We start from the raw sequence: 57671 nt of genomic DNA on the forward strand, positions 1-57671 counted from the left end.
GTGACGAATAGTGATGCTTTAAAAGAAATGGCAGCACCGGCGATTAAAAAGCTGGGCAAAATCACTGGCTTGATTCATGGTGCTGGCGTTTTAGCGGATAAACCGATAAATAAGAAGACCGAAGCTGATTTTAATGCAGTATTGAATACTAAGATTGATGGTCTGGAAGCGATGTTATCGCTGGTGAATAAAGACAATCTTGAATATCTGGTGATGTTCTCATCAGCGGCTGGTTTCTATGGTAATAATGGTCAATCTGACTATTCAGTTGCTAATGAAATTCTCAATAAAACCGCTTATCAATTCAGACATTATTATCCTAAGTGTCATGTCGTTTCCTTTAATTGGGGACCTTGGGATGGTGGCATGGTAACGGAAGAATTAAAACGTTACTTCAGAGAACGTAATGTTGAGATTATTCCGATGGCAGAGGGTGTGGAAATTTTTGCTAATGAATTGCATCAGGATCGTGCCGAGACTATTCAGCTTTTAGTGGGTAGTTCAATGCGTGCTGATATCGATAAGACCGATACACCTTTACGCTCTTTTTTGATTAATACTAAGTTGTTGTTAGAAGATAATCCTTTTTTGAATGATCATGTAATTGGTGGCAATCCAGTCTTACCATCAGCAACAGCATTGTCCTGGATGGCGAATATTTGTGAACGCATCAATCCTTCTCAGACGTTCTTTGAATGTGATGATTTTCAAGTATTGAAAGGCATTGTGTTTGATAAGGCACAGGCTGATTCTTATCAGGTGGATGTAACGGAGTTATCTAACGATGATAATATCAGTCGCTTGCAGGTGACAATTTCTTCTAAGAAAGCAGATGGTAAACCCGTCTGGCATTATAAGGCTGACATACTCGTGGCTAAAGAAATTCCTGAAGTTCCATTGTATACCCAGTCTGATTTGAATGAGACGCAAAATACCACGGGTGAAAGTTTGTATAGTGATGGTACTTTGTTCCATGGCTCGTTGTTTCAGGGTATTGAAAAAGTCGTCAACACGTCAATGAAGAAATTAACCCTATTATGTAATTTAGACAAAATAAAAGATAGAGAACAGGGTCAGTTTCCAATAAGCTCAATCAATCCCTTTGCCACGGACTTAATGTTCCAGGCCATGTTGGTTTGGGTCAGAGAACATCGTCACTTGGGCAGCTTGCCGCTGAAGTTTTTGAAAGTGATGAGCTATAAGGCGATTCCAAATAAAGAAGATTTCTATATTTCTTTAGATGTGGATTCTACGTCAGAAACCAATATGAAAGCAGACGTGATTATTCATGACCAAAAAGGCAATGTCTATTCCAGAGCCTTCGGTGCAGAAGTGACGGTGAGTGAAACTTTGAATGCCATGTTTAAACCAAAGAAGGTTTAAACCTAAAAAGCTTAAACAAACTAAATACAATAAAAGCTTTGCCTTGCATTCCGGCTAGGCAAGGCGGAGAAAAACATACATGGAAAAAATTGCGATTATTGGCACGGCCTGCTTATTCCCCGAGGCCGATACACCAGAAGCCTATTGGGAAAATCTGGTTGCCAATAAAGATTCACGGGTTGCCGCAGATGCAGAACACATGGGACGTGATCCGGAAGATTATTTTTCTCCAAAAAAAGACACCAAGGATAAGTATTATTGTACGACCGGTGGCTATATTAATGGCTTCCAATTTAATGCGGATGATTATGACTTAGCCCCTGAAAAATTATCAGGACTGGACAATACTTTTCAATGGGCATTGCATGTCAGCCGTGAGGCTTTAAAAGATGCAGGCTACGATCAACAGCAAGATAAGCTTTCTCGTTGCGGTGTTATTTTAGGCAATCTCTCTTTCCCGACCAAAAAATCCAATCAATTATTTTTACCGCTGTATCATCAAGCAATGGCAAGCCCCTTAAAAGAACTATTGGGCGATCCAAATTTTAAAATGGGCGATAAAACTACGCTTGGCGAAACAGATACCGATGATGCTAATGGAATGGTGGCAGGTCATCCTGCCAGTGTGATCAATCAAGCCTTAGCATTGGGCGATGTGTCGATGGTGCTGGATGCTGCCTGTGCATCATCACTTTATAGTATGAAACTGGCCTGTTCATATTTACTTTCGGGCAAGGCAGATATGATGTTGGCGGGCGCGGTGAGTGCTGCTGATCCGTGGTTTGTTTCGTTGGGCTTTTCTACCTTCAAAGCCTTCCCTGAAAATGTGGCCAGTCGTCCATTGGACAAAACCTCATCGGGCTTAAATACCGGTGAAGGTGCCGGTATGTTTGTCCTCAAACGCTATGATGATGCGCTACGTGATGGTGACCATATTCATGCGCTGATCAGCGGTATTGGACTGTCAAATGATGGCAAGGGTAAATTTGTTCTGAGTCCCAACGATGCGGGGCAAGAGATTTGTTATGAGCGTGCTTATAATGACTCTGATATTAATCCTGAGGACGTTGATTATATCGAGTGTCATGCCACGGGAACACCCTTGGGTGATGCGACTGAAATTCGTTCTATGGAAAATTTCTTTGCCGATAAAGATGTGCATTTTAGCATGGGCACGGCTAAATCTAATTTTGGTCATTTGCTAACCTCTGCTGGTATGGCAGGCATGCTAAAGATCATTTTATCGATGAAAAATGATTTAATCCCTGCCACCATTAATGTCAACGAGTCGATGCAATCGGGCAGTGATAAAATTGCTGGCGATAAAATTTTAGCGAAGAATATTCCCTGGCCTAAATCAGCTAGTAGTAGCACTGGCAATAATGATAATAATAGCGACAAGAAAATTGCCGCGATTAGTGCTTTTGGTTTTGGTGGCACCAATGCACACCTGATTATGGAAGAGCATATTACTGGTGACGAAAAAATGCCAGCAAGCGCTAAGCAAGCACTAAAAAATCAGCCCTCTATAAAAAGTGAAAAGATCAGCATAGTAGGCATGGGCGCACATTTTGGTCAGAGTGAAAATCTAGCTGAACTTGAAAATACCATTTATCAATCCAAACAATTACGCTCGGCCTTACCCAAAGATCGCTGGCAGGGCATAGAAAAGGACACGGACTTATTAAAGCAGTTTGCTGTGACTGAAAATGGAGTGACTCCACAGGGTAACTTTATCAATCAATTTGATTTTGATCACCTGTATTTTAAAATTCCACCTGAAGAACAAGCTCCTTTATTGCCACAGCAATTATTGATGATGAAGGTCTTAGATGAGGCCTTACAAGATGCGGCCTTACCGAAAGGCGGTAATATTGGTGTGATTGTGGCGATGGAAATGGACTTGGGTATCCATCAGTTTCGTGGTCGTATTGATGCGGCTTGGCAATTACAGGAAAGCTTGGCCAATAGCAATATTCAACTCAGTGCAGAACAAGAACAACAATTAACTGAATTGTTGAAAGACAGTTTACATAATGCCGTAGAGATTAATCAGTTTACCAGTTTTATTGGCAATATTATTCCTTGCCGAATTTGTTCTTTATGGGATTTCTCAGGGCCTGCGTTTACCATTTCATCAGAAGAAAATTCTGTATTCAAAGCATTGGAAGTGGCAAAATTATTTCTTGATGCGGGCGAAGTGGATGCCATGGTGGTGGGTGCTGTCGATTTGGCTGGTGGTATCGAACATGTCTATTTACAAAATCAGCGTAATAAAATGTCTGCTAGTACCGATGAGACTCAGAGTAATTCTGCTTTTTCTGTTGGTGATGGAACAGCCTGGTCTATCGGTGAAGGGGCGGGTGCGATAGTTTTAAAACGCAATGATCAAATTACAGATGAGCGAGTTTATGCCCGTATTGAAGGCTTTTCTGGTCGCAGATATGCCAATGCCGATGATGCACAGCAGAGTTTAACTCAGGCAGCAGATGAGGCTTTAACTCAGGCCGATATTCAACGTGAAGAAATTGATTATATTGAACTCAATAGTAGTGGTATTGCGCAGCAAGATAAGGCAGAAGTGGATTTATTACAGCACTTTTTTTCTGCTGCTCGCACTGATAAAGACAAACCTAAGCAAACGTGTGCCTTGGGAAGTGTTAAAGCTAATATTGGCCATACCTTTGCAGCATCCGGTATGGCGAGTTTGATTAAAACGTCGCTTTGTTTGTACCAACGTTTCATACCCGGCATTCCAGCCTGGGATAAGCCGCAGAATAAGGATGACTGGAATGAAGAGCAGTTTCATTTTCCTGCCGATTCTCGTCCCTGGTTATTGAATTCAGAACAAAAGAAACGCTATGCAGCGATTAATAACCTGGGGCAAGATAATACTGCCTTTCACCTGATTTTATCTGAGGCAGATAAAAAACAAATACCTAAAAATAATTTCTTTGCTAATTTAACGATGCTGATGTTTCCCATTGTTGGTGATAATGAACAAGCATTACAAATTGGACTCAGCACATTAGCGAGTGGGTTATTAATTACTGAATCGTTGCATGAATTGTCACTTAAACAATTGGCAGAATTTAAGACTAATAAGAGTAAAGCTTATCGCATTTCCTTATTAGCCAGTTCAGCAGAAGAATTGCAGCGTCAAATCACTGCTGCTCAAAAAGGCATTAGCTCGGCATTTGAGAGCAATGAAGAATGGTCTACACCTTTAGGTAGCTATTTTACGCCGACACCACAGGCAGCACAGGGTAAAATTGCCTTTGTTTATCCTGGTGGTTTTAATTCATACATCGGTATGGCAAAAGATATCTTTCACATGTTTCCGGAGGTCGTTGATTTAGTTTCGGAAGCAACCTCCAGCCTAAGAAAAATGATGCGTACCCATTATGTTTATACCCAAACATTGGCGACTCCCGACAAAAAAGAATTAAAGCGTCTGGATGCAGTTATGGGTGATGATGCTGTTGCCATGTTTGAGTCCGGTATTATGGCTTCTATTCTTTATACTAAAGTGATTCAGGATATTCTTGGTGTGCAGCCACAAGCAGCATTTGGTCATAGTATGGGTGAACTCTCCATGCTGTTCTCATCGGGTGCTTGGAGCAATACGGACTATATGAGTAATACGCTGCATAATACAGCAACCTTTCAAAATCGTTTGGTGGGTGAGATGGAAGTGGTCAGGCAAGCCTGGGATTTACCACCATCACAGCCAGATGAAAAACCGATTTGGGGAACGTATACCCTGAGAACTTCGCCGGAAAAAGCAGCAGAAGTTTTGGCTGCAGAAGAGCGCGTTTTTCTAATCATTATCAATGCTCCCAATGAGATTGTCATTGCCGGTGATGATGAAGCCTGTAAGCGAGTGGTAAAAAAACTCAAATGGAAACTCTTCCCTGTACCAATCAAAGATGTAGTCCATAATGAGCTAGTTAAGGCTGAATTTGATGCTCTAAAAAAATTACACTCTATGCCAACCACTGACATTGAAGGTGTTGATTTTTATACCGCAGCGGATTACCAGAAAACCGCCATGGAAGAAGAAGTCATTGGCCATAATATTGCTACATTCTATACCCATAGGGTTGATTTTCCGAAACTGGTTAATCAAGTTTATGATGATGGCGCACGTATCTTTATTGAATTAGGCCCGCAAAGTAGTTGTACCAAATGGATTGATGAAAGCCTCAAGACTAAGACACATCTTGCGGTGGGTATTAATCGCAAGGGCGTCAGTGATCACACTTCTTTATTACGCATGGCGGCAAAACTCAGTAGTCATGGTGTTGACATGGCCTTGGAAAAGCTTTTTCCTAAAACGGAGGCCAAAGAAGCCGTGAAGCCTAGCTTAGTTAAAGCGGTTCTGGTGGGTAAAAAGCCTTTTGCAGACGTTATCCTCAGTGATGAAAATCGTCAGAAATTCCATCCTAAGAGTAGAACAGCAGATAGCACTAATGTGACTCAACTCAGTGCAGCAATGCCAAGCAATAAAAAGTCAGCCCGCATTAAAACGACTGGAAAAAATAATGTATTGCCGATCATTCAAAAAAATAGCCAAAAAAATAGTCAGAAAATAACTACAGCACCCATATCAAAGACTTCGATCGTTGCTGAACAAAAAATTGTTAATTCAGGTTCTAATGCTTTTGTTAATGTCGCACAAAATAGCCATCAGGAAACTCAGAGTATGCATAGCACTACAACGAATACCTCTACAACAAATGCTTCATCATTGAATATTTCAAGTTCCAATGCAACGGTTTCAGTCTCCACCACTTTAGGCACTTCTATGATAGGTGGATACCAAAGTGATATGTTGAGAAAAATGTTTCAGCATAATATTAAGCTCAGTGAGATGCATGCTGATTTTATGGTAGCTAGGCATGATGGTTTGCAGGCATTAACGGCATCGCTGATTAATAGTATTCGCTCACCTGAAAGTGCCCAGACTGCTCTTAAAACTGAGCGCCCAAGTACTGAAGCAGTAACAACAGCAGCACCAAGAGAAGTCATACAACAACTCTTTCCAACAGAATACAATCAACCTAAAGACATTCTCTACACCGAAGAAGATTTGCGGGAATTTGCCTATGGCAAAATTGGCAAAGTCTTTGGCCCTGACTATGACATTATTGATACTTATTCTCGTCGTGTTATGTTGCCAATGGATCCTTATCTACTCGTTACCCGTGTGACAGAAATGCAGGCGAAGAAGGGGGAATACGTACCTTCTAAAATGACTACGGAATATGATATTCCTCATAATGCCTGGTATTCCACCGATGGCCAAATCCCTACTTGTATTTGTATTGAATCCGGCCAGTGTGACTTATTATTGATCAGCTACATGGGCATTGATTTTGAAAACAAAGGTCAATACATGTATCGCTTATTGGATTGCACCTTAACCTTCTTAGACGATCAGCCCAAGGAGGGTCAAACGCTGCGTTATGAAATTTCCATTAATTCTTTTGCCCAGCATAAAAATAATTTATTGTTTTTCTTTTCCTATGAATGCTTTGTCGGCGACAAAATGATTCTGAAAATGGATAATGGCTGTGCTGGCTTCTTCTCCGATGAAGAGTTAGCCGTGGGTAAAGGGGTCATTCGTACCAAAGAAGAAATTGAATTGCGTTCTAAAGTGACAAAGTCTTCATTTACCCCCATTTTGCAATGTCAGAAAACAAGCTTTGATGAAAAAGATATGTTTGCACTGATGGAAGGTGATTTAGCAAGCTGTTATGGTAATCCATCCTACGACAAACAAGGGACAAATCCTTCCTTGCATTTCCCTCTGGAAAAAATTCTGATGCTGGATCGTATTACCTCGGTGGATCGCACTGGTGGTTTATGGGGGTTGGGTCAAATTGAAGCTGAAAAAGAACTGTCACCGGATGAATGGTATTTCACCAGTCATTTCCGTGATGATCCTGTTTTAGCGGGTTCGTTGATGTCAGAAGGCTGTGTACAATTATTACAATTCTTTATGATGTATCTGGGCTTACATACCCAAACCGTTGATGCACGCTTTCAGACCATGCGCAATATTCCCCAGCCGATTCGTTGCCGTGGTCAGGCTTTGCCAAAAGACCGTTTAATGACTTATCGTTTGGAAGTGACTGAAATTGGTTTATCACCCAAGCCCTATGCGCGTGGTAATGTGGATATCTTAATTGATGGTAAAATAGTCGTTGATTTCCGTGATGTATGTTTAGAACTCACTGAGAAAAGTGAAGCAGAGAAACAATTACTAGCATCTGCTCGCTCAGGTGTGCCCATTAGTGCGCCTGCACCTAAACCTATAATAGAAAATACGATTAAAACGGTGATGCCAAGTTTGAATAAGCTGGATAGTCGTTTGCCAGTGATGCCGCCAATTGAAGTTAAACCGGCCTTATTCACTGAAGAACAAATTGTACATTTTGCTACGGGTGATATTGAAGCCTGTTTCGGTGCAGAGTTTGCCTTATACAAACAGCCACCACCAACACCACAGCATCCACCCAGACGTCCGCCACGTACACCTAATGGCTATTTGCAATTAATGCATCGTGTCATTGATGTCGATGGTGATCGTCATGATTTTGACAATACTGTCAAGTGTACCGCAGAATATGATGTGGCACCCGAAGTGTGGTTCTGCGCTGTGAACTCGCATCCTGCTTTTTCCCCTTACTCAATGCTGATGGAAATCGCTTTACAGCCAAATGGTTTTATTACTTCGCAGATGGGCAGTACACTAATGTACCCCGATACTAATCTGTATTTCCGTAATCTGGATGGTACAGGGCGTTTGCTGAAAGAAATTGATTTACGTGGCAAGACCATTGTTAATAAGACAAGCATGTATTCGACTTCGGCTGTAATGAATAATATTATTCAAAAGTTTACCTTTGAGTTATTGGTGGATGGTGAAACCTTCTACGAAGGTGATGCGGTGTTTGGTTTCTTTAGTGCTGATTCACTTTCCAATCAAGTCGGCATGGATAAGGGTAAAAAATTATTGCCCTGGTATAAAGAAGAAGCCAATGCCAATGCGCAATTAATCACTTTTGATCTAAAATCTGCTGAGGCTCAGCAAGCTCTTTATGCACCTAAAAATAATAAAGCACATTATCATCTTGCCGGTGGCGTCTTAGATTTTATTGATGAAAGCATTGTAGTTGCCGATGGCGGTAAGTTTGGCAAGGGCTATGTACATTCCATGAAAGTCATTGATCCTACGGATTGGTTTTATCCTTGTCACTTCTATAAGGATCCTGTCATGCCGGGTTCTTTAGGCGTTGAAGCCATGATTGAATCCATACAGGTATTTGCCTTACAGCAGGATTTGGCTAAAGATTTTATTAATCCTCGTTTTGGATTGGTAGAAGATGAAGCGAAGTGGACCTATCGTGGACAAATCATACCTGACAACAAAGTCATGACTCTTGAAGTGCACATCAAAGAAATTAGAAAATCAGCAGGACGTATTGATATCATTGCTGATGGTAATTTGTGGAAAGATGGTTTGAGAATTTACTCCGTACAATGCATTGGTTTAAGTTTGCAGGAGGCCAAATAATATGCCTGTTCAAGAACAAGTCAATAATGCACAAAGCGGTTTAAGTTTACAGGGTGCAGAGAATCTACGCGCTTTAGATAAGCCTGTCTATGTGATGCAAGAGTCTATACAAGGCAGCGCACAAATTATTATTAATAACGAAGGCTGTGACGATGTAGCAAAAATCACTGCTTATGTACCGCCTATGATGCCTGAGCAATTAGGCGATCCAGCATTTAAAGTCTTCTATGGTGTGAAATATGCCTATATGACAGGTGCGATGGCCAATGGTATTTCTTCAGAAGAAATGGTTATTAGCCTGGGGCAACGCAATATTTTAGCTTCATTTGGTGCCGGTGGCTTGGATCTTAATCGTGTTGAATTGGCGATTAAAAAAATTCAAACAGCCTTGCCTAATGGGCCTTATGTATTTAATTTTATTCATAATCCATCCGAGCCAGCTATCGAGCAGGGAACTATTGATCTGTATCTTAAATACGGCGTCAATATTATTGAAGCAGCGGCTTTTTTCAGTTTAACGCCATCATTGGTCTATTATCGTGCTAAGGGCCTGCAACAAGATGCCCAGGGTCAGATTCATATCAATAATAAAATCATTGCCAAAGTTTCCAGAAGGGAAGTGGCGACTGTTTTTATGCAACCTGCGCCTGAAGAAGTGTTAAACAAACTGATTGCTCAGGGCATGCTGACGCAACAGGAAGCACAATTGGCTATGCAAGTGCCTATGGCTGATGATATTACTGTGGAAGCCGATTCTGGTGGACATACGGATAATCGTCCCTTGATTTCGTTATTGCCCTCGGTTATTGCCCTGCGTGATGATATTCAGTCACAACGTCAATATCCAATGGAAATTCGCGTCGGTGCAGGTGGTGGTGTGGGTACCCCCGATGCTGCTCTAGCATGTTATATGATGGGTGCAGCTTATGTGGTCACCGGTTCTGTGAATCAAAGCTGTGTTGAAGCAGGGGCTTCTGAGCATACTCGTAAGTTATTAGCACAGGCAGGCATGGCAGATGTTGTTATGGCGCCGGCTTCAGATATGTTTGAGCGGGGCATTAAACTCCAAGTGCTAAAGAAAGGCACTTTATTCCCCATGCGCGCGCAAAAATTATATGAACTCTATACCAACTATAATAGTCTGGCTGAAATTCCACCAGTAGAGCTAGAAAAACTGGAAAAACAAATACTGCAAAACTCCGTTGATACGATTTGGCAACAAACAGTCGAATTTTTTCAAAAACGTGATCCATCCATTATTGAAAAAGCCATGAATAACCCTAAGAAACAGATGGCGCTCGTCTTTCGCTGGTATTTGGGTTTATCTTCACGTTGGTCAAATGCGGGTGTCAAAGGGCGTGAGTTTGATTATCAAATTTGGAGTGGTCCGGCAATGGGGGCCTTTAATGACTGGGTCGCATCGACTTATCTAAATGATTATAACCAGCGTAAAGTGGCCGATATTGCAGAGCACCTGATGTATGGTGCAGCCTATCAGCACCGTATACAAGTGCTAAAAAGTCAGGGCTTATATCTGCCAGCACAATACCAGCGTTATATTCCTTCGACACCGATGCTGTGAGGTTAATGCTTCCCTCTTCTTTAGAAAAGGGATTGAGGAGGTTGCAATTTACATTAACTCCTCTTAATCCCTTTTTTAAACTGGAAAATTATTATAGCAAAGCCAGTTAATCAACATGCTCTTAAAACTCCCAAACTATCAATTAGATAAAAAAGTTATTGATATCTGGCTCTGCCAACTCAGCGATCTGGAAAACAAAAACGCACTCTTTTTAGAGCAACTCTCAACGGAAGAACAAGCTAGGTCAGCACGTTTTAAATTTGCTATTCACCGTAATCGTTTTATTAGCTCTCATGGCTTTATGCGTACGGTCTTAGCAAACTATCTGCACATAAGGCCCCAACAAATCGAATATAAAAAAGGCGATCAGGGTAAACCATCACTTGCCAACCCAGAAGCAGGGCTAATAGAGTTTAACTTAAGTCATACCGAAGATTTGGCCATACTTGCTATCAGTAAGGCATCGGCAGTGGGTATTGATATCGAGCATAATGATCGAAAAACAGATTGGCAGGGCATTTGTAAACGTTTTTTTACCGTGAGCGAGCAAGACGCATTATCGGTTTTGCCAGAAGAAGCTCAAGGCAGGGCATTTTTTGATCTATGGACACGAAAAGAAGCTTATATGAAAGTATTAGGAACAGGATTGTCCTTATCACCAACAGAATTCACGCTCAGTGTGTATCCGCAAGCACCAAAATTAATCCACCACCATTCAACTAAATTTCCCGCACTGGAGAAAGTAGGGTTTGCTATGATTGATTTAAGCGAATTATTAAAGACATTAGAAAACTATAGTGCGACTTTAGCTGTGGCTGAAGAAAATTTCACCCACCAGCTTTATCAATTTACTGCTTAAGCTTTCTCTTTATATTTATAACGGTGAATCATAAAAAATATACGGTGTGGAATAACCACTGATTTCAAAATAAAGCTTTTTCTCACCCGGATCTTTCTTAAAATTTTGATTAGTGTCTAAAATTCCATAGCCATAACGATAGTCTCGGGCAGTATTTCCAGAGGTGCTTTGTGCTGTTGATAACTTATCAATCTTAATAAAGCGTTTAACCAGCTTTTCACCCATATAAATATCCAGCACACCGTCAGTTCCAGTCCAGTTTTGAATAGAACGACTGAATTTATTTTGTGATTCCTGAGTACAGCCTGCTAATACAGCAAGTAATAGAATAGGGAGTAAGTATTTCATAGTGCGATCTTTCCTTTAATAGCGATATTAAGATTTTCGTTGACCTGAAAGCATAAATAGAGGACAAGCATGTGCTGTCTTATTCTTAAATGGGTCTTCTTCATGACGAATCAAGCCCCGAATAGATTCTGATGTCAGTTGTTCAAACTCACCTGACTGACGAAAATACTCTAAAACTATCCCCATGCGTTCAAATAAGTGTAAATCATCCCATAAAGCAATAACTTTTTTATCATAAAAAAGATCGGTGAAACTGATTAAAAACTTCCCTCCAGGCTTCAATATACGGGCTACTTCCTGAAAAAGTTTGATTGGTTGAGTGATATATTCGACGGAAAATGCACAGATGACCGCATCAAATTGTCCGTCGGCATAGGGTAGTTCTGGTGACTGGTTAACATCATGGAACGTATATTGTTCCAAGGCGGTATTTGCCTGTAAATCGCTTTCTTTAACGCTTAAACCCGTGAGGTGGATATTGTTTAGCTTATCAGGTAGATAGGAATTTATACCGGCCATTAGATCAAGCACTTTATCGCCATCTTTTAGATGTTTACTATAAAAATCATTGAGGAGTTCGATGGTACGCATATCAACAACCGGTGATGTACTATCAACTGAGGCATAAAAAACAGCATCCTCCTCCTCAATTTTACGCGCAAAGGGCATTCCCTGAGTAAAATCAAAGGCTTGATCGGCTAATAAGTTCTGTAAGCCGGGGCCATTGGTGGTCAGTGTTTCTGCAATATCATTACAGCGTCCACCGTTTTGTTGATTGCCTTCAAACACTTCAGTTATGGTAGCCGTAAGCTTGATAGGGAATAGGCCTAAGGGATGATTGAGATCAACTTTGAGGCTATCTTCGGTTTTACCTATCACACGAAAGGGGCGATTATCCATTTTGAAACAATCTTCCACTTCCTCAAGCATCCCCCGAGGATAAAAGCGTCCCACTATTGGTTCAATAGGCATAGGGCCGCCATAATAGCGATTGAATTTTTTCAGTGGAATGGTTTTAATATTATTTGGAGTGATTTCAAATTGCAGCAAAGCCCCAGGTTTATATTTAATATCAATGGGTTGACCCAGTTTAGCCCGTTTGATTTGATAATCTAATTGCTCTGGATAGAAGTCGCGCCAAAAGTTGGTTTTGATAACAAAAGAACTATCATTGTACTGTACCAGATCATCTTGCCATTGAACTTCAAATTGAACACTTATGCTTTGTTGATCTTCAATCATATTTATTATTACTACTTGTTTATTCAGGGTCGTAAATTTTAAGTGACAGAGGATAAATTAGCAAATAATAAGTTAGTTATAGTGTTAAATTGTTGGAAATATAGGATGATGTTGCTTGAGGAGCGAAGCGCATCACTAATGTCATGTGTATTTCTTTTGGGACGAATATTGCAATCTAAGGTGTTTATTTTATGCAAGGCATTCTTCTTAGGTGGACGAGTGTTTGTGAGTAATTTTTAATGAATGAGAAAACCAGTCATTGACTACACTAAAGTCTTCAAGTGCTTCAAATCGCTGTTTTGGTGTTAATTTGAGAGAGTTTTTTAGCTGAGCAATACGGCTACCGTCCCAGGTTGCATTTTCCCATTTGATTGAGTTATCATTCTTCTTCATTGATAGCTTCCAATATCCAAGTTAAGTGCTTTATATCATCTTTATCTCGATCTCGTCCAACAGATTTCTTCATATCTATGAGTGTTTGTATTGATACAATATGAACATCTAAATCTTGATCAAGTTGAACAATGTCAGACCTTTGATATTCAGTGTTAAAATTAAAAGGTTCTGTCACAAATATATCCAAAGTCGTTTCTGGATGCTGATCACTTATCAGTGCTAATACTTCCATATGCTTGGTCTCAATCCATTGCTTTCTTATATCATGGTTGGCAAAATCCTGTTTTGTGACGGGAATACTGGGTCTGTATCCAATATTTTCCAAGATAGTCAATGCATTTATAATATTGTCAGGTATAAGTTGAATGACTAAATCTAAGTCCTGAGTCATTCTTTGATAGCCATGAATGTTGACAGCTACACCACCGACAATAAGATAGCGAATATTGTTATTGTTTAAGGCATGTAAGATTGTTCTGAGGCTACTTATTTTCATATAAGGCTATGGATATATTATTCCTAATAAGAGCATGAGTAAAAAGTTGACGTAAGATATTGATTCTTTAGAAGTATAGATGAAAATTAAGCAAATGTCAGTAATTGCTAAGGTCATTTTCTTTTTTACCTTTATCCTAAAAAAATCAGTTGAATCGTAGCGAGAGCGACTTAGGTGCTGAAGATTAAGGGTTTTACAGGTTATTTTGGCTTTATTCGTAGTCACCCTACGGGTGAAGTCAAAATGTTCTGGAAAATCCTTAAGATTCAGTGCATAAGGCGGTCGCAGTAGGTTCAACTGATTTTTTTAGGATTATTATTACTTTCGTTATTTCCAGTGTTAGGCTTTAGTGATGAATCATCCTTATCGGTTTGGGGTGAAGGAATACTGGAATTTTTTTAAATAATTTTCACCTTATGGGGTGAGTAGTTACTTTGAGTGTTGATTAAAGTGAATGCGATATTGTTCGCTTTTTTCTTTTACTTGTAATGATGGTCGGTGTGATGGTTTTTTTTGATTGAACTAATTCCAGAGCAGGGGATGTAGGTGGTTTTTGAATGATGTCCAGTGCAGATTTTTTTGCTTCTTTGTGTTCATCTTGCTCGTCTTGTTTTTTTAGCAGCAGTTCTTCACGCATAATGCTGATATGTCGAGGGGCTTCGATGCCCATTTTGATTTGACTGCCTTTGTTGTAGTAAATGGTGAGTTGTCATCATAGTAAATTCCGGTGAGTTTGATGTCATATTTCCTATCATTTTAGTTTCTCATGTTAACTTTAAACAGATATGATTCATGCTGTATCCGACTGGTGACATCCGACAATATTTTTCTATGACTATCAGAGGCATATTGGCTACCTCGGTCAGTATGCCAAAGCAATCCATCCATTGGTTTACGCTTCCATATGGCCATCAGTAAAGCATCATTGACTAGTTTACGCTTTCATTCGCTCATCATCATCGACCAGCCAACAATTTGCAATTTGAGAATAAGTCAATGACAACCGCTAAATATAACCAGCCTTCCTTGGTGGCAATATAGGTAATATCACCCACATAGTAGCGATCAGGTTGAGAGACAGTAAACTCTCTTTCCAGTAAATTTGGAGATATACGCTTATTATGCTTGGAATTAGTCGTCGCTTTAAAGCGTCTCTTCGTTTTACAAAACAAACCGGCTTTTTCATTAATCGACCAATTCTCCGGCGGCTTATATGAACGCCTTTTTCAGCCAGTTTTCTTTTTAAGACGACGGGTTCCATAAGTCTTGCGACTGTCTTCAAACAGTTTTTTTAGCTGCTCGAGTGGCGTTCTAGAATTAACATAATTCGTCCTTGAATGTTATGAATGTTGTTTGCTAGCTGATTGTAAATATTGAAAGTGTTCTATTTTTTGTTGCCACCATGCGGTTTTTAATTCAGGATCGACTTTCTTTAGATCGTTGATGGGAACTATAAAAGGTGATCCGTTGTCAGGTGATTGATAAATGCATGACCACTCATTTTCAGCATCAAAAATATAAAGATTGTCGCAAAAAGCTAATAATCGGGTTTGCTCTATCATTGTGCAAGCTTTTAGGTAGGGGGCAAGAATTTGTGTTGTATAAAATTTAAAGACAGCGATTTCACCCTTTAGCGTTTTAATACTCAGAAGGCTTTGCCAATGTTGGTAAAGTGTTTCCAGAGAGTGCTGTGAAAAAATGATCATAAAATTCTCTGGGGCATGGTCAAATAAGTGATTAAGATATTGGTACTGGTTCAATTCTATTTGCAATAAAAAAGGCGATTGATCACGTAATTCTTGTAATACCGTACCATGAAATAAACTATAAAATTGAGGTGAATCAGTTAAGTTAAATAATTCACCACGAAGTTCTGGAGCAGAACTTATATCAATTAAAACATACACATTACTTTTGTTGTTGAGCAATGTCTGATGGATTGTTGTTATCGGCTTGTATAAATTTGTTGATTTCATTTTGTGGTTTTGACTAAGTCATTAAGGTAAATCATTGTGCATATTTTTTTGTTTTTCTTCATCCAATCTGATGTCATTAGGTAGTAAAACTTTTCTTCCGTCATGGGACTCAATCATTATTGCTCTTGATGATATTCCTGTTTGTGGACTATTCTTTATGGCATTTAATTGCCTTTCTTTTTCTTCTCTTTTTTTAAAGTCCCATACTATATTGGGATCTTTAAAGCGATTTTTGTAAATTAGATCATTGATTTCTTCACTGCTGAGTTCTTTTTTATCAGTGTATTCATAGTTGCCACTCAAACTTAGCAGGTATCGTCCAATGGTGCCATCTGTTGAGGTGGATATTGAAAACCAAATAACAAAAAAAGGGGATAGGGCGGTTATTGTCGCCCATTTTATACGCCAAAAGCCTTTTATTTTGTTGAATTTTTTTATGTAGTTTTCACCTTTTTTTTGCCGCCATGATAATGTTTGCTCTGCTATCCATGCGATGCCTACCGCTGTCAATATAGTGTATGAAAAGACATCCTCATAAGTTGGAAAAAAAATATGTTTGAAGATATGATAAATCCCTAAGAAAAATAACCCTAGTACAAATATAGTCACTCCCCCGCCATACATTGTTCCCAGCCCAAACTCTTCATTGACGATAATTTTTTTTATACGTATGTCAATATGATGTCTGTATGGATTTGTTATACCTTTTTCTAACCATTTTTGTTTAACGGATGGAATTTTATAATAAAAATAAATTAATAAAATAAATGGGTTGTGGGTTCCTATAAACGTTCCACTGATAACAAATCCTCTATAAAAAAAATAATAGATTATATTATAATAATATTCTAGAAGCTTCATTCTAACTCCGGGTGCTTGTGCAACGAGTAGTCATTGATTATAGTGCTACCTTTTAGTTTTTGAATCTCTTCTACACCCTTTGAACCTGCTAAGGAAACGACCCAGCCAACAGCACTACCTACGACTATAAATGCACCTAATGTTAATATAACGCCAGCCTCGGCAGGAAGAAAAAATATAGCAATGGCTCCTGTTGCTAGTCCTGATGCGATTCCAAGTGCTGTACTACCCACTTGTTGTTCCGTGTGTTGACCGATGTTTTTAATAGGGCTTGGCTTTTCTAAGCCACTATAAACAAGTTCTTTTGAATCTGTTTGGTAGGCGGAGTTTATTTGTATAACTCCTATTGTGAGACTAATTGCAAGTGTGCCTTGACTAAGTCTTTTCCCAATGCTACTCATGCTATAGGTCTTCACATATTGATTGCCACCCCAAGCGCTTTCATAATGAGCAAGATTAATTCCTTTGCTATTTGTCAGTGTAAATGTACCCCCTACATATTCCATCCCAGCAGCTAAGCCTCCCAAGCCATTGTTGATATTACTAATGCTATTAACTATGTCATCCAACGCTGTTTTTTCAATGGGCTCTCCTGTTATCGCATCAGTGAAAACAATCATATCACCTTCATGGCTAATATTCAGTTTGGTATGCACCTGCCCATTTTTCGGATCAACCACATAAGCTGATTTAATATAAGTTTGATAAAGGTTTAATCCCAGGGTGTTCATATCATCATTGATTAATGAGGTTTGAAAATTAGGCTTATTTATTTCAGCTTTGAGTGTTAACTTTTTGGTAACAATACTTTTTCCTAGTTGCGGTGAAAATTGAGTAATGAGTTGTTTGTATTCGTCTCTGCTTTTAGGTCTAAGCTCTATTTCAGTCACGGACTGCCCATTATCATCAAATGTCACTTCGAAACTGCTGACTTCCTGGTTGTTTTTTAATACTTTAAAAGGAATTTCATCCGCTAGGACATTAATCGTAGCGGTCGCATTTTTAGTACCCTTAGCTATTATATTAACTTTTTCACCTAAAGGTATAGTGCGACCATTTAATTTGGTTTCTACCGCCTGAGAGGAATCAATTTTAGATATGATAAGTTGTTGCTCTGGATAAATCGTATAGGGAATATTAATATTATTAATGCTAGCTATGTCATGAGGGTTAATACCGTATTTCTGAGCAATTTCTGAGAGTGTTTCACCTTTTTTTACTTCATGAATTTCAGGCTTTACTGGTTTTAGGTATGAAAAATATAATTCAGTAATTTCTTCTTTTTCTTCGTTGAGTTCTTTTTGCTTTAAGTCTACACTTCTATCAATAAACTTGATTGCCCCGCCAGACATATTCTTTGAAAACTTAAACTGGGATAGCTGATAAGGGGCTTCAGGGGCAATGGGTTTGAAGCTTTGTCCCGGTTTGTCTTTGTCGGCTTCTACAGCCTGAAAAGGATTGATTGGGGCGGCACTGGAAGCTGAGCCAGGGCCGCCACCACTATTGAGGTTGACTTTGGGGCCACTAATAGTCACGCCAGAGGGATCGATTTTGATAAAACTACTTCCGGCTTTAAAAGTGATTTCACTGCCGGCATCCAGTTTGATGCTGCTGGCGGCTTTGATGTGAACTTCACTGCCCGCACTTTGTAATATTTTGCTACCGGCTTTGATGTGCAGTTTTTGGCCGATAGTCTGGGATAAATTGTTGCCGACTTTGTGTTGATGATTGTTAGTGATTTTTTGATGATTATCAACTTTGATGTGTTCGTGTTGTTCATTTTCAACGATGAGTGAACGGGTGTTTTCGATGTGTTCACGGCGGTCATTTTTACAACGGATATCCAGGTCTTTTTCACTGTGAAAATAAATTTGTTCCTGGGCTTTTTTGTCTTCATAACGAATTTCATTATAGCCTTCGCCACCAGGTGTTGAATGGGTTTTTAAGGTTCTACGGGTTTTATTTGCAGGCAAGGAATAAGGTGGTAGGCTGTCACCATTGTAGGTGCGACCACTGATTAATGGTCTGTCGGGGTTGCCGAACGGTTGACCATTGGTAGTGTGTGCCGGATACAAGACCTGCTTGCCTTATTATTTTGAGTGTTGATTAAAGTGAATGCGATATTGTTCGCTTTTTTCTTTTACTTGTAATGATGGTCGGTGTGATGGTTATTTTTGATTGAACTAATTCCAGAGCAGGTGATGTAGGTGGTTTTTGAATGATGTCCAGTGCAGATTTTTTTGCTTCTTTGTGTTCATCTTGCTCGTCTTGTTTTTTTAGCAGCAGTTCTTCCCGCATAATGCTGATATGTCGAGGGGCTTCGATGCCCATTTTGATTTGGCTGCCTTTGTTGTAGTAAATAGTGAGTTTGATGTCATCATTGATATGAATTGACTCACCGGAGTGGCGTTCTAGAATTAACATAATTCGTCCTTGAATATTTATTTCTGTGGCTTATTTAATATCATCCAGAAGCTTGCCTGTTTCATCAAGCAATTCACTGGTTTGTTCTAAAATTTTAATTTCATTCTGGATTTGAATATCTTCAGTCAGACCCACTAGAGTTGTCCATTGTTCACCATCATATTGAACGGCACCATAGGGGCCTGCTGAAACTAAAATACCATCGCGTGCTGACAAACCCTGACCGCAGAATGTGGGGGGGAAGCCGGGCTGACTGGTGATTTCTTTCACTTCACCTTCGTAGAGTTCAAATAATTGCATCCAGGTTGAGAAATAAATGCGATCTTTGAACCAGATGATTTTATTAATATCTGAGGCGGTTAGATTTTGAGAAATAACTTGCCATTCTGTGCCTCGTCCTTTTATAAGAAGGCCATCTGAGCCACCGATATAAACAAAACCATCGTCTGCACAACAGATACTACCAAATGATGTTTCGTTAGCTTCTTTGATCGTTTGTTTGTAAACGTCAATTAAAACCCACGTTCACAATAAGCTTCAGTTAGCTCAAACTATGATCTTCAATTCGTAATTTGGAGATACAAATGAGCAACCATTCAAAAGATGCTTCGATGAAGCAACACATAGAGGCCTGCCAAGCCAGTAACTTAAGCCAGGCAGTTTATTGTCAACAACATAAGATACCCTCTCATATTTTTAGCTATTATCGAAAGAAGTTGGGTTATGTTAGCTCATCAAAACAGGTCAACACCAACAATCAACTCATTCCCATTAATTTACTGGCCAATTCCCCCACAAGCAATGCAATTAAAGTAAGCCATACCAATGGTTTCAGTTTGGAAATCAATTCTGATACGAACCTGAATCAGCTCAAGTCCATTCTGGATTTGCTCAGGACTGTTTCATGATAACGGGCATCACAGTCAATCAGGTTTATCTGGTTTCTGGTGTTACCGATATGAGAAAAGCAACCAATGGGCTATCACTGATTGTCTCAGAGCAATTGGAACACAATCCCTTTGATGGCAGTGTCTTTGTTTTTGTAATCGTCAGCGAGATAAACTTAAAATACTGTACTGGGAGCGTAATGGTTTCTGGCTTTACTATCGTACACTTGAAAAAGGGAAATTCCAGTGGCCGATGGAAAAAGAACAACCCACTCTTTCGTTAACACTGAGAGAATTACAGTGGTTACTGGATGGTTTATCTTGCACACAACACCATGCTCACCCTGAAATTCATGGTCTGGAAAACAACTAAAAAAAGTCCCTTTAGATGCGCATTAAACAGAATAAATACAAGCATTTAACGCTCATTTTTAGTATAATATAACGCATGAGTTCAACAGACAAAATACTACCAGAAGAGATACCAACGCTCAAAAACAGGGTGCTTGAACTCCAGTCAAAAGTGGACTGGTATGAGGAACAATTTCGTCTGTTGCAACACAAACGGTTTGGTACTTCCAGTGAAAAAGAAGCCCACCCCGACTTCTTTAATGAGGCAGAAACGTTCGCCGAAGAAGCACCGGAAGTCCGTGAAACCATTACTTATGAGCGTAAAAAGCCCGGTCGTAAGCCTTTACCTAAAGACCTACCTCGTAAAGTTGTTCGTCATGAGTTATCTGAAGCAGAACAAGTCTGTGACTGCGGTCATCACTTGCATGAAATTGGTGAAGAGACCTCAGAGCAACTGGAAATTGTTCCTGCTCAGGTATATGTTGTAGAACATGTTCAGGTTAAATATGCCTGTCGTGCTTGTGAGGAAGGCGTTAAAACTGCTCCTAAGCCTGCACAGCCCATTCCTAGAAGTTTTGCATCACCCAGCCTGCTGGCCTATATCATTGTTTCTAAATTCCTAGACAGCTTGCCTCTCTATCGACAGGAAGCGATATTTAAACGCTATAAGATAACACTTTCCAGAGCCAGTATGTCCAACTGGGTGCTTAAATCAGCTGAATTACTCAAACCCTTTTATAATCGGTTGTTGTATTATCTCATTAGGCAGAAAATCATCCAGGCCGATGAAACAACGATGCGAGTGATCCATGATGGACGTGAGAATTGCCCTAAATCTTATATGTGGCTCTATCAAAGTGGCGGCTATCATTCCAAGTGTCCCATTGTTTTGTATGAGTATCAGCCTACTCGTGCAGGCCAACATGCCAAAACCTTTTTAACGGGGTTTTCAGGTTACCTGCAAACGGATGGCTTTCCCGGTTATCATATATTCGAAAATGAGAACAGTGAAGTCACTTTATTAGGCTGCATGGCACATGCTCGTCGCAAGTTCCATGATGCCTTAAAAGCATTACCCAAGAACAGTCAGAAAAAGCCTGGCATGGTACAAATGGCGATCAGTAAAATTGCTAAATTGTATGCGATTGAAAAACAAATCAAACCGCTCAATGCTGAACAACGTTACCTGATCCGTCAGGAAAAAAGCAAACCACTACTGGATGACTTTAAAAAGTGGTGTGATGATAAAGTGACTAAAACAACAAAAGACAGTAAGTTGGGTGTCGCTATTCGTTATGTGATCAATCAATGGAAGTATCTGACTGTCTATCTTGAAGAGGGCAACCTCCAGATTGATAATAATATGGCAGAGCGGCGGATCAAACCCTTTGTGATTGGGCGCAAAAACTGGGTCATGAACCAAAATCCTCGTGGTGCTGAGGCCAGTGCTATTTTATATTCAATCGTGCAAACAGCGAAAGCAAACAACCTAGAGCCCTTTGCCTTTTTAACACACATTCTGACTGAGTTACCTAAGCTGGGCAGGCATTATGATGATGAGGCTTTAGAGCAATTGTTGCCATGGAATTTGACTGAAAAAATTCAGCCTTTAAATAAAGTGGAATGATACGTCAACGTGGGAAGTTTTGACGTATACGTTTGTTTTGACCATTCATGACCATTATAATGCCATATAATGCCATGTAAGCAGGCAATATAAATATCATTATTATTATAACCATCAATCGCTTCAAAAAATTCTGATCCAGGTTTTTCAACTGGGATCTGATTGCCTTGAGGTTTTCATTAAACTGGGATCTGATTGCCTTGAGTAATGAGTTTCCAATCATTAATACCATCGCGTCTGTAGATGTTGTCAAAAACCGAATATAATCGTTTGTATTCATGATATTACCTAAATTATTTGTTGGAATTATTCGTCATTAGTAGAACCATCTGAGGGCATTTGTGGTTTTTAGCACCTTCCAATAATTGACCTGATTTAGTTGTGGAAGCAGGATAAACCTGCGGATCATTACCGCAAATACTTTGATGATATTCATCCAGTTGTTGTTCGATGCATTGGCTATTGCATTTGCTGTTTTTGAAGGTTTCTTTAAGTGAAAGTAAGGCGGATTTCTTGGCATCTTGATAGCTAAGTTGACTATTTTTAATTGCCTCAGATGCATATTTATCTTGAAATTTATGCATCTTGCCATGCGTACCACTAAATTGTGTTGTCCCTTCCACACATATTGTTGGTGCATTAGCGGAATTGTAGTCAGGGCAGTTTCCTTTATTAAAGTAACTTTTAGGTAAAAGGTGATGACCTGTTTGACCGGGACAATAATGTGGCTATACTTAACCGACAACTTAAAATAACTAAAAGATAAAAAGTGTGACCTAAAATGAATGATCAAACAAAAAAACCGAATAAAAGCTATACATCAGAATTTAAAGAATCAGCTGTCAAATTAGCTAATGAGACGGATCAACCCGTTTCTCAGACTGCCAGGGAGCTAGGTGTTAATGTAAATACTCTACATACCTGGATCAGTAAATATTCCAAACCGGTGAAGACGGTAGCCAATAGAAGTGATGAACACATTTATGATGAAGTAAAACGTCTGAAAAAAGAATTGGCAAAAGTGATTCAGGAGCGTGATTTATTAAAAAGGCCACAGCGTACTTTGCAAGGGAAACTTTGTGAAGTACGCATGGATAACTGATCAGGCTAAAGATTACCCGGTAACGATTCTGTGCCGTTTTATGGATGTTTCCGTAGTTGCTATTATGATTGGGTTAGCTCTCCTAAAACGGATAGAGAGAAAGAAAATGAAGCGCTTACTGAGCAGCTAAAAAACTGTTTGAAGACAGTCGCAAGACTTATGGAACCCGTCGTCTTAAAAGAAAACTGGCTGAAAAAAAAGGCGTTCATATAAGCCGCCGGAGAATTGGTCGATTAATGAAAAAAGCCGGTTTGTTTTGTAAAACGAAGAGACGCTTTAAAGCGACGACTAATTCCAAGCATAATAAGCGTATATCTCCAAATTTACTGGAAAGAGAGTTTACTGTCTCTCAACCTGATCGCTACTATGTGGGTGATATTACCTATATTACCACCAAGGAAGGCTGGTTATATTTAGCGGTTGTCATTGACTTATTCTCTAGGCAAATTGTTGGCTGGTCGATGGATGAGCGAATGAAAGCCAAGCTAGTCAATGATGCTTTACTGATGGCCATATGGAAGCGTAAACCAATGGATGGATTGCTTTGGCATACTGACCGAGGTAGCCAATATGCCTCTGATAGTCATAGAAAAATATTGTCGGATCATAACATAATTCAGTCTATGAGCCGCAAAGGAAATTGCTGGGACAATGCTGTATCAGAGAGCTTCTTTCATAGTTTGAAAACTGAATTGACGCACCATTGTCGATTCAAAACCAGAGTAGAAGCAAAGCAGGCAATATTTGAATATATTGAGGTATTTTATAATCGGGAGCGACTTCATTCGGCTAATGATTATTTGTCACCAGTCGATTATGAAATACAGCAGGAAATAGCTTAAATCGATTGATTGAAGAGGGGTAAAAGGCGACATAAATGCCGCCCATTACCGTTGACGGCCATCGGCTCCTCAGCCTGTGCCGTGAAGATATTGTAACAGGATCATTACCGTTGTGAAAATACCTTGGGTGAATGGAACGGCTCTATCGTTCCAGAGGGCAAAAGCCCTTTCTCTTCATCTGTTTAAAGTTAACATGAGAAACTAAAATGATAGGAAATACAAAATGACAAAAATCACTTGAAACAGCCAAAAAATATTTAGAAAACTGTCCGGAAAAGTGTTGACACATCAAAGTACGCATGGATAACTGATCAGGCTAAAGATTACCCGGTAACGATTCTGTGCCGTTTTATGGATGTTTCCCGTAGTTGCTATTATGATTGGGTTAGCTCTCCTAAAACGGATAGAGAGAAAGAAAATGAAGCGCTTACTGAGCAGCTAAAAAACTGTTTGAAGACAGTCGCAAGACTTATGGAACCCGTCGTCTTAAAAGAAAACTGGCTGAAAAAGGCGTTCATATAAGCCGCCGGAGAATTGGTCGATTAATGAAAAAAGCCGGTTTGTTTTGTAAAACGAAGAGACGCTTTAAAGCGACGACTAATTCCAAGCATAATAAGCGTATATCTCCAAATTTACTGGAAAGAGAGTTTACTGTCTCTCAACCTGATCGCTACTATGTGGGTGATATTACCTATATTGCCACCAAGGAAGGCTGGTTATATTTAGCGGTTGTCATTGACTTATTCTCTAGGCAAATTGTTGGCTGGTCGATGGATGAGCGAATGAAAGCCAAGCTAGTCAATGATGCTTTACTGATGGCCATATGGAAGCGTAAACCAATGGATGGATTGCTTTGGCATACTGACCGAGGTAGCCAATATGCCTCTGATAGTCATAGAAAAATATTGTCGGATCATAACATAATTCAGTCTATGAGCCGCAAAGGAAATTGCTGGGATAATGCTGTATCAGAGAGCTTCTTTCATAGTTTGAAAACTGAATTGACGCACCATTGTCGATTCAAAACCAGAGTAGAAGCAAAGCAGGCAATATTTGAATATATTGAGGTATTTTATAATCGGGAGCGACTTCATTCGGCTAATGATTATTTGTCACCAGTCGATTATGAAATACAGCAGGAAATAGCTTAAATCGATTGATTGAAGAGGGGTAAAAGGCGACATAAATGCCGCCCATTACCGTTGACGGCCATCGGCTCCTCAGCCTGTGCCGTGAAGATATTGTAACAGGATCATTACCGTTGTGAAAATACCTTGGGTGAATGGAACGGCTCTATCGTTCCAGAGGGCAAAGCCCTTTCTCTTCATCTGTTTAAAGTTAACATGAGAAACTAAAATGATAGGAAATACAAAATGACAAAAATCACTTGAAACAGCCAAAAAATATTCTGTCCGGAAAAGTGTTGACACATCATTCCTCTTAGTTTAGAAGAAAAGCTAAAAGCCAGTAAAGATTTTTTACGTGCATCTAAATTACGTCAAAATAAAAAGATTCCTACTCCTACTGAGCCTAAGCAATCTCCTGTTAAAAAGTGCAGGTTAAAACAGTACAAACTAAAACAGTACAAGCTAAGACAACTCAAGTTAGCCCGATAATAAAAGTGCCCAGTGAAAAGAGCAAACACGTAAACTTGACTACATTGCCTGTGTCTCTAAAGCCTAGGATTAAAGAAGAAAAGTCTGAGAAAGCTAAAGAGAATATTGAACAGCACTCAGAAATCGTCTTTACTACCAAAAGTGATGATGGTGAAACCACTGAGCAGGTACTGATTCCACGTAGCCAGCGCTTGGCGACTGCGTCAAAGGCAATAGAGAGCTCTGTAGCCAAAACAGCGGTAAAAGCTCAGGTGAGCACTGTGCCTGATAGTGATTCTGCATCTCAAAGTAAACCCAAGCCAATAGCGGATAAAATAACTAGCCCGCAAGCAGCACCTGTGATGGCTGCATTACAAACAGAAAAAGCCTAGTGAGCAGTCTAACAAAACTGATGGCTCAGTAAGCGCTTCATTTTCTTTCTCTCTATCCGTTTTAGGAGAGCTAACCCAATCATAATAGCAACTACGGGAAACATCCATAAAACGGCACAGAATCGTTACCGGGTAATCTTTAGCCTGATCAGTTATCCATGCGTACTTCACAAAGTTTCCCTTGCAAAGTACGCTGTGGCCTTTTTAATAAATCACGCTCCTGAATCACTTTTGCCAATTCTTTTTTCAGACGTTTTACTTCATCATAAATGTGTTCATCACTTCTATTGGCTACCGTCTTCACCGGTTTGGAATATTTACTGATCCAGGTATGTAGAGTATTTACATTAACACCTAGCTCCCTGGCAGTCTGAGAAACGGGTTGATCCGTCTCATTAGCTAATTTGACAGCTGATTCTTTAAATTCTGATGTATAGCTTTTATTCGGTTTTTTGTTTTTGATCATTCATTTTAGGTCACACTTTTTATCTTTTAGTTATTTTAAGTTGTGTGTCCGGTTAAGTGTAGCCACATTATTACCCTGAAAACGGATGAGGTGAAATGGCGTTCATCAAGAACTAAACGACGTTGGTTATTAGGTACGGTTATCGACCACATGTGTGCTTTATTGGACAGTGAAGAGTTTTCTGCGATGTTGAAAACAGGTGATGATAGTCTGCTAAGCTGAGATATTTATATGTAAGGCCTTCAAAAAATGACTTTCATAAACTAAACTTTCACTAAGATGTGCCGATAACAGATATATGAGCTCAAAAATGCTCTGTAACTAATATACACGTACTAATTTTTAGGCCCTGAGGCTATAATTTTTGAATTTTGAGGACTAATCATGGAATATGATTACGATGATAATATGAATGTCGATCCATTGACACAATGGGTGACATTTATGTTGGAAGGTGAAAAATACGGCATTAATGTAATGCAGGTCAGGGAAGTATTACGTGATATTGAAATTGCCCCTGTGCCCGGAGCACCCAGTTATGTATTGGGTATTATCAACCTGCGTGGTAATGTAGTTACTGTGATTGACACCCGCTCTCGTTTTGGCTTATCAACCAGAGAAGCGAATGAAGAATCAAGAATTATTATTATTGAAAATAATGAGCAAACCCTAGGCTTGTTAGTTGACAGCATTGCTGAAGTGGCTGATATTCTTAAGTCTCAGATTGAAATTACCCCCAATGTCGGTAATGATGATAGTTCAAAATATATTCAAGGCGTTCATAGTCGTGATGGTGAGTTACTCATTTTAGTCTCAGTCGATAAGGTACTTAATGATGATGAATGGGCGGATATGGATATGTTTTAATCTCAGCCTATAGCCAAGTATCATGGGTATATGAATAGCACTAGGCTGACAGTAATATGAGAAAGGAGGTTTATTATGTCAGGCGATATTTTACCAATGAGTCCAGTAGGAGCAAGTCGTTTGGTTCAGGAAAAACGGCATTATCCGGGTCAACATAAAGAGCAACACTCAAAGCAATCGTCCAAGGATGATGACGAGTCGTTAGAAAAAGGTATAGATGCTGATGCTCCCTTGAGTGCAGAGCAAAAGAGTGTGAATGCTAAAGAGAAAAATGTTAAGCTAGGCCATATTGACGAATATGCCTGAGCAGGACTAAATTTAACTTAATGAATATGATTTTCATTCTTTGGGGTAGCATCAGCGCCTTATTATTACTTCTTATCTTTCTGGCTGTGTACGTTAATGGCTTGAGTAAGTGATGTGTCAACACTTTTCCGGACAGTTTTCTAAATATTTTTTGGCTGTTTCAAGTGATTTTTGTCATTTTGTATTTCCTATCATTTTAGTTTCTCATGTTAACTTTAAATAGATGAAGATCGATTTAAGCTATTTCCTGCTGTATTTCATAATCGACTGGTGACAAATAATCATTAGCCGAATGAAGTCGCTCCCGATTATAAAATACCTCAATATATTCAAATATTGCCTGCTTTGCTTCTACTCTGGTTTTGAATCGACAATGGTGCGTCAATTCAGTTTTCAAACTATGAAAGAAGCTCTCTGATACAGCATTGTCCCAGCAATTTCCTTTGCGGCTCATAGACTGAATTATGTTATGATCCGACAATATTTTTCTATGACTATCAGAGGCATATTGGCTACCTCGGTCAGTATGCCAAAGCAATCCATCCATTGGTTTACGCTTCCATATGGCCATCAGTAAAGCATCATTGACTAGCTTGGCTTTCATTCGCTCATCCATCGACCAGCCAACAATTTGCCTAGAGAATAAGTCAATGACAACCGCTAAATATAACCAGCCTTCCTTGGTGGCAATATAGGTAATATCACCCACATAGTAGCGATCAGGTTGAGAGACAGTAAACTCTCTTTCCAGTAAATTTGGAGATATACGCTTATTATGCTTGGAATTAGTCGTCGCTTTAAAGCGTCTCTTCGTTTTACAAAACAAACCGGCTTTTTTCATTAATCGACCAATTCTCCGGCGGCTTATATGAACGCCTTTTTCAGCCAGTTTTCTTTTTAAGACGACGGGTTCCATAAGTCTTGCGACTGTCTTCAAACAGTTTTTTAGCTGCTCAGTAAGCGCTTCATTTTCTTTCTCTCTCTATCCGTTTTAGGAGAGCTAACCCAATCATAATAGCAACTACGGGAAACATCCATAAAACGGCACAGAATCGTTACCGGGTAATCTTTAGCCTGATCAGTTATCCATGCGTACTTCACAAAGTTTCCCTTGCAAAGTACGCTGTGGCCTTTTTAATAAATCACGCTCCTGAATCACTTTTGCCAATTCTTTTTTCAGACGTTTTACTTCATCATAAATGTGTTCATCACTTCTATTGGCTACCGTCTTCACCGGTTTGGAATATTTACTGATCCAGGTATGTAGAGTATTTACATTAACACCTAGCTCCCTGGCAGTCTGAGAAACGGGTTGATCCGTCTCATTAGCTAATTTGACAGCTGATTCTTTAAATTCTGATGTATAGCTTTTATTCGGTTTTTTTGTTTGATCATTCATTTTAGGTCACACTTTTTATCTTTTAGTTATTTTAAGTTGTGTGTCCGGTTAAGTATAGCCACATTATCATTTTCTTTCTCTCTATCCGTTTTAGGAGAGCTAACCCAATCATAATAGCAACTACGGGAAACATCCATAAAACGGCACAGAATCGTTACCGGGTAATCTTTAGCCTGATCAGTTATCCATGCGTACTTCACAAAGTTTCCCTTGCAAAGTACGCTGTGGCCTTTTTAATAAATCACGCTCCTGAATCACTTTTGCCAATTCTTTTTTCAGACGTTTTACTTCATCATAAATGTGTTCATCACTTCTATTGGCTACCGTCTTCACCGGTTTGGAATATTTACTGATCCAGGTATGTAGAGTATTTACATTAACACCTAGCTCCCTGGCAGTCTGAGAAACGGGTTGATCCGTCTCATTAGCTAATTTGACAGCTGATTCTTTAAATTCTGATGTATAGCTTTTATTCGGTTTTTTTGTTTGATCATTCATTTTAGGTCACACTTTTTATCTTTTAGTTATTTTAAGTTGTGTGTCCGGTTAAGTATAGCCACATTATATAGGTTTTATTTGTACCTTGTTGCTTCATATTCATACGTATGATGTGTCAACACTTTTCCGGACAGTTTTCTAAATATTTTTTGGCTGTTTCAAGTGATTTTTGTCATTTTGTATTTCCTATCATTTTAGTTTCTCATGTTAACTTTAAACAGATGAAGAGAAAGGGCTTTGCCCTCTGGAACGATAGAGCCGTTCCATTCACCCAAGGTATTTTCACAACGGTAATGATCCTGTTACAATATCTTCACGGCACAGGCTGAGGAGCCGATGGCCGTCAACGGTAATGGGCGGCATTTATGTCGCCTTTTACCCCTCTTCAATCAATCGATTTAAGCTATTTCCTGCTGTATTTCATAATCGACTGGTGACAAATAATCATTAGCCGAATGAAGTCGCTCCCGATTATAAAATACCTCAATATATTCAAATATTGCCTGCTTTGTTTCTACTCTGGTTTTGAATCGACAATGGTGCGTCAATTCAGTTTTCAAACTATGAAAGAAGCTCTCTGATACAGCATTGTCCCAGCAATTTCCTTTGCGGCTCATAGACTGAATTATGTTATGATCCGACAATATTTTTCTATGACTATCAGAGGCATATTGGCTACCTCGGTCAGTATGCCAAAGCAATCCATCCATTGGTTTACGCTTCCATATGGCCATCAGTAAAGCATCATTGACTAGCTTGGCTTTCATTCGCTCATCCATCGACCAGCCAACAATTTGCCTAGAGAATAAGTCAATGACAACCGCTAAATATAACCAGCCTTCCTTGGTGGCAATATAGGTAATATCACCCACATAGTAGCGATCAGGTTGAGAGACAGTAAACTCTCTTTCCAGTAAATTTGGAGATATACGCTTATTATGCTTGGAATTAGTCGTCGCTTTAAAGCGTCTCTTCGTTTTACAAAACAAACCGGCTTTTTTCATTAATCGACCAATTCTCCGGCGGCTTATATGAACGCCTTTTTTCAGCCAGTTTTCTTTTTAAGACGACGGGTTCCATAAGTCTTGCGACTGTCTTCAAACAGTTTTTTAGCTGCTCAGTAAGCGCTTCATTTTCTTTCTCTCTATCCGTTTTAGGAGAGCTAACCCAATCATAATAGCAACTACGGAAACATCCATAAAACGGCACAGAATCGTTACCGGGTAATCTTTAGCCTGATCAGTTATCCATGCGTACTTCACAAAGTTTCCCTTGCAAAGTACGCTGTGGCCTTTTTTAATAAATCACGCTCCTGAATCACTTTTGCCAATTCCTTTTTATTTTTTAGTTATTTTAAGTTGTGTGTCCGGTTAAGTATAGCCACATTAAAATGTTTTTTTTGCTGACTTAAAGAGGCCAAAATTCACAGTACCAAGCATATAAAAGGGAAATATTTTTTAACATGAAGTCATTCAACCAATTGAAAAACAAGAGTTTGATCTCTTGTTTCTCAAAATGCAAGCTTTTTATTTGATTTTTTTAATTTTGCTAAAGTTACTGCGAAAAGTTTTTTTATTTCTGCTTGGTAAGCACCACTACAACTCAATTGTTCATCTCAGCGAGAATTGCTGATATTTAAATGAGGGAATTTAGTGTTTATAAAACTTAACGCCTAGTTCACCAGACCGAAAAGTTTCGTGGCTTTTGTGGCATTATAGCGAAGCGCCACAAAAGGTGCGTAACTTTTTGGGTCTGCGTGCAACTTTTTGTTAGGCATATTATTTATTTTACTTAAGCTGCTTATTAAAATTGCACTTTTATTTATAACTATAGGCTGAGTCAATTGCTTCTTTTGCCCACTCAACTAATTTCTCTTGATTTTCAAACAGATCTTCTGGAGCAGAATAATATTTTTTAACTTTAACGATGCCTTTTTTATTGGAATATGAGAAAGGTTCCATATCTTCTTTTTCATATTTTTTTCTAGTTATATCATTAACGCAAAAATATAAAGTATTACCCATAATCATAGCAAATTGTTTGTTTCCACTTTTAAAAGCAAAGCCACCAAAAAACATACCTTCTTTAAGCTTGCCTAAAGGTTCGAATAGTTCTTTAACATATTCTATAAATTCCGGACTTGCACTCATTTATTTTCCTTGTGCCTAACGCCTAGTTCACCAGACCGAAAAGTTTCGTGCCTTTTGTGGCATTATAGCGAAGCGCCTCAAAAGGTGCGTAACTTTTTGGGTCTGCGTGCAACTTTTTGTTAGGCATTTACTCCCAAACTAAATTAAGCATTTCTATTTTATTGAGATTTTTATTAACAGGGCATGATGGACACCCTTCACTTGAAGGCTCATTTTTGCAACCTTTACATTTTGTAATTTGTTTTTTTGCAGCAGACAATTCTAGTTTTAGATTTTTTAAATTATTGATTTTTTCTTCAATTTCTAATATTGAATTTTCAATAATATTTGATATTTTTTTACTACCTTCATTTCCTGTTGAGCAAGTTTCTCTCGTTTTTCCAATGAGCCGAATAATTTCAAGGGGGAAGCCATTTTCTGTAAGATGAATAATGGCCTTTAAACGGGCAAGGTGTTGTTCAGAATATAGACGTGTACCGCCATTGGTTCTATGAGGCTCTAATAACTCTTCTTCCTCATAGTACCTAATGGCGCGTACAGTTATTTTAAGTAGCTCAGCTACTTCACCAATTTTTAAATAACTTTCTAACATTTACTTTATTTTTATCCAAAAATGATATAGACCGTCTTTTTCTTCCTGTTTTATTAACTCATTTTTAGTTGATAAGCAATATGACGGTATATCGTTTAGCATTGATACCTTATTTGATTCAGCTAATACAATATCACCAGATTTCATAGATTTAAACTCTTTTGTTAAATGAATAACAGGAGCAGAGCAACACATGCCTTTTATATCAACAAAGTGATTATATTCCATTATTCTCTCCTTATAAGCCAACTAACTGTGCAGCGTAGCCTGTGCTTTTTATTTCATTTAATAAGGCTAAGGAGCTGGTTGTATCTGAATTATAGGAGACCAATAATAAGTGCTCTTTTTCTTCATTAAATCTCGGCGCAATTACACCTTCAATTTTTCGAAGATTTTCAACAATATTTTCTTTTTCGGTTTTATTGGTATTTTTGTTCAAGTGGATCAATACATCTGTTAATTGCATAGCAAATTTCCTATCTGACGTTTACGAGAGACAAGCATCTTCCGTTAGCGTCAGATAGTCAAGTGTTTTGATTTTCGCCTTGCCTAACGCCGAATTAAATGGCCGAAAACTGAGACGGCTAAATAATTGTATGTTGTTTAGTAGTGAACTGCAAACAGGGTAATTCAAGCGAACAGTTTTTGGTCGATTTGAATGATTTGTTATGCGGCAGTTGCACTAACAGGTTAATTTGTAATTGAAACGGACGCTTCTTTTCAGTTGCTTTTATTTCAAATAGGACCCGTTTCATTCAGTTGTGCTTTTCAGTTTATTTTATACTTTTTACCCTGCGACCATTTCCAGCAGTTTTAACCGGTTTTTCGTTCAGCTCGATTTTTAGTTATTTAATGTAACTGACATAATTGTCTTATGCTTTTGCTACAAGTATTTTGACGCATAACAAGTAATTGACTAGTTTTCGTTTAATAATCGCACACATTTGGCCTTTACTCAAGAATATCTTTGCAGCTTGAAATTCCTTTCTGGATAACACACAATAATGCGCATTCAAAAGCTTATGGATAAGCTCATGCAAAAATTAACTGATGAATTAAATTAAAAATTTACTCAAATACTCCTGGATAGGAAATTACCAAAGCCAGAACAATATTTTTACACAAAGTGGCTTCGCTATTATTGGGATGTACCTATACAACAGAGTTCTTCTGAAAACTCAGCACAAAGCTGGGTGTCTGTTTATAAAGGCTGTCTGTTTATAAACAGTTAGATTTTGTGCCAGCAGGATGTGGTTGATTTTTTTAGCAGTTGAAAGAAAGGTCTCTGCTTCCAGCCAAAATCAGGCATTTAATGCCTTGCTCTTTTTATTTAAGCAGGTGTTAAAAAAGAGTTTGGTGAAATCAAAGGAGTCACAATTATCCTGATAAGAACTCTGGAAGATGTTGATGACTGGCTAATACGGTTTGAGCGTTTAGTTACTATCACCAAACCAGTCATAGCTACAATCAAGATGCTTGCGTATGGTGATTAAGCCTTCCAGATCATCTTCAATTAACACTTGAATGGGGGGTGCGATTTTGAAATTTCTTACTGCTACGCGCCATCCAGAATAGTGACATTCTAGGATTGGTTGGATAGCTGGTTGAAAGCGCATCAATAATGCCTAACACATGACGCAAACGCTCATTGACTTCTTCGGTGTCAGGGAATGCCTCAGAATTACGGAATTTGGAAAGATGGCGTACTTTAACGCTATCGGGCAAAGCCATGATAGTTAAAATCTCATCACCACCCATTTTCCAGTCATCCAGTGCATGCATGACGGCCTGAGTTGTTTCTATGTTATGATCGTTTGAAATTTGCATATTGATATAAATATTATTTTAAAAATAATTCCTAGTAATTTACTTGGTTATTATTGTATCATTACTCCCTTAATATTCCTAGGGGATATTAACTCAATCACAGGCTTGCGTTTTGGAAGCCATTTTTAGTTATAAGAGAGAAATAGTATGTCCGATAAAGTTGCTTTCCTTTTAGAAGGTCAGGAAGTCTTAACTTATGATCGTTCACAGGTTTTACCTGAAAAACAAGTCGAATACCTTGATATCATTGATACTCAGATGGATGAGGGCTTTGTTTTAAGTGATAAAAAAGTTGACCAGCCTAATTTGCAGCAAAAAACGCAGTTCGTGGCACTCAATTTAGTCAATGCCTTGAACAAGGATGATGATCAAACTGCCATTATTATGTTTACCTATCTGGTTAATCGTATGCCAGAGCTAAAACAAGTGAAAGCCAAGAGTAAAGACTCGAAAGTGGGTGTGGAATTTGTCTTTGATGAAATTAAGTCCGAAGGCAAGAAAATTGAGTTTTTGCCTAACCATAAAGTCCATTAACTCAGCATAAAGCTACAAATAAAAGTCCACTAACAAAAAGTTAATCATTATGTCCCTTATTTTTTCTTCACAACCCGGTGCCCGGGAACGACATCTTAAACGCCAGTACCAAAATGTACTTTTTCCTCAAGCACAAAGAGAGTTTAATGAACAACGACTTTCGGGGGCGCGCTATATGGATGAAAAAGAGCAAGAGGAATTCTTGCAGACATTTCATTCCTTGCTTGAACAGGTCGCTGAACTCAAGGCCAATGAAGGCAGTGAGTTGATGCTGGAACTGAAGTCACAACTCGATCAAAATTATGAACTCTGCAGTGGTTTAATGGGGGAGCATCAAAGTGAAAAAGATGCCATCATTAAATTAGTCGCTGTTATTATGGCTTCCATCAAGCAAAGTGCTGCGGGCGATCCTGAAGCTGAGCATAATTTGCAAGAGGAAGAGTTAGCAAGGAATACTCATTTTCAATTGTTACAGTGTAAGCGCTTAACGAACAGCGTTCTTTACCTTTTCCAATTCTGATTTTTTAAAATTCCAGGGAAGCAATGCTTCCAGCTTTTCAACCGTATCCGCATAAGGTAATTGGGTTAATACATAGACCATATACGCATATGGCTCAATATCATTGGCCTTAGCGGTTTCAATAAAACTATAATGAACTGCACTGGCATGTGCACCCTTTGGCGTATCTGAAAATAACCAGGCCTTTCTACCCACGCAGAATGGACGGATAGCATTTTCTGCCAGCACATTACTGATATTCAACCGACCATCTTCACAATAAACAGTCAGCTTAGGCCATTGATTATTAATATAGGTGAGTGCTTTTCCTGTCAAGCTGTCGTTCGGCACTTTGCCCAGGGTGTTATCGACCCATGTTCTTATTTTCTCAAGAAGCGGCAGGCTCTGTTTCTGACGAACCTTAAATTTTTCATTAACACTGGCTTCTTTTATCTCACGCTCAATTAAATACAGCTTATTGATATGGGCCAGTGCCACATCGGCTTTTGTAGGCTTTTGATTGCTCTTTTTCTTTGGTTGTAATGTGGCTATACTTAACCGGACACACAACTTAAAATAACTAAAAGATAAAAAGTGTGACCTAAAATGAATGATCAAACAAAAAAACCGAATAAAAGCTATACATCAGAATTTAAAGAATCAGCTGTCAAATTAGCTAATGAGACGGATCAACCCGTTTCTCAGACTGCCAGGGAGCTAGGTGTTAATGTAAATACTCTACATACCTGGATCAGTAAATATTCCAAACCGGTGAAGACGGTAGCCAATAGAAGTGATGAACACATTTATGATGAAGTAAAACGTCTGAAAAAGAATTGGCAAAAGTGATTCAGGAGCGTGATTTATTAAAAGGCCACAGCGTACTTTGCAAGGGAAACTTTGTGAAGTACGCATGGATAACTGATCAGGCTAAAGATTACCCGGTAACGATTCTGTGCCGTTTTATGGATGTTTCCGTAGTTGCTATTATGATTGGGTTAGCTCTCCTAAAACGGATAGAGAGAAAGAAAATGAAGCGCTTACTGAGCAGCTAAAAAACTGTTTGAAGACAGTCGCAAGACTTATGGAACCCGTCGTCTTAAAAGAAAACTGGCTGAAAAAGGCGTTCATATAAGCCGCCGGAGAATTGGTCGATTAATGAAAAAAGCCGGTTTGTTTTGTAAAACGAAGAGACGCTTTAAAGCGACGACTAATTCCAAGCATAATAAGCGTATATCTCCAAATTTACTGGAAAGAGAGTTTACTGTCTCTCAACCTGATCGCTACTATGTGGGTGATATTACCTATATTGCCACCAAGGAAGGCTGGTTATATTTAGCGGTTGTCATTGACTTATTCTCTAGGCAAATTGTTGGCTGGTCGATGGATGAGCGAATGAAAGCCAAGCTAGTCAATGATGCTTTACTGATGGCCATATGGAAGCGTAAACCAATGGATGGATTGCTTTGGCATACTGACCGAGGTAGCCAATATGCCTCTGATAGTCATAGAAAAATATTGTCGGATCATAACATAATTCAGTCTATGAGCCGCAAAGGAAATTGCTGGGACAATGCTGTATCAGAGAGCTTCTTTCATAGTTTGAAAACTGAATTGACGCACCATTGTCGATTCAAAACCAGAGTAGAAGCAAAGCAGGCAATATTTGAATATATTGAGGTATTTTATAATCGGGAGCGACTTCATTCGGCTAATGATTATTTGTCACCAGTCGATTATGAAATACAGCAGGAAATAGCTTAAATCGATTGATTGAAGAGGGTAAAGGCGACATAAATGCCGCCCATTACCGTTGACGGCCATCGGCTCCTCAGCCTGTGCCGTGAAGATATTGTAACAGGATCATTACCGTTGTGAAAATACCTTGGGTGAATGGAACGGCTCTATCGTTCCAGAGGGCAAAGCCCTTTCTCTTCATCTGTTTAAAGTTAACATGAGAAACTAAAATGATAGGAAATACAAAATGACAAAAATCACTTGAAACAGCCAAAAAATATTTAGAAAACTGTCCGGAAAAGTGTTGACACATCAGTTGTGCCGTCTGAGAATCTTTGAATTTACGGCGAGTGTGATCCCAGCAGCCGACCGATGTGGCATTATTTTGTGCACACACGGCATTGTAACCGGCATAGCCATCGGTTTGCAGATAGCCGCTAAAGCCATCAAGCAGGCGCAGTGGTACTTCCTTCTTACGAGAAGGATCGTATTCAAACAGCACACTGGGTTGTCCAGGTGGCCCGCCACGACTGACCCACATGTATTTGTTCGAATGAGCACTGAGTCCCGGCTCTTTTAATACTTTGAGCACCGTTTCATCCATTTGGATGATGTCACCCGACAGTTGATGTTCTCGCATGAGGTTGATGAGCGGCTGGAACTGATGAGCCAGTTTAATAGCCCAATTGGCCATGGTGGCTCGGGTTATATCGCCGCCATAGCGTGATAATATGCCTTCCATTCGATACAGAGGCAAACCATCGGCATATTTTGAGATAATGATGTGTGCCATCAGGTGAATACTGCCCATTGATTTAGGTAATGGATGTTTTGGCATGACCGCAGCTTTCATTGAACGACTGTCTGTGTCATTGGTGCCTGCAAAGACGGCTTTTTCCTGGAAGTATTCCAGTATTTGGACTTTAGCTGGAATGATATCCAGCTCTTCTCTGACTTTAGTGTAAAAACCTCAATGGCACCGGCTTTTTCTTCATCTGTCAGATCGATGAAGACAGGGACTCTTGGAATAGTCTTTGAGAAAGGCTTCCTGCCTGTTTTTCTTTCTTCTTAGGCGAAGTGGTTTTAGGTTCAGGGAGCCCTCATCGTCAGCCGCCTGCTCAGCTTCATCAAATAAGCGTTCCTGACCATCACTTTTTCACTGCTGGGTGCAAAGCGTTTACTACGAGCCAGACGAAGGGCTTCTTCCAGTATTTTTATACGGTGGTTTTTCTGTTCAATGACACTCAACAATTCATTCTTGTCCGCGTGTGAAAAAGCGGAAAATATAGAGTCGTTTTTGTGGATTCAGCCTTGTTTTGCATGGCTTTATTATAACAAAAATAGACTAAAAGTACTTAAAATACAGACTCATAATGCAATTTCTTATGCGGTTTCATGACACTGATATCATAGCCGTCTAATAGCCAGTTGATTTGTTGTCCGGTGATATTCATCAGGTCATCTTCACCCTTTGGCCATTTGAACTTTTCTTCTGAGAGACTTTTGTAATAGAGTACAAAACCGGTATTATCCCAGAAGAGGCATTTAATTTTATTACGCTGACGATTGGTAAAGGCATACAGATGGCCTGCAAAGGATTATGACCTAATTCACATTCAACAATGGCACTGAGGCCAATAAAACTTTTACGAAAATCAACAGGCTTCAGATAGAGATACACCTGTGGCAGGCTGAGTGATGGACGTATGGCTGACTTCATTGGAACAGTCCTGCTAATTGTTTTACCAGCTGTACATTATCGGCAGTCACTCCTTCAATGCGTAGCTGATTGGGTAATTCTACAATTAATGCTGAGGTGCGGGCTGAATAGTGTTTCGGGGAGGATAGTTGAATAAAACCATTCCCCTTTGTCATCGCACTGGTTTGCGTTGTTGCACCCAGCAACTTACGCTTGTAATAGCCAAAACGTTTGATGGATAGCCCATGTTCCTGACAATAGGATGCCTGGCTGATACTGTTTTCATTCCATTGATTAACGTGGTCTTGCCAAAATTGTTTTGAGTTGGCTTGGGTTTCTGGTTTCATTGATGTGTCTCATAATTAATCGATGGATTGATTATGAGGCAGGGGAGATATTTTTTGAATAACGCTAGATGGTTAAGCGCTTACGTTACAGTTTCCGCTGGTTGCTGATTTGCTCAGACCGCGTTCACCGATTGCGCAAAATGACTTAGTGCCTACTTTATTAAGTGAGTCCGAAGGGGCAATCCGCGCTGCATTTCAGTTGTTTGATAAAGAGCATCAAACCTTAATTTGCCAACAGGCTAAAGAATTGCTGGTAGAGAATGTGCAAGAGGACTTGTCTGCGGCAAAAATTAATCTTGCTCTAATGGAAGAAATATTAGCGCAATAAGTGTGGTTTAATCTTCAAACTCCAATAACATATTGATGGTTTCTAGCATTGATTCAGCATTGCGATAATCAATGCTGACTGGCCAAAAACTACTATTCTTTGAGTCATTTTGAGTGATTCCTAAGACCAGCGAAGGGTAGGAGCGGGCATTCATTTGCTGACTTTGAGCTATTTGCTTATCCAATTCTAATTGACATGCTTCAGCTTCCAAGACTTTTTTGAATGCACTCCTATCTAAGCCTATGGTTTCGGCTAGTGTGATGAGTATTTGCTTATCGGAAGGATTGAGGGCTTGTTGATAATAGGCTTTTTGAATGGCTGCAATCATTAAGTTTTCAAATTGATGGCTGTCGGGTGAATCCATCTCTAAAAAATCAAAGCTGTGTGCTGCAATCACAGCACGACAAGCAGGATAAGTGGCACGACGAGGCTGTGTTTGTTGCCACTTATCCCAAAAATCATGATTAAACTCAATGCCTGGTACTTTGATTTCAATGCGCCGCCAAGTATCCTGCAATTGCTGGCGCATTGCTTCTGGCATAGGGTCGTTAGTATCGGGTGCTAGTCCACCTAATAGTGCAACAAATTCCATATCATCCGGTAATTGCTGACGTAAGGAGGCTAAGACCGGTTTAAAAGCATAACACCAGCTACACATCGGATCATGAATATAATAAAGCCGATTAATGAGTGATTCCTCTTAAAAAAACGGGACAGATCAAACCCGTTTTATACTTCAGTTGTAGGATGTGGTGAGGAACGAACCGCATCAATGACAATTAGATGCCTTTGATGCGGTTCGTTCCTCACCACATCCTACTAATGTAACGATAAGCTGAATCCAGACTAATAACTCAACACGGGCGATAACCAGCGTTCAGCCTTATCCATATCAAAGCCCTTACGCTTAGAATAATCTTCTACCTGATCCTTATGGATTTTTCCGGTGCCAAAATAGCTCACTTGAGGATGTGCAAAATACATCCCAGACACTGCCGAAGCGGGCATCATGGCATAGCTGCTAGTGAGTTCAATGCCGGTTTCAGTTTGAGCATCCATCAAATCCCAGAGTATGCCTTTTTCGGTATGATCCGGACAAGCAGGATAACCCGGAGCAGGACGAATGCCCTGATATTTTTCAAAAATCAGTGCTTCGTTGTCTAATGTTTCATCCGCAGCATAGCCCCAGTATTCTTTGCGAACCAGTTCATGCATTTTTTCTGCAAAGGCTTCAGCGAGTCTATCTGCCAAGGCTTTGAGCATAATGGATTGATAGTCATCATGATCTTTTTCAAATTCTTCTAGCTTGGTTTCAATGCCTAGACCGGTAGTGACTGCGAAGGTGCCAATATAGTCCTTAATTCCACTGTCTTTTGGCGCAATGGTATCGGCTAGGCACTGATTATATTTCCCCAAGGGCTTCTTCATTTGCTGGCGTAGAAAATGGAAGCTTGTTAATACTTCACTACGACTCTCATCGGTATATAATTCCACGTCATCATCATTGACACTATTAGCCGGGTAAAAACCAATAATGGCATTGGCTGTGACCCACTTTTCAGCAATGATTTTGTCCAGCATGTCGGTGGCGTCTTTAAACACTTTACGTGCCTCTTCACCATAGACCTCATTATCCAAAATAGCAGGATAGCGACCTTTAAGTTCCCAAGTTTGGAAAAATGGCCCCCAGTCAATGCGTTCCCGTAAATCTTCCAAAGGATAATCAGTAAAGGTTTTAGTGCCTAAAAAGCGGGGCTTAGTGGGTGTATAGCCTTTAGATAAGTCATAGCCACTATTGGATTTCACCCCAATGGCAATATTTGAACCATCTTGCCAATTGATCGGCATTTTATTCTTCCGCGCCTGAGCAATCGTAATTTGATTGGTCTTAGTGCCTTTCTTTTCTCTGGCGACACGAATTTTTTCGTATTCTGCTTTGACGGTGCTAGCAAAATTGTCTTTTAAGGTATCAGACAACAAGCTCTGACATACACCGACTGCGCGAGAAGCATCCGTAACGTGTACGACGGGGTTTTCATATTGTGGCTCAATTTTGACTGCCGTATGAATACTGGAGGTAGTTGCACCCCCTAAAATAATAGGAATTGTAAAACCTTGGCGCTGCATTTCTTTGGCGATATGCACCATCTCATCAAGAGATGGGGTAATCAGACCGGATAGACCAACAATATCGCAATTCTCATCTTTGGCTTTTTGCAGAATATCTTCGGCAGACACCATTACGCCCATGTCTATCACTTCGAAGTTATTACATTGCAGTACGACACCAACGATATTTTTACCAATGTCGTGCACGTCACCCTTAACGGTGGCCATGAGTATGCGACCATTATGGGTCGTAATGGCTTCACCATTTTTTGCAGCCGCTTCTTTTTGGGCATCAATATAAGGCATTAACCAAGCAACGGCTTTTTTCATTACTCGGGCAGATTTAACCACTTGGGGCAAAAACATTTTGCCACTACCGAATAAATCACCAACGGTATTCATTCCGTCCATTAAAGGCCCTTCAATGACTTCAATAGGCTGATCAAAAGCCAGACGAGCTTCTTCAGTATCGTCATCAATGTAGTCGGTTATGCCTTTGACTAATGAGTGGCTGAGTCGTCCCGCGACATCAAGTTCGCGCCAGGAAAGATCCACGACACGACCCTTGCCGCCGATAGCGCCATCACGGTAATTTTCAGCCATTTCCAATAAGGCATCAGTGGCATTGAGAGCCGTGTTTTTCGGGGGGCGGTTTAAGACCACATCTTCAACGATATCACGTAAGTCTTTGGGGATATCATCATAAATGGCCAGTTGTCCAGCATTGACAATACCCATATCCATACCGGCCTGAATGGCATGGTATAAAAAGACTGCATGAATGGCTTCACGTACGGGGTTATTACCTCGAAATGAGAAGGATACATTAGACACACCACCGGAAACCTTGGCATGAGGCAGGGTATTTTTAATAATGCGTGTGGCTTCAATAAAATCGACGCCATAATTATTATGTTCATCAATACCGGTGGCGATGGCAAAAATATTGGGATCAAAAATAATATCTTCAGGAGGGAAGCCGACCTGTTCTGTCAGAATATTGTAAGAGCGGGTACAAATTTCCACCTTACGTGCCTGAGTATCGGCCTGACCATCTTCATCAAAGGCCATAACAATGGCAGCAGCACCATAGTGACGAATCAGTCGTGCGTGATGAATAAAGCGCTCTTCACCTTCTTTTAGGCTGATTGAGTTAACAATGCCTTTGCCTTGTATACATTTTAAACCGGCTTCAATCACTTCCCATTTGGAAGAGTCCACCATAATGGGGACTTTGGCGATTTCAGGTTCGGCTGCTATTAGATTAAGAAAGCGGGTCATGGCGGCTACACCGTCGAGCATGGCCTCGTCCATATTGATATCAATGATCAGGGCACCACTTTCAACCTGCTCCAGTGCCACAGAAACGGCTTCTTCGTAGTTTTCTTCTTTAATCAAGCGTAGAAAACGGGCTGAACCGGTGACATTGTTGCGTTCACCAACATTAACAAATAGCGAATCATCGGCGATATTGAAAGGTTCTTGTCCCGATAGGCGACATTGACGTTTAATGTCCGGGATTTGTCTTGGGCTGTGCTTTTCTACAGCGGCTTTAATGGCTGCAATGGTTTCAGGTGATGTGCCACAGCAACCACCAATGATATTGATATAGCCTGATGCCGCCCATTCTTCTAGCTGCACAGCCATTTGCTCAGGTGATTCATCATAGCCACCTAGTTCATTGGGTAAGCCGGCATTCGGATGAGCAGATACTGCACAGTTAGAAATCTTAGATAATTCTTCTACATAGGCGCGTAAATCACCTGCACCTAAGGCACAGTTTAGGCCGATAGAAATGGGGTCAGCATGGCTCAGGGCATTGTAAAATGCTTCGGTGGTTTGACCAGAAAGGGTACGACCTGATTTGTCGGTAATCGTACCGGAGATCATGATGGGATATTCAATGTCATGATCATCGAAATATTTTTTCACTGCAAACACAGCGGCCTTGGCATTCAGTGTATCAAAGATAGTCTCTATCAGAATGATATCACTGCCACCTTCAACGAGACCTCGGGTGGCATCGTAATAGGCATCGACCAATTCATCAAAGGTGACATTTCGAAAGCCGGGATCATTCACATCGGGTGAAATACTGGCGGTACGGTTGGTCGGGCCTAAAACTCCTGCGACAAAGCGTGGAATGCTGTCTTTGGCTTCGGCTTCATCAGCGGCTTCACGGGCTAATTGTGCGGAGGCAACATTGAGTTCAAAGGCCAGCTCTTCCATGTTGTAATCAGCCATGGCAATGGTGGTTGAACTAAAGGTGTTGGTCTCAACAATGTCCGCGCCAGCTTCAAGGTATTGGCTATGAATGGATTTAATGATATGTGGCTGGGTCAGGGATAGCAGGTCATTATTGCCTTTGAGATCAGAAGGCCAGTTTTTAAAACGTTCACCACGATAATCGTCTTCACCCAACTCATATTGTTGAATCATGGTGCCCATGGCACCATCGAGAAATAAAATGCGGGCTTTGAGCTGGGTTTCCAATTGTGAAAAACGCTGACTCTTATTTTGAGTGATCGCTTGCGACATAATATAAGACCAATTATCCAAGTGTAAAGATACTATTTTAGCAGGAATTATGGATCTTGTAGATGTGTTTTAGGAGGATTTAACTTTATTCATACCTTCTATCGTTTTTCTCAATAAAAGGTATGTAATACCCGTGATACTTGGAAATGTAGCGAGGCATTTTGACTAAGAGCCGATTGAGTGTATAAGTACTACATGATTGAGGCTTTTAGTTAAAAGAACGAAGTCTGCATTTCCAAATATCATGGGTATAAAATTTAATGAGTATGAAGGTTAAAGGAGTGTAAAACTTCTTCTAAAACGCCGGGATCGGGTAATGAGGCAAAAACAAAAAATAGCCAGATAGGGGCGAAAATAATGGCATAAAGACGTAACATCCAATTGGATTGGTCTAACCACCATTGCGACATATTATGCAAACTGTCTTCGGAGAAGAAAGGCATGGTCATGGCTAGGAATATCACGGCGATACCCAGAAATAGCATCATATTGGGAAAACCGGTGAACGGTGCAGCAGCAATGATGATGAAGCCCATTAACATACGTAAAATAATAACAGTATTAATCCAACGTGGGGCAAAGAAAAAGAATAGGATATTTTTCATGGTTGAAGTGAAAAACAGTAACATGATACTGGTGAGAAATAAAATACTGGCAATTGAGGTAATAATATAAGCCATCGAAGCTCCAATGTGAGTTGAGAGACAGGTTTAAACACCCTTTATTCGATTATAACGCTTCTTGATTACAACCTTGGCATCATGTCTTTTAAGTTAAAGCGTCTATTAAACCGATAACAAAATTCAGCAAGATACCGAGGTAAATGTTTTGAGTTAATGGAATGATAGCTTCCCTTCATAGAGTTTTTAATATTACCTATCATAGTGTTAACCCAGATAAACTCAATTTTATCAACACTTGCCGCACCACCACCCGTGACGATTGGAACATGCTTACAGTCAGCTTCTTTAACCGCAGGAAAACAATTTAACCCATCTGAGTAAACAGTACTTCCAGGTGTTAAATGAGTTTGTGCCCATCGTTTTATTTCACTGGATTTAAACCCTTTAAGCACATTTAAATTCATTGCAATCGGGTGTCCATCTTCATTAGTAGAAACGGCTGCAACGAACGGTGTTTTATTTTCTGAACCACGACCTCTGGAGCCGCCTCTGTGCTCACCACCCCAGTAGGCATCATCAATTTGAATGATGCCTGATAAAGGTTTACTGTCATCACGTTCTTTCATAACCTGCATGATCTTTTGTTTCATACTCCAGGCTGTATACTTACCTTAAGCTGTCTCTTTAATTCTAATGCTGAAACCGCTGTCTTGAGTCATAAGATGAATCTCCACTTTAAAGGCAGTTTAATGCTCAAATATTGTCCCACAGGTTGCTGATCTTCAATTGCAATAAGTCTTATTGCCACACTCTGGGCAAACAAATCCATCAGGAAATTTCCATTTAAATAAGGCTTGTCGGCACTGTTTGTCAGTGCCATAATCATTAAAAAGCTCAAATAAACTATAACCTTCTTGAAACTGAATTTTATTTTTTGACATCATTCTACTCCACACATAATCTATACTTTAATTATAGTATAATTATAGTATAATTATCGAAATATGGCGGAGCTTTGTGGGTAATCAAGTAACGCTTTGAGTATGTCAGGCAATTGATTTAGTTGATCTATCTCTATGAAAGGTGGATTAATTTTTTCTGGCCAGGGCAAGTGGTCACGATTAAGCCAGATGGCACGAATGCCTGATTGTTGCGCACCTTGGATATCAGTAAGGGGATCATCACCGATATGAATGACTTCATGGGCTTCTAATTGCTGTTTTTCTAATAAGGAATTGAAAACAATGGGATGTGGTTTTTGCTTGCCCGCATCCGCCGCAGACCAGGAAAAGTCGAATAGATGTCCAAGACCCACTTGGTAAATATCTGCATTACCATTACTGACCGCACCAAGACGAAAGTCTGCCTTGAGTGTTTTTAGAGTCGGGATAACATCTTCGTACAAACTGACCTTATTACGTTCGTTAATGTAAAACTCATAAGCAGCCTGTATGAATTGCTTTTCTTGTTCGGGAGAATAGCCCATTTCCCGGGACAGCAGGGCAAATGATTTTTTACGTACAGCAGTGAGATCATGTGCGATATGTTGATGCTTAGTGACTAATTGTGTGCGTTTTTCACGTAACTGCTTAATGTTATATTGTGCTGGGATATAGGGGTGATGTTGACTAAACCATTGATGTAAGCGTTCTTCGGTGCGCGTGATAGTGATCATGCAGGGCCACAGGGTATCATCGAGATCAAAGGTCAGTAATTTTATGGGCATAAAAAGATACGATTGGAATTATTTAAAAAAATATTTAATCGATAGGCAGTAAATTGCTGAGAGAAAGAATAACAAAGTTTCAGCAAAAAAAAGAATGAATAATTTTTTAGATAAGCTCACTATAATAGGGCTTAAAAAGTAATAGCAAAACTATTCATATAAATGTGGCGGAACGGACGGGACTCGAACCCGCGACCCCCTGCGTGACAGGCAGGTATTCTAACCAGCTGAACTACCGCTCCGAAGTGGTGCGTATTATATGATACTGAAAAATAAATACTAGTCTTTTTTGAAAGTTTTTAAAAAAAAAGAATAGACTGATTTTACATGCTTGTTTTATAAGGATTCTTCATAAGCAATATCTGAAAAAGAATTTTATGCGCTAAATAAATTGATCCTTTCACTGAGCAAAGTCATTTTCAATATGCCAATCAGAATGGTATTCTAGGCGAAATTAAATAACTCAAATTTAAAGGCAAGGCGAATATCATGAGTGATATTATAGTTTCCCAATTATGGATTTATCCACTTAAATCAATGCGGGGGATTTCACTGGATAGCGTGCAATTGGAAAAAAGAGGTTTCCAATATGATCGACGCTGGATGTTGATAGATGAAAATAATCGTTTTATTACTCAGCGCCAACATCCCAAAATGACCTTAATTGAGCCTAGCTTTGAAAAAGGTATTGCTGATTATGGCTTGTCCGTGCGAGCGCCGGATATGCCGGTGTTAATCATTCCTTATCCTGACCAACAGATAGAGTTGTACGATGAAGTCGAAGTGACCTGTTGGGATGATCAAGTAAAAGCACACCACATCAATACGGCTATTGATAATTGGTTTAGTGAATTTTTAGGCGTTGATTGCCAATTGGTCTATATGCCTGATGATAGCATTCGTCCAGTCGATCCTGATTATGTCTTGGATAAAGAAAAAGATATTGCCAGTTTTTCAGATGGCTTTCCCAATCTGGTGATCAGTGAAGCCTCTTTGGCTGATTTGAATAACCGAGTGGATATTGACTTAAGCATGAATCGTTTTCGTCCTAATATCGTTATTTCAGGCTGTGAAGCCTATGCTGAAGATCAATTGGGTCACTTTAAAATTGCTGCCATTGATTTTTATGCTGTTAAACCTTGCTCACGCTGCGTCATTACCACGGTGAATCCAGAAAATGGCGAAAAAGAAAGTCGTGAACCTTTGCAAACCCTTGCTTTATTTAGAAAAAAACAAAATAAAGTCTTCTTTGGTCAGAATTTATTACATAAATTAACTTATTTAAGTGATAATCGCCTGAATATTGGTGATAAAGTTGAAATTGTTGAGCCGGGTGAAGCCATAGAATTTGACTAGTTTACTCAACATTTGCGAAACAATATTTTACTCACAATAGCTGTGGATAAGTCTGTGAATAAACTTTGGGTAAAACGCTGAAAGCTTGACGTCATTAAGTTATGTTACAAATTGATTACAAAATGAACAGACTTTAAAGTTAAAAATAATTTATTTAAAAACAATGAGTTAAAAAATAGTTTGTAAAGAGAGTTGACATGCTTAATATAAAAGATAATTCTGATATAGTGCCTGTGTAAAACTCTTAACACAGCTTTTTTGTTGTGTAAAACTATTTCACTGAGAAAATGCATTATCTTAAATACAGTACGAAAAAACAGTCACTTGCTGGGATATTTTAATCCTGAATTTGTGAATTATGGGCAAGTTGACTAATATGAGCGAAAAGATTGCTAAAATGAACATTTAAGTTCATCTTTTCTTAATCATTTATGCTTTTAAATGGTATTGAAATACCAAAAAAAAGCATAATAATCAAACCTTCAATGAATATAACCGTGTCATACGAAAATAATATACCATCCGATAATAATTCATCGCCTCAAGCTGTAAAAGGTTTGAAAGTTCAGAATCTGACCTGTGAACGAGGCTATAGAGAACTTTTTACTGATCTTAACTTTATGCTTTCTCCCGGTGAAGTTTTGCACATCAAAGGTGAAAATGGCACTGGGAAGACCAGTTTATTAAGAATTCTATCGGGATTGGCTTTGCCAATCAGCGGTGAAATTAGCTTCGATGGCTATGATTGCCGCAAGTTTCGCAGTGAATACAATGAGAATATTGCTTTTATGGGGCATAAACTGGGTATCAAATTAGAATTGACACCCGTAGAGAATGTTCGTAGTTATTGTGAATTAAGCACTCAGCATAGTGAGCAAGCCATTCTGGATGTATTAGAAAAAGTTGGCTTGTACGGCTTTGAAGAGATGTATTGCAATCAGCTCTCTGCGGGTCAAAAACGCCGAGTTGCTATTGCTCAGGCAATCTTATCCAAGGCGCGTTTATGGCTTTTGGATGAACCTTTCACCTCATTAGATGTGGTTGGTGTGGCATTTTTTCTACAAGTTATTCAACAACATGTCAATGAAGGTGGTATGGTTTTACTGACCACTCATCAGGAAGTTAACCTGAAAAACTGCACGACTAAATACCTGCAATTACCCTCTGGGCAACTCAGTGACTAAACTTTATAGTTTCGCCTAAACCCCCTCCTTGTAAGATGACATTAGGTCAATTTTGTCGTTAGTTATTTGTCCTTAGCTTTGATATGCATCATGAATATGAGTGATAACAAGCATAAATTACTATATTTGCATTGTTTAATACTATTATGTGCCTGCATAACCATGTAAAATGCACATTTTGTCAATAATCCTGAAGTAATAATAGGGTAGAAACTGAGTGTATAACGCTTTTCTTAGTTTATTAAAACGTGATTTACGTCTGGCCTTCAGACATAAGAGTGAAATATTCAATCCATTATTTTTCTTTGTAATAGTGGTGACACTTTTTCCTTTGGGGATCAGTCCCGAAAAACAAACCTTAGCTGAAATTGGCCCAGGTATTATCTGGGTGGCTGCATTATTAGCTTCTATGCTCTCTTTGGATTCTCTTTTTCGTTCTGATTATGATGATGGCACCTTAGAATTGATGTTATTGAGCGAATATCCTTTGTCTATTATGGTGTTAGCAAAAATTATTGTGCATTGGCTGATCACTGGTTTCCCGATTATTATTTTCTCTCCTTTGCTCGGTACGGTGATGTTTTTAAGCCCGGATGCTATCGAAACCTTGATGATAACCTTATTGTTAGGCACACCCATATTAAGTTTAATTGGTGCGATTGGTATGGCACTGGTTGTTGCCTTAAAACGTGGCGGGATGTTATTGTCACTATTGGTATTACCTTTATATATTCCCGTATTAATTTTTTCTTCCAATGCAGTTGGCAGCAGCATGGCAGGTTTATCGATCTCCGGTCAGCTTTATTTTCTGGCCGCTTTTATGATTTTTTGTTTAACCCTAGCGCCCATTGCCACCTCCGCTGCACTTAGAGTGAGTCTCGAATAATGAAATCTCAAAAGACCGGTTTTTTTAAATCCGTGATGAAGTTTATTTATCACTTTGCTTCACCGAAACATTTTTATCGTATCTCCGGAAAAATGATCCCTTGGCTTGGTTGGTCAGCTGCGTTACTGCTAATTGCCGGCAGTATCGATGGCTTATTTCTTGCCCCAGTGGATTACCAGCAGGGTGACAGCTATCGTATTATTTACATTCATGTTCCAGCAGCCTGGATGTCCATGTTTATCTATATGGTGATGGCGATATCTGGTGCCATAGGTATGATTTGGAAAATTAAACTCGCCGATGTGGTCGCCAGCAGTAGTGCGCCCATTGGTGCGGCTTTTACCTTTTTGGCTTTAGTCACGGGTTCTATTTGGGGTAAGCCAATGTGGGGTGCATGGTGGGTTTGGGATGCACGTTTAACTTCAGAGCTGATCTTATTATTTCTCTATCTGGGATTTATGGCTTTAGAAGCCGCCATTGAAGAGCCTCGCGCTGCGGCAAGAGCCTGTGCGATATTGGCTATTGTGGGTGTAATTAACATTCCTATCATTCATTATTCAGTTGAATGGTGGAATACCTTGCATCAGGGTGCGACAGTGACCAAGTTTGATAAGCCTTCAATTCATATCTCTATGCTCATCCCTTTATTATTAATGGCCTTGGGTTTTAAACTTTATTACGCCACTGTGGTCTTAATACGAGCGAGAAATAAAGTCTTATATACTGAACAGAATAATAGTTGGGTGAAAGAGATCGTTAAAGTGAATACTTGATAGGTATGATCTACGAATAATCACCCATTACAAAATTTATTAAATATGAGTTATTAATATGCTTGAAATGTTACAAATGGGAAAATACGGCGCTTATGTCTGGTCATCCTATGGCATTGCCGCTGTGGTGATGGGCTATGTTGCCTTTAAACCGCTGCTCGATAAGAAAGCTATTTTTAAGGAATTAATGATGAAATACCGTCGAGAAGCACATCAAAAAGCGGCTCAAGCACAAGCAAAAACGCAGGAAAACCCATGAACCCGAAACGTAAAAATCGCCTGATATTGATTTTATTAATCTTAGCCGGTGTTGGCGCTGCCGTGACTCTGGGCCTTAAAGCCTTGGATCAAAATTTACTTTATTTTTTCAGTCCCACCCAGGTAAAAGCCGGTGAAGCGCCGATTGATCACTCCTTTCGTCTCGGTGGACTCGTCACTACCGGCAGTGTTAAGCGTGAAAAAGATGGTATGACTATCCACTTCGATATTACTGATGGTGGTGAAACCATCGCTGTGACTTATGTGGGAATTTTGCCAGATTTATTTCGTGAAGGTCAGGGCATTGTTGCCACGGGTAAAATGGATGGTTCAACTAAAATGCTCGCGGATGGCAATAAGGTGCCTCACTTTGTTGCAGACGTAGTGCTCGCCAAACACGATGAAAATTATATGCCTCCAGAGGTTCAAGACGCTTTAGATAAAGCGCAAGAAGAAGGCAAAAAGAAAATGGCAGAAAATACTAACGCCCAAAGCACTACTTCTAATAATATTCCTAGTAATACCTCCAACAACACCCCTAAAAATGAAGCACCAGGAGCTGTCACACAATGATACCTGAAATTGGCAACTTTGCCCTGACGATTGCCCTGGCAATCGCTATTATTCTGGCGGCTTTACCCTTAATTGGCGCACATAAAAATAATCTGCAACTTATGCAGTTTTCCCGTTATGCGGTAGTGGCTCAGTTTTTGATGATTTTGATATCCTTTATTGCGCTGGCTTATTCCTTTGCGGTGGATGATTTTTCAGTCCGGTATGTCGCATCAAACTCTAATTCAGCATTGCCTATGATGTTTAAAATTTCCGCCGTATGGGGAGCACATGAAGGCTCCTTTTTATTATGGCTGTTAATTCTTTCCATCTGGACAGTTGCAGTGGCTTTTTTCAGTAAAAGTCTGCCCATAGCCATGACGTCAAGAGTGTTGGCGGTAATGGGTTTGCTGAGTATCGGGTTCCTATTATTTATTATATTTACTTCAAATCCATTTGATCGTCTTTTCCCTGCCGCTTTGGACGGTAAGGACTTAAACCCCTTGTTGCAAGATTTTGGCTTAGTCATTCATCCGCCCATGCTTTATATGGGCTATGTGGGCTTTTCAGTGGTCTTCAGTATTACCATTGCTGGGCTGATTTCAGGTCAGTTAGATTCGGCTTGGGCTCGTTGGTCGCGTCCTTGGACAGTCATTGCTTGGGTGTTCTTAACGCTGGGTATCGCATTAGGTAGTTGGTGGGCTTATTATGAATTAGGCTGGGGTGGCTGGTGGTTCTGGGATCCCGTTGAGAACGCATCGTTCATGCCTTGGTTAGTCGGTACGGCATTAATTCACTCCTTAGTCGTGACTGAAAAACGTGGTGCCTTCAAAAGCTGGACGGTGCTATTATCCTTAATGGCTTTCTCTCTAAGCTTATTAGGTACTTTTTTAGTGCGCTCAGGGGTATTGGTTTCCGTACATGCCTTCGCCTCTGATCCAACTCGTGGCTCGTTTATTCTGGCTTTCTTGGTACTGGTGATTGGTGGTTCTCTCATGCTTTATGCCATTCGTGGTGCTTCCATGAATGGCGGCGGTCAATTTAATTTATTTTCCAAAGACACCTTTATGCTCTTAGGAAACATCCTGCTGACAGTTGCCTGTGCTATGGTCTTGCTCGGTACACTTTATCCGTTATTAGATCAGCTGATAGACTTAGGTAAATTATCCGTGGGCGAACCGTACTTTAATACCGTCTTTGTGCCTATTATGCTACCGGCGCTGGTGATTATGTCCATGGCTCCCTTGATGCGCTGGAAGAGTGATACCTTTGAACGCGTTGCCAAACAAATGATTATTCCGTTGTTTGTTGCTTTGTCAGTCGGTATTGCCATGCTCTTTATTGAAAAAGGCTCGATCATGGTTGCTTTAAGTATTGGCCTTGCAACGCTGGTGGTCTCAAGTGTGGTTATGAGCTTTGTGCTTCGCGTGCGTAACAAAGGCAATGCCTTTGCTGCGATGAAAAAAATTCCCTTATCATTCTATGGTATGAATGTCGCCCATATTGGTATTGCTATCTTCGTGGTCGGTGTTACCTTTACAGAGTCCATGAGTTTGCAAAAAGATTTACGGATGGAACCTGGTGACACCATTAGTTTAGGTGGTTACTCCTTTACTTTTGAAGGTGCTAGTTCACATCAAGGACCCAACTATATCGCCTATGAAGGCGCTATCAGTGTCATGGGGCCTAAAGGTGAAGAAGTGGCTGTCTTGACCCCGCAAAAACGAACCTATCAAGTGAGTGGTATGCCAATGACTGAAGCGGGCATTGATGCAGGTATGTTCCGTGACTTATTCGTTGCGCTGGCGGAACAATTAGACAATGGTGCCTGGAGCTTGCGAATTTATTATAAGCCCTTTATACGCTGGATTTGGTTGGGTTGTATTTTCATGGGCTTGGGTGGTTTTATTGCTGTATTGGATCGACGTTATCGTTTAAAGACAGTTGATGGTGATAGCAAAGAAACTGATAGCACAAACAATGACCCAAAAGTTGCCTTGGCATAAGGTCGCTTTAGCCTATTTAAGAACTGAACTAAAGAAGAAAAAATGAAAAAACAATACATGACACCGCTAATTATTTTTGGATTGTTGGTGGTCTTACTCATTGTAGGATTAATCAAATCTGAATTTATTCGTGATGTACCATCACCTTTAATAGGTAAGCCTGTACCTAATTTTACATTGCCAACAGTTGAAGCCGATCAAACAGCCTTCAGTAGTAAAGAATTACAGGGCAAGGTCTATTTAGTCAATATCTGGGCTTCCTGGTGTGTATCCTGTCGTGCTGAACATGAGATTTTGAATTATGCAGCAAAACAAGGCATTAAAATTTATGGCATTAATTATAAAGACGAGATAGAAGATGCCCGTCGTTGGTTGGCTGCTCGTGGTAATCCCTATGTGAAAAGCGGCCATGATTTGGCTGGTCGAATAGGTATTGACTGGGGCGTTTATGGTGTACCGGAAACATTTATTATTGATAAAAAAGGCATGATTCGCTATAAGCATACTGGCCCGGTTTATATTGATGATTTGAATAAGAAACTCATTCCATTAATCAAACAACTTGAGGCAGAATCATGAAACGTAAATTAATCAGTTTTTTACTGATACTCGGTGTTTCATTATTTGCACTACAAGTACAAGCAGGCCCTAAGGGCGCACCTAAAGATCCAATCGTCTTTAATGATCCGCAAATAGAAAGTGATTATTTAGAATTGGCTGAAGAGTTACGTTGTCTGGTTTGTCAGAATCAAAACCTAATTGATTCCAATGCTGATTTAGCGGATGATTTACGCCGTGAAGTGGCCAAAATGCTGAAGCAGGGCAAAACTAAGGAACAAGTGACTGAGTTTATGGTCGAGCGTTATGGTGATTTTGTCTTATACAATCCTCCGTTTAAAATACAGACTTTGCTCTTGTGGGCAGGCCCCTTTGTACTGATGTTTTGGGGTTTGTTTAGCATGATGAAAAAAATTAAAGCGGGCAAAACTGAAGAAAATAGTAGTGTTGCGCTTTCTGAGCAAGAAAAAGAAAAGCTGCAAGCAATTCTAAAGAACAAATAATAAAGGTAAAACAAGCATGTGGGTACTATGGTTAATTTGTGCAATATTAGTGGTAATAGCGATACTGCTATTAATACAGCCTTTATTTAAGACTTATTCTGCTGATGAATTGGTTGAAACTCAGGGGCAGGCTGATCAGCGTAAAGCGTTGAATATTAAACTCTATGAAGAAAAGAAAGTTCAAATTGAACTGGACTTTAATAATGGCTTACTCAGTGAAGAAGCGCGTATTCAGGCGCAAAATGAAATTGAGCATAGCTTAATCGATGATGCAGCGTCTTCAAGCTCGGTCGAATTAGTGCAATTAAGCAATGCCAGTGCAAAAAAACTATCGATTGCCATGCTGATTTTTATTCCTGTTTTTTCTGTTGTGGTTTATATTTCCATCATACCCGGTAATATTGAACAAATTGTGCTGGCTCAGCCGCTAAGCAATGATGCCCATGCTGCTCAAAAACAAGTGCCTGATATTAGTGCGATGGTGGCGTCTTTAGAAAAGAAATTAGAACAAGATGCGGGTAATGCTCAGGGCTGGAATATGTTGGGGCGTTCTTATATGGTGCTAAAGCGTTATGATGACGCGGTGATTGCTTATGAAAAATCCTTAGTCCTGGTTAAGAAAGAGGATGCTGTTGAGATTCCCGAATTAGAAATTAATTATGTCGAAGCCTTAATGCAAACAGGTCAGAAGGCTTCTTATCAGAAAGCACAGGCTATTTTATCTGCGACTTTAAAAGCTGATCCGAATAATGGTGATGCCTTGTGGTTTATGGGCTTTCTTGATTATGAAAATGGTCAAAAAGCAACGGCTGCTAAGCGTTGGACTCATCTATTGACCTTGTTACCGGACGATAGTGAGCAGTCGCGCATTGTAAGTTCTTATTTGAGTCATGTGACGACTGAATTGAATGGTGGCGTACCGGTTGCTAAAAAAGCAGCTATAGCAAAAACACAGACTGCATCAGCATCACAAACACAGACAGTCGCTAAAAGTGGGCCTGCACCGGGTCAGCAACTCACGGGCTCAAAAGATGAGCAGGCATTTATTGCAGCGATGATTGCTCGAGTAGAAAAGCGTGTTAAAGACAATCCGCAGGATCTGAAAGGCTGGCAAACGCTGGGTAAGTCCTATGGTGTACTTAATCGTCTAGATGATTCAGCAGATGCCTATGGCAAGGCTGTGAAACTGGATCCCACGAATGCTAATCTTATGATGAGCTATTCTGATGCAGTGATTAAAACTAAAAATAGTGAACAGCTTAACAAAGCACGTATGTTATTTGCACAATTGGCTGAGAATAATCCTAAAAACTTAGACGCCTTATTCCTTTCCGGTTCCTTAGCTCGCATGGCGGGTGATAAAGAAGCGGCCAAGCAATTCTGGAGTGCTCTGCTACCACAACTACCTGCAGGTAGTGATGCATATAAGAACGTAGAGGCAAATATTAAGTCATTATAATTGTATTGAACGAGAGAGCATGGACAAGGACAGGCCATGCTCTCAGCTCGTTTAATCCAGTATATACTCATGATACTTGAAAATATCTCGCTGCATTTTCAAGTATCATGGGTATAGATCCTATTCTATCCAATCTCATAAACCCTTCGAACTCTCTCTATCAAAAGCACTAAAAATATTTATAAGTAATTGAATATTATATATAAAACTGTCTATAGTAATAACTTAGCAAATTACTAAATTAATAACCTCTAATAAAACAAGGTTAATATTGATTTATGTCAATGCTCTGATAGACTGATAGCGTAAACTTAACTTTAACGTTCTGTAGCAGAGAAGTTGCATTCATTAATGACAAAAATAACGCGTATGCAGTTGCTAAGAGGGGATTTAAAAGGAGAAAAAACTCTTTTTAGACCACCTTGGGCTCTTCCTGAAGAATATTTTATAGATTATTGTACGCGTTGTAATAAGTGTGTTGATGCCTGCTTTGACGAATTGATCGTCAAAGGGCGTGGTGGTTTTCCACAAATGGACTTCAAACGAGGTGGCTGTGATTTTTGTGAAGATTGCTTGAATATTTGTCCGGATAATGCACTTAAGAAAGTTCCTACTAACGTTATAGAAAAAGAATTTCTACCTCCATGGCAAATAAAGGCCAGTATTGACCTGAGTAATTGTCTTTCAATGAATGCGACCATCTGTCGCTCTTGTGGTGAGTCTTGTGATGATGAGGCCATTAACTTTACTTTAAAACTCGGTGGAATCGCCGAACCAGAGCTTAATGTTGATGCATGTACTGGATGTGGTGCCTGTTTTTCAGTCTGCCCGGTGCAGGTTATTAGTTTAAGGTCTATAGTATTAGACAAAGAGAATCACCAAGTATCAGAAATGAGTTAAATTTTTGTTAATAATGAACACAATTGAGTGAAAAAGAAGAAAATATATGAATATATGCAGTGTCATTGTGAGTGCTAAACCGGAAAAATCTCACGCAATTAGTCAGTTGCTTGAAGAGATGGAAGGTATTGATGTTTTCGGCGGTGTCGATGAGGGAAAAATAATTGCTACACTTGAAGACAGTGGTGAAAAAGCCCTGGCTGACAAAATGGCAGCGATAAATAATTTAAAAGGTGTGATAAATGCAACGATGATTTATCACCAGGAAGCAGATATTAAAGAAATGGAAGAGGAGATCGTATAGTGAGTATAACAAGGCGTGATTTTATAAAAAGCAATGCAGCGGTTGCTGCTGCTTCAGTTGCTGGTGTTACTTTACCCGTTAGCGTTACTCAGGCAGCAGATTCTGCTGATGATGGCATTCGCTGGGATAAGGCTGCTTGTCGTTTCTGTGGTACCGGTTGTAGTGTATTGGTCGGTACTAAGGGTGGCAAAATGGTTGCCAATCAGGGCGACCCCGATGCACCCGTTAATAAGGGTTTAAACTGTATTAAAGGTTATTTCTTAACCAAAATTATGTACGGTAAAGATCGTTTAACCAAACCTTTACTGCGTAAGAAAAATGGCAAGTATGATAAAAATGGTGATTTCACTGAAGTCAGTTGGGATGAAGCATTTGATACCATGGCAGACAAGTGGAAAACCACCTTAAAAGATAAAGGTCCAACGGCTGTCGGTATGTTTGGCTCTGGTCAGTGGACAGTCTGGGAAGGTTATGCAGCGTCTAAAATGATTAAGGCTGGTTTCCGTTCGAATAACCTCGATCCTAACGCTCGTCACTGTATGGCATCTGCTGTAGGTGGTTTTATGCGTGCTTTTGGTATTGATGAGCCCATGGGCTGTTATGATGATTTAGAACATGCTGATGCGTTCGTGCTATGGGGTTCTAATATGGCCGAGATGCATCCAATTCTCTGGTCACGTATTACTGATACGCGTTTAACTAAGAAAGACAGTGAAGTTCATGTATTATCTACTTTTGAACA

The 57671-nt window shown here is 39.7% G+C and carries 54 protein-coding genes, 1 tRNA gene and 10 pseudogenes (2 of these 65 running past the window's edge); 31 read left to right on the plus strand and 34 right to left on the minus strand.

Annotated features, from left to right (window positions below; translation table 11 throughout):
• The 4 genes from JEU79_RS28420 to JEU79_RS06790 form a co-directional block, all read left to right on the plus strand.
• On the plus strand, positions 1–1383 hold the end of the coding sequence (locus JEU79_RS28420) for an SDR family NAD(P)-dependent oxidoreductase (protein WP_425511166.1). It extends 2085 nt beyond the left edge of the window; 1383 of the gene's 3468 nt are visible here — the last part of the coding sequence; its start codon lies beyond the left edge, outside the window; its stop codon occupies positions 1381–1383.
• Positions 1384–1462: 79 nt separating this feature from the next.
• Entirely contained in the window at positions 1463–8965 is a 7503-nt protein-coding gene (locus tag JEU79_RS06780) for a beta-ketoacyl synthase N-terminal-like domain-containing protein (RefSeq protein ID WP_198263490.1), read from the plus strand.
• Between the two features lies 1 nt (position 8966).
• The gene (locus JEU79_RS06785) at positions 8967–10547 is read left to right on the plus strand and encodes a PfaD family polyunsaturated fatty acid/polyketide biosynthesis protein (RefSeq protein WP_198263491.1); all 1581 of its coding nucleotides are present in this window, start codon (positions 8967–8969) and stop codon (positions 10545–10547) included.
• Between the two features lie 115 nt (positions 10548–10662).
• Complete coding sequence (locus JEU79_RS06790; RefSeq protein ID WP_198263492.1) at positions 10663–11406, plus strand: 4'-phosphopantetheinyl transferase family protein; 744 nt, start codon at positions 10663–10665, stop codon at positions 11404–11406.
• 15 nt (positions 11407–11421) lie between these two features.
• Here JEU79_RS06790 and JEU79_RS06795 read toward each other — a convergent pair whose 3' ends face one another.
• The 11 genes and pseudogenes from JEU79_RS06795 to JEU79_RS06850 form a co-directional block, all read right to left on the minus strand.
• A complete protein-coding gene (locus JEU79_RS06795) occupies positions 11422–11754 on the minus strand; it encodes a hypothetical protein (protein WP_198263493.1) in 333 nt (110 codons plus the stop codon).
• 27 nt (positions 11755–11781) lie between these two features.
• Complete coding sequence (locus JEU79_RS06800) at positions 11782–12996, minus strand: methyltransferase domain-containing protein (protein WP_198263494.1); 1215 nt, start codon at positions 12994–12996, stop codon at positions 11782–11784.
• A 207-nt stretch (positions 12997–13203) separates the two neighbouring features.
• Positions 13204–13389, minus strand: coding sequence for a hypothetical protein (locus JEU79_RS06805; RefSeq protein ID WP_198263495.1), 186 nt, complete (start codon positions 13387–13389; stop codon positions 13204–13206).
• Entirely contained in the window at positions 13376–13888 is a 513-nt protein-coding gene (locus JEU79_RS06810) for a nucleotidyltransferase family protein (RefSeq protein ID WP_198263496.1), read from the minus strand. The genes JEU79_RS06805 and JEU79_RS06810 overlap by 14 nt, the downstream gene beginning before the upstream one ends.
• A gap of 445 nt (positions 13889–14333) precedes the next feature.
• Entirely contained in the window at positions 14334–14588 is a 255-nt protein-coding gene (locus tag JEU79_RS06815; protein ID WP_198265893.1) for a carbon storage regulator, read from the minus strand.
• Positions 14589–14701: 113 nt separating this feature from the next.
• Positions 14702–15171: pseudogene (locus JEU79_RS26185) on the minus strand (IS3 family transposase); the annotation flags it as partial.
• Positions 15172–15228: 57 nt separating this feature from the next.
• Positions 15229–15864 carry a DUF4123 domain-containing protein gene (locus tag JEU79_RS06830; protein WP_198263499.1) on the minus strand — a complete coding sequence of 212 codons (636 nt, stop codon included), beginning with the start codon at positions 15862–15864 and terminating at the stop codon, positions 15229–15231.
• Between the two features lie 21 nt (positions 15865–15885).
• Complete coding sequence (locus JEU79_RS06835; protein ID WP_198263500.1) at positions 15886–16725, minus strand: hypothetical protein; 840 nt, start codon at positions 16723–16725, stop codon at positions 15886–15888.
• The gene (locus JEU79_RS06840; RefSeq protein WP_198263501.1) at positions 16722–18800 is read right to left on the minus strand and encodes a LysM peptidoglycan-binding domain-containing protein; all 2079 of its coding nucleotides are present in this window, start codon (positions 18798–18800) and stop codon (positions 16722–16724) included. The genes JEU79_RS06835 and JEU79_RS06840 overlap by 4 nt, the downstream gene beginning before the upstream one ends.
• 31 nt (positions 18801–18831) lie before the next feature.
• Positions 18832–19149, minus strand: a complete 318-nt coding sequence (locus JEU79_RS06845) for a carbon storage regulator (protein WP_198263502.1) — start codon at positions 19147–19149, stop codon at positions 18832–18834.
• A 30-nt stretch (positions 19150–19179) separates the two neighbouring features.
• Positions 19180–19449, minus strand: coding sequence for a hypothetical protein (locus JEU79_RS06850; RefSeq protein ID WP_198263503.1), 270 nt, complete (start codon positions 19447–19449; stop codon positions 19180–19182).
• 284 nt (positions 19450–19733) lie between these two features.
• On the opposite strand from JEU79_RS06850, the gene tnpA (JEU79_RS06855) reads away from it, so the two are divergent.
• From tnpA (JEU79_RS06855) to tnpC (JEU79_RS06865), 3 genes and pseudogenes are all read left to right on the plus strand, one after another.
• Positions 19734–20057 (plus strand): IS66 family insertion sequence element accessory protein TnpA, encoded by a 324-nt coding sequence (gene tnpA / locus JEU79_RS06855; protein ID WP_198262602.1) that lies wholly within the window; start codon positions 19734–19736, stop codon positions 20055–20057.
• Positions 20058–20107: 50 nt separating this feature from the next.
• Positions 20108–20409, plus strand: a pseudogene (gene tnpB, locus JEU79_RS28425) (IS66 family insertion sequence element accessory protein TnpB).
• Positions 20410–20484: 75 nt separating this feature from the next.
• The gene (gene tnpC, locus JEU79_RS06865) at positions 20485–22014 is read left to right on the plus strand and encodes an IS66 family transposase (protein WP_198263504.1); all 1530 of its coding nucleotides are present in this window, start codon (positions 20485–20487) and stop codon (positions 22012–22014) included.
• 293 nt (positions 22015–22307) lie between these two features.
• Here tnpC (JEU79_RS06865) and JEU79_RS06870 read toward each other — a convergent pair.
• Positions 22308–22688 (minus strand): annotated as a pseudogene (locus JEU79_RS06870) (HNH/endonuclease VII fold toxin-2 domain-containing protein); the annotation flags it as partial.
• A gap of 107 nt (positions 22689–22795) precedes the next feature.
• Between JEU79_RS06870 and JEU79_RS06875 the strand changes: the two are divergent.
• The 3 genes and pseudogenes from JEU79_RS06875 to JEU79_RS06890 all read left to right on the plus strand — a co-directional run bounded on the left by JEU79_RS06875 (position 22796) and on the right by JEU79_RS06890 (position 25945).
• Positions 22796–23958 (plus strand): annotated as a pseudogene (locus JEU79_RS06875) (IS3 family transposase).
• A 285-nt stretch (positions 23959–24243) separates the two neighbouring features.
• Positions 24244–25109 (plus strand): annotated as a pseudogene (locus JEU79_RS06885) (IS3 family transposase); the annotation flags it as partial.
• Between the two features lie 515 nt (positions 25110–25624).
• On the plus strand, positions 25625–25945 hold the full coding sequence (locus tag JEU79_RS06890) for a hypothetical protein (protein ID WP_214660517.1): 321 nt from the start codon (positions 25625–25627) through the stop codon (positions 25943–25945).
• Positions 25946–25972: 27 nt separating this feature from the next.
• On the opposite strand, the pseudogene JEU79_RS06900 reads toward JEU79_RS06890, so the two are convergent.
• Positions 25973–26411 (minus strand): annotated as a pseudogene (locus JEU79_RS06900) (transposase); the annotation flags it as partial.
• A gap of 42 nt (positions 26412–26453) precedes the next feature.
• On the opposite strand from JEU79_RS06900, the gene JEU79_RS06905 reads away from it, so the two are divergent.
• From JEU79_RS06905 to JEU79_RS06915, 3 genes are all read left to right on the plus strand, one after another.
• Positions 26454–26633, plus strand: a complete 180-nt coding sequence (locus JEU79_RS06905) for a hypothetical protein (RefSeq protein WP_198266126.1) — start codon at positions 26454–26456, stop codon at positions 26631–26633.
• A gap of 162 nt (positions 26634–26795) precedes the next feature.
• Positions 26796–27278, plus strand: a complete 483-nt coding sequence (locus JEU79_RS06910) for a chemotaxis protein CheW (protein ID WP_198263509.1) — start codon at positions 26796–26798, stop codon at positions 27276–27278.
• 96 nt (positions 27279–27374) lie between these two features.
• Complete coding sequence (locus tag JEU79_RS06915) at positions 27375–27584, plus strand: hypothetical protein (protein WP_198263510.1); 210 nt, start codon at positions 27375–27377, stop codon at positions 27582–27584.
• Between the two features lie 235 nt (positions 27585–27819).
• Here JEU79_RS06915 and JEU79_RS26200 read toward each other — a convergent pair whose 3' ends face one another.
• The 9 genes and pseudogenes from JEU79_RS26200 to JEU79_RS06960 form a co-directional block, all read right to left on the minus strand.
• Complete coding sequence (locus JEU79_RS26200; RefSeq protein ID WP_198264404.1) at positions 27820–28521, minus strand: IS3 family transposase; 702 nt, start codon at positions 28519–28521, stop codon at positions 27820–27822.
• An 8-nt stretch (positions 28522–28529) separates the two neighbouring features.
• Entirely contained in the window at positions 28530–28685 is a 156-nt protein-coding gene (locus JEU79_RS26205) for a hypothetical protein (RefSeq protein WP_246540070.1), read from the minus strand.
• On the minus strand, positions 28663–28983 hold the full coding sequence (locus tag JEU79_RS26210; RefSeq protein ID WP_198263033.1) for a transposase: 321 nt from the start codon (positions 28981–28983) through the stop codon (positions 28663–28665). Before JEU79_RS26210 ends, JEU79_RS26205 begins: the two co-directional genes overlap by 23 nt.
• A 68-nt stretch (positions 28984–29051) precedes the next feature.
• Positions 29052–29481 (minus strand): annotated as a pseudogene (locus JEU79_RS06930) (transposase); the annotation flags it as partial.
• Between the two features lie 398 nt (positions 29482–29879).
• A pseudogene (locus JEU79_RS28430) lies at positions 29880–30820 on the minus strand (IS3 family transposase); the annotation flags it as partial.
• A 478-nt stretch (positions 30821–31298) separates the two neighbouring features.
• Positions 31299–31631, minus strand: a complete 333-nt coding sequence (locus JEU79_RS06945) for a TfoX/Sxy family protein (RefSeq protein WP_198263513.1) — start codon at positions 31629–31631, stop codon at positions 31299–31301.
• 127 nt (positions 31632–31758) lie between these two features.
• A complete protein-coding gene (locus JEU79_RS06950) occupies positions 31759–32223 on the minus strand; it encodes a MerR family transcriptional regulator (protein ID WP_198263514.1) in 465 nt (154 codons plus the stop codon).
• Entirely contained in the window at positions 32224–32451 is a 228-nt protein-coding gene (locus tag JEU79_RS06955) for a sulfurtransferase TusA family protein (RefSeq protein ID WP_198263515.1), read from the minus strand.
• Positions 32452–32461: 10 nt separating this feature from the next.
• Entirely contained in the window at positions 32462–32689 is a 228-nt protein-coding gene (locus tag JEU79_RS06960) for a hypothetical protein (protein WP_198263516.1), read from the minus strand.
• A 782-nt stretch (positions 32690–33471) separates the two neighbouring features.
• Between JEU79_RS06960 and JEU79_RS06965 the strand changes: the two genes are divergently transcribed.
• Positions 33472–33609: a phage integrase N-terminal SAM-like domain-containing protein gene (locus JEU79_RS06965; protein ID WP_198263517.1), complete on the plus strand. Its 138-nt coding sequence runs from the start codon at positions 33472–33474 to the stop codon at positions 33607–33609.
• Positions 33610–33732: 123 nt separating this feature from the next.
• Here the strand turns inward: JEU79_RS06965 and JEU79_RS06970 are convergent, their stop codons facing one another.
• The gene (locus JEU79_RS06970) at positions 33733–34050 is read right to left on the minus strand and encodes a hypothetical protein (protein WP_198263518.1); all 318 of its coding nucleotides are present in this window, start codon (positions 34048–34050) and stop codon (positions 33733–33735) included.
• A 147-nt stretch (positions 34051–34197) separates the two neighbouring features.
• Between JEU79_RS06970 and JEU79_RS06975 the strand changes: the two genes are divergently transcribed.
• Together JEU79_RS06975 and JEU79_RS06980 are read left to right on the plus strand one after the other, a co-directional pair.
• A complete protein-coding gene (locus JEU79_RS06975; protein WP_198263519.1) occupies positions 34198–34584 on the plus strand; it encodes a hypothetical protein in 387 nt (128 codons plus the stop codon).
• Positions 34585–34633: 49 nt separating this feature from the next.
• The gene (locus JEU79_RS06980; RefSeq protein WP_198263520.1) at positions 34634–35104 is read left to right on the plus strand and encodes a hypothetical protein; all 471 of its coding nucleotides are present in this window, start codon (positions 34634–34636) and stop codon (positions 35102–35104) included.
• On the opposite strand, the gene JEU79_RS06985 is transcribed toward JEU79_RS06980, so the two are convergent.
• Entirely contained in the window at positions 35069–35701 is a 633-nt protein-coding gene (locus JEU79_RS06985) for an IS66 family transposase (protein WP_343074950.1), read from the minus strand. The two genes, JEU79_RS06980 and JEU79_RS06985, sit on opposite strands and share 36 nt — an antisense overlap.
• On the opposite strand from JEU79_RS06985, the pseudogene JEU79_RS06990 reads away from it, so the two are divergent.
• A pseudogene (locus JEU79_RS06990) lies at positions 35690–36847 on the plus strand (IS3 family transposase). The gene JEU79_RS06985 and the pseudogene JEU79_RS06990 sit on opposite strands and share 12 nt — an antisense overlap.
• Positions 36848–36914: 67 nt before the next feature.
• On the opposite strand, the gene tnpC (JEU79_RS06995) reads toward JEU79_RS06990, so the two are convergent.
• The 4 genes from tnpC (JEU79_RS06995) to tnpA (JEU79_RS07010) form a co-directional block, all read right to left on the minus strand.
• On the minus strand, positions 36915–37763 hold the full coding sequence (tnpC, locus tag JEU79_RS06995) for an IS66 family transposase (RefSeq protein WP_198265895.1): 849 nt from the start codon (positions 37761–37763) through the stop codon (positions 36915–36917).
• A 146-nt stretch (positions 37764–37909) separates the two neighbouring features.
• Positions 37910–38071, minus strand: coding sequence for a hypothetical protein (locus tag JEU79_RS07000; RefSeq protein WP_198263522.1), 162 nt, complete (start codon positions 38069–38071; stop codon positions 37910–37912).
• Positions 38072–38175: 104 nt separating this feature from the next.
• Positions 38176–38403, minus strand: coding sequence for an IS66 family insertion sequence element accessory protein TnpB (gene tnpB, locus JEU79_RS07005; RefSeq protein WP_198265896.1), 228 nt, complete (start codon positions 38401–38403; stop codon positions 38176–38178).
• 133 nt (positions 38404–38536) lie between these two features.
• Complete coding sequence (tnpA, locus tag JEU79_RS07010) at positions 38537–38866, minus strand: IS66 family insertion sequence element accessory protein TnpA (protein ID WP_198263342.1); 330 nt, start codon at positions 38864–38866, stop codon at positions 38537–38539.
• Between the two features lie 109 nt (positions 38867–38975).
• Here tnpA (JEU79_RS07010) and JEU79_RS07015 point away from each other — a divergent pair, with 109 nt between their 5' ends.
• Positions 38976–39194 (plus strand): hypothetical protein, encoded by a 219-nt coding sequence (locus JEU79_RS07015; protein ID WP_198263523.1) that lies wholly within the window; start codon positions 38976–38978, stop codon positions 39192–39194.
• A gap of 7 nt (positions 39195–39201) precedes the next feature.
• Here the strand turns inward: JEU79_RS07015 and JEU79_RS07020 are convergent, their stop codons facing one another.
• From JEU79_RS07020 to JEU79_RS07050, 6 genes and pseudogenes are all read right to left on the minus strand, one after another.
• Positions 39202–39882 carry a DsbA family protein gene (locus tag JEU79_RS07020; RefSeq protein ID WP_198265897.1) on the minus strand — a complete coding sequence of 227 codons (681 nt, stop codon included), beginning with the start codon at positions 39880–39882 and terminating at the stop codon, positions 39202–39204.
• 158 nt (positions 39883–40040) lie between these two features.
• On the minus strand, positions 40041–43841 hold the full coding sequence (gene metH / locus JEU79_RS07025; protein ID WP_198263524.1) for a methionine synthase: 3801 nt from the start codon (positions 43839–43841) through the stop codon (positions 40041–40043).
• 257 nt (positions 43842–44098) lie between these two features.
• Positions 44099–44521 carry a hypothetical protein gene (locus JEU79_RS07030; protein ID WP_198263525.1) on the minus strand — a complete coding sequence of 141 codons (423 nt, stop codon included), beginning with the start codon at positions 44519–44521 and terminating at the stop codon, positions 44099–44101.
• A gap of 71 nt (positions 44522–44592) precedes the next feature.
• Positions 44593–45405: pseudogene (locus JEU79_RS26220) on the minus strand (IS1595 family transposase); the annotation flags it as partial.
• A gap of 53 nt (positions 45406–45458) precedes the next feature.
• Positions 45459–46190 (minus strand): HAD family hydrolase, encoded by a 732-nt coding sequence (locus tag JEU79_RS07045; protein ID WP_281400846.1) that lies wholly within the window; start codon positions 46188–46190, stop codon positions 45459–45461.
• Between the two features lie 165 nt (positions 46191–46355).
• Positions 46356–46432: transfer RNA gene (locus tag JEU79_RS07050), tRNA-Asp, on the minus strand.
• A 247-nt stretch (positions 46433–46679) separates the two neighbouring features.
• Here JEU79_RS07050 and JEU79_RS07055 point away from each other — a divergent pair.
• From JEU79_RS07055 to napA, 13 genes are all read left to right on the plus strand, one after another.
• Positions 46680–47546: an MOSC domain-containing protein gene (locus tag JEU79_RS07055; protein WP_198263529.1), complete on the plus strand. Its 867-nt coding sequence runs from the start codon at positions 46680–46682 to the stop codon at positions 47544–47546.
• A 497-nt stretch (positions 47547–48043) separates the two neighbouring features.
• Entirely contained in the window at positions 48044–48730 is a 687-nt protein-coding gene (gene ccmA / locus JEU79_RS07060; protein WP_246540077.1) for a cytochrome c biogenesis heme-transporting ATPase CcmA, read from the plus strand.
• 217 nt (positions 48731–48947) lie between these two features.
• Positions 48948–49616, plus strand: a complete 669-nt coding sequence (gene ccmB / locus JEU79_RS07065) for a heme exporter protein CcmB (RefSeq protein ID WP_198263531.1) — start codon at positions 48948–48950, stop codon at positions 49614–49616.
• On the plus strand, positions 49616–50389 hold the full coding sequence (locus tag JEU79_RS07070) for a heme ABC transporter permease (RefSeq protein WP_281400847.1): 774 nt from the start codon (positions 49616–49618) through the stop codon (positions 50387–50389). The genes ccmB and JEU79_RS07070 overlap by 1 nt, the downstream gene beginning before the upstream one ends.
• Before the next feature lie 58 nt (positions 50390–50447).
• Positions 50448–50648 carry a heme exporter protein CcmD gene (ccmD, locus tag JEU79_RS07075; RefSeq protein WP_198263532.1) on the plus strand — a complete coding sequence of 67 codons (201 nt, stop codon included), beginning with the start codon at positions 50448–50450 and terminating at the stop codon, positions 50646–50648.
• Positions 50645–51220 (plus strand): cytochrome c maturation protein CcmE, encoded by a 576-nt coding sequence (gene ccmE / locus JEU79_RS07080; protein ID WP_198263533.1) that lies wholly within the window; start codon positions 50645–50647, stop codon positions 51218–51220. The genes ccmD and ccmE overlap by 4 nt, the downstream gene beginning before the upstream one ends.
• A complete protein-coding gene (locus tag JEU79_RS07085) occupies positions 51217–53205 on the plus strand; it encodes a heme lyase CcmF/NrfE family subunit (RefSeq protein WP_198263534.1) in 1989 nt (662 codons plus the stop codon). Before ccmE ends, JEU79_RS07085 begins: the two co-directional genes overlap by 4 nt.
• Positions 53206–53247: 42 nt before the next feature.
• Positions 53248–53784, plus strand: coding sequence for a DsbE family thiol:disulfide interchange protein (locus tag JEU79_RS07090; RefSeq protein WP_198263535.1), 537 nt, complete (start codon positions 53248–53250; stop codon positions 53782–53784).
• Positions 53781–54266: a cytochrome c-type biogenesis protein gene (locus JEU79_RS07095; protein WP_198263536.1), complete on the plus strand. Its 486-nt coding sequence runs from the start codon at positions 53781–53783 to the stop codon at positions 54264–54266. Before JEU79_RS07090 ends, JEU79_RS07095 begins: the two co-directional genes overlap by 4 nt.
• A 16-nt stretch (positions 54267–54282) precedes the next feature.
• Entirely contained in the window at positions 54283–55725 is a 1443-nt protein-coding gene (ccmI, locus tag JEU79_RS07100; RefSeq protein ID WP_198263537.1) for a c-type cytochrome biogenesis protein CcmI, read from the plus strand.
• 351 nt (positions 55726–56076) lie between these two features.
• A complete protein-coding gene (napF, locus tag JEU79_RS07105) occupies positions 56077–56625 on the plus strand; it encodes a ferredoxin-type protein NapF (RefSeq protein WP_246540079.1) in 549 nt (182 codons plus the stop codon).
• Between the two features lie 46 nt (positions 56626–56671).
• The gene (locus JEU79_RS07110; RefSeq protein ID WP_281400848.1) at positions 56672–56929 is read left to right on the plus strand and encodes a chaperone NapD; all 258 of its coding nucleotides are present in this window, start codon (positions 56672–56674) and stop codon (positions 56927–56929) included.
• Positions 56929–57671, plus strand: partial view of a nitrate reductase catalytic subunit NapA gene (napA, locus tag JEU79_RS07115; RefSeq protein WP_198263539.1) — the beginning only. The gene runs 1792 nt beyond the window's last position; the window shows 743 of its 2535 coding nt (coding positions 1–743); it begins with the start codon at positions 56929–56931; its stop codon lies beyond the right edge, outside the window. The genes JEU79_RS07110 and napA overlap by 1 nt, the downstream gene beginning before the upstream one ends.

Origin of the sequence: sulfur-oxidizing endosymbiont of Gigantopelta aegis, from assembly GCF_016097415.1 — a bacterium.
Lineage (GTDB): Bacteria > Pseudomonadota > Gammaproteobacteria > GRL18 > GRL18 > GRL18.

Excerpts from the sequence above, each read along its gene's own strand:
- JEU79_RS06780 (WP_198263490.1), top strand. The coding sequence starts at position 1,463 with ATGGAAAAAATTGCGATTATTGGCACGGCCTGCTTATTCCCCGAGGCC.
- JEU79_RS06785 (WP_198263491.1), top strand. The coding sequence starts at position 8,967 with ATGCCTGTTCAAGAACAAGTCAATAATGCACAAAGCGGTTTAAGTTTA.
- JEU79_RS06790 (WP_198263492.1), top strand. The coding sequence starts at position 10,663 with ATGCTCTTAAAACTCCCAAACTATCAATTAGATAAAAAAGTTATTGAT.
- JEU79_RS06795 (WP_198263493.1), bottom strand. The coding sequence starts at position 11,754 with ATGAAATACTTACTCCCTATTCTATTACTTGCTGTATTAGCAGGCTGT.
- JEU79_RS06800 (WP_198263494.1), bottom strand. The coding sequence starts at position 12,996 with ATGATTGAAGATCAACAAAGCATAAGTGTTCAATTTGAAGTTCAATGG.
- JEU79_RS06805 (WP_198263495.1), bottom strand. The coding sequence starts at position 13,389 with ATGAAGAAGAATGATAACTCAATCAAATGGGAAAATGCAACCTGGGAC.
- JEU79_RS06810 (WP_198263496.1), bottom strand. The coding sequence starts at position 13,888 with ATGAAAATAAGTAGCCTCAGAACAATCTTACATGCCTTAAACAATAAC.
- JEU79_RS06830 (WP_198263499.1), bottom strand. The coding sequence starts at position 15,864 with ATGAAATCAACAAATTTATACAAGCCGATAACAACAATCCATCAGACA.
- JEU79_RS06835 (WP_198263500.1), bottom strand. The coding sequence starts at position 16,725 with ATGAAGCTTCTAGAATATTATTATAATATAATCTATTATTTTTTTTAT.
- JEU79_RS06845 (WP_198263502.1), bottom strand. The coding sequence starts at position 19,149 with ATGTTAATTCTAGAACGCCACTCCGGTGAGTCAATTCATATCAATGAT.
- JEU79_RS06850 (WP_198263503.1), bottom strand. The coding sequence starts at position 19,449 with ATGCAATTATTTGAACTCTACGAAGGTGAAGTGAAAGAAATCACCAGT.
- tnpA (WP_198262602.1), top strand. The coding sequence starts at position 19,734 with ATGAGCAACCATTCAAAAGATGCTTCGATGAAGCAACACATAGAGGCC.
- tnpC (WP_198263504.1), top strand. The coding sequence starts at position 20,485 with ATGAGTTCAACAGACAAAATACTACCAGAAGAGATACCAACGCTCAAA.
- JEU79_RS06910 (WP_198263509.1), top strand. The coding sequence starts at position 26,796 with ATGGAATATGATTACGATGATAATATGAATGTCGATCCATTGACACAA.
- JEU79_RS06915 (WP_198263510.1), top strand. The coding sequence starts at position 27,375 with ATGAGTCCAGTAGGAGCAAGTCGTTTGGTTCAGGAAAAACGGCATTAT.
- JEU79_RS26210 (WP_198263033.1), bottom strand. The coding sequence starts at position 28,983 with ATGAATGATCAAACAAAAAAACCGAATAAAAGCTATACATCAGAATTT.
- JEU79_RS06945 (WP_198263513.1), bottom strand. The coding sequence starts at position 31,631 with ATGAGTGCAAGTCCGGAATTTATAGAATATGTTAAAGAACTATTCGAA.
- JEU79_RS06950 (WP_198263514.1), bottom strand. The coding sequence starts at position 32,223 with ATGTTAGAAAGTTATTTAAAAATTGGTGAAGTAGCTGAGCTACTTAAA.
- JEU79_RS06955 (WP_198263515.1), bottom strand. The coding sequence starts at position 32,451 with ATGGAATATAATCACTTTGTTGATATAAAAGGCATGTGTTGCTCTGCT.
- JEU79_RS06960 (WP_198263516.1), bottom strand. The coding sequence starts at position 32,689 with ATGCAATTAACAGATGTATTGATCCACTTGAACAAAAATACCAATAAA.
- JEU79_RS06965 (WP_198263517.1), top strand. The coding sequence starts at position 33,472 with ATGTGGTTGATTTTTTTAGCAGTTGAAAGAAAGGTCTCTGCTTCCAGC.
- JEU79_RS06970 (WP_198263518.1), bottom strand. The coding sequence starts at position 34,050 with ATGCAAATTTCAAACGATCATAACATAGAAACAACTCAGGCCGTCATG.
- JEU79_RS06975 (WP_198263519.1), top strand. The coding sequence starts at position 34,198 with ATGTCCGATAAAGTTGCTTTCCTTTTAGAAGGTCAGGAAGTCTTAACT.
- JEU79_RS06980 (WP_198263520.1), top strand. The coding sequence starts at position 34,634 with ATGTCCCTTATTTTTTCTTCACAACCCGGTGCCCGGGAACGACATCTT.
- tnpA (WP_198263342.1), bottom strand. The coding sequence starts at position 38,866 with ATGAAACCAGAAACCCAAGCCAACTCAAAACAATTTTGGCAAGACCAC.
- metH (WP_198263524.1), bottom strand. The coding sequence starts at position 43,841 with ATGTCGCAAGCGATCACTCAAAATAAGAGTCAGCGTTTTTCACAATTG.
- JEU79_RS07030 (WP_198263525.1), bottom strand. The coding sequence starts at position 44,521 with ATGGCTTATATTATTACCTCAATTGCCAGTATTTTATTTCTCACCAGT.
- JEU79_RS07045 (WP_281400846.1), bottom strand. The coding sequence starts at position 46,190 with ATGCCCATAAAATTACTGACCTTTGATCTCGATGATACCCTGTGGCCC.
- JEU79_RS07055 (WP_198263529.1), top strand. The coding sequence starts at position 46,680 with ATGAGTGATATTATAGTTTCCCAATTATGGATTTATCCACTTAAATCA.
- JEU79_RS07070 (WP_281400847.1), top strand. The coding sequence starts at position 49,616 with ATGAAATCTCAAAAGACCGGTTTTTTTAAATCCGTGATGAAGTTTATT.
- ccmD (WP_198263532.1), top strand. The coding sequence starts at position 50,448 with ATGCTTGAAATGTTACAAATGGGAAAATACGGCGCTTATGTCTGGTCA.
- ccmE (WP_198263533.1), top strand. The coding sequence starts at position 50,645 with ATGAACCCGAAACGTAAAAATCGCCTGATATTGATTTTATTAATCTTA.
- JEU79_RS07085 (WP_198263534.1), top strand. The coding sequence starts at position 51,217 with ATGATACCTGAAATTGGCAACTTTGCCCTGACGATTGCCCTGGCAATC.
- JEU79_RS07090 (WP_198263535.1), top strand. The coding sequence starts at position 53,248 with ATGAAAAAACAATACATGACACCGCTAATTATTTTTGGATTGTTGGTG.
- JEU79_RS07095 (WP_198263536.1), top strand. The coding sequence starts at position 53,781 with ATGAAACGTAAATTAATCAGTTTTTTACTGATACTCGGTGTTTCATTA.
- ccmI (WP_198263537.1), top strand. The coding sequence starts at position 54,283 with ATGTGGGTACTATGGTTAATTTGTGCAATATTAGTGGTAATAGCGATA.
- napF (WP_246540079.1), top strand. The coding sequence starts at position 56,077 with ATGACAAAAATAACGCGTATGCAGTTGCTAAGAGGGGATTTAAAAGGA.
- JEU79_RS07110 (WP_281400848.1), top strand. The coding sequence starts at position 56,672 with ATGAATATATGCAGTGTCATTGTGAGTGCTAAACCGGAAAAATCTCAC.